General features: G+C 69.6%; 28 protein-coding genes. 11 read left to right on the forward strand and 17 right to left on the reverse strand.

The window, feature by feature from the left end; all coding sequences use genetic code 11:
* Positions 1–278 precede the first annotated feature (278 nt).
* Positions 279–716 (reverse strand): hypothetical protein, encoded by a 438-nt coding sequence (locus ABT297_RS32710; protein ID WP_350556278.1) that lies wholly within the window; start codon positions 714–716, stop codon positions 279–281.
* Between the two features lie 13 nt (positions 717–729).
* Positions 730–1731 (reverse strand): hypothetical protein, encoded by a 1002-nt coding sequence (locus ABT297_RS32715; protein WP_350556280.1) that lies wholly within the window; start codon positions 1729–1731, stop codon positions 730–732.
* A 388-nt stretch (positions 1732–2119) separates the two neighbouring features.
* On the opposite strand from ABT297_RS32715, the gene ABT297_RS32720 reads away from it, so the two are divergent.
* From ABT297_RS32720 to ABT297_RS32745, 6 genes are all read left to right on the forward strand, one after another.
* The gene (locus ABT297_RS32720) at positions 2120–3526 is read left to right on the forward strand and encodes a hypothetical protein (RefSeq protein ID WP_350556281.1); all 1407 of its coding nucleotides are present in this window, start codon (positions 2120–2122) and stop codon (positions 3524–3526) included.
* Between the two features lie 241 nt (positions 3527–3767).
* Positions 3768–4787, forward strand: a complete 1020-nt coding sequence (locus ABT297_RS32725; RefSeq protein ID WP_350556282.1) for a YaaC family protein — start codon at positions 3768–3770, stop codon at positions 4785–4787.
* A 521-nt stretch (positions 4788–5308) separates the two neighbouring features.
* Positions 5309–6793: an ISAs1 family transposase gene (locus ABT297_RS32730; protein ID WP_350556283.1), complete on the forward strand. Its 1485-nt coding sequence runs from the start codon at positions 5309–5311 to the stop codon at positions 6791–6793.
* 478 nt (positions 6794–7271) lie between these two features.
* Positions 7272–7742, forward strand: a complete 471-nt coding sequence (locus ABT297_RS32735) for a hypothetical protein (protein ID WP_350556284.1) — start codon at positions 7272–7274, stop codon at positions 7740–7742.
* Positions 7732–8556, forward strand: a complete 825-nt coding sequence (locus ABT297_RS32740; protein WP_350556285.1) for a tyrosine-type recombinase/integrase — start codon at positions 7732–7734, stop codon at positions 8554–8556. Before ABT297_RS32735 ends, ABT297_RS32740 begins: the two co-directional genes overlap by 11 nt.
* Positions 8557–8571: 15 nt before the next feature.
* Positions 8572–8772 (forward strand): hypothetical protein, encoded by a 201-nt coding sequence (locus ABT297_RS32745; protein WP_350556286.1) that lies wholly within the window; start codon positions 8572–8574, stop codon positions 8770–8772.
* 337 nt (positions 8773–9109) lie between these two features.
* Here the strand turns inward: ABT297_RS32745 and ABT297_RS32750 are convergent, their stop codons facing one another.
* The 5 genes from ABT297_RS32750 to ABT297_RS32770 all read right to left on the reverse strand — a co-directional run bounded on the left by ABT297_RS32750 (position 9110) and on the right by ABT297_RS32770 (position 16193).
* Positions 9110–11734: a tetratricopeptide repeat protein gene (locus tag ABT297_RS32750; RefSeq protein ID WP_350556287.1), complete on the reverse strand. Its 2625-nt coding sequence runs from the start codon at positions 11732–11734 to the stop codon at positions 9110–9112.
* A 747-nt stretch (positions 11735–12481) separates the two neighbouring features.
* Positions 12482–13609 (reverse strand): hypothetical protein, encoded by a 1128-nt coding sequence (locus ABT297_RS32755; protein WP_350556288.1) that lies wholly within the window; start codon positions 13607–13609, stop codon positions 12482–12484.
* Positions 13573–15276 (reverse strand): hypothetical protein, encoded by a 1704-nt coding sequence (locus tag ABT297_RS32760; protein ID WP_350556289.1) that lies wholly within the window; start codon positions 15274–15276, stop codon positions 13573–13575. Before ABT297_RS32760 ends, ABT297_RS32755 begins: the two co-directional genes overlap by 37 nt.
* Positions 15277–15364: 88 nt before the next feature.
* Positions 15365–15841, reverse strand: a complete 477-nt coding sequence (locus ABT297_RS32765) for a hypothetical protein (protein WP_350556290.1) — start codon at positions 15839–15841, stop codon at positions 15365–15367.
* A 19-nt stretch (positions 15842–15860) separates the two neighbouring features.
* Positions 15861–16193 (reverse strand): hypothetical protein, encoded by a 333-nt coding sequence (locus ABT297_RS32770; RefSeq protein WP_350556291.1) that lies wholly within the window; start codon positions 16191–16193, stop codon positions 15861–15863.
* A 476-nt stretch (positions 16194–16669) separates the two neighbouring features.
* On the opposite strand from ABT297_RS32770, the gene ABT297_RS32775 reads away from it, so the two are divergent.
* The 4 genes from ABT297_RS32775 to ABT297_RS32790 all read left to right on the forward strand — a co-directional run bounded on the left by ABT297_RS32775 (position 16670) and on the right by ABT297_RS32790 (position 22046).
* Complete coding sequence (locus tag ABT297_RS32775) at positions 16670–18709, forward strand: prolyl oligopeptidase family serine peptidase (RefSeq protein WP_350556292.1); 2040 nt, start codon at positions 16670–16672, stop codon at positions 18707–18709.
* A gap of 239 nt (positions 18710–18948) precedes the next feature.
* Entirely contained in the window at positions 18949–20253 is a 1305-nt protein-coding gene (locus tag ABT297_RS32780; RefSeq protein ID WP_350556293.1) for a DUF6236 family protein, read from the forward strand.
* Positions 20254–20799: 546 nt separating this feature from the next.
* On the forward strand, positions 20800–21018 hold the full coding sequence (locus ABT297_RS32785) for an AbrB/MazE/SpoVT family DNA-binding domain-containing protein (RefSeq protein ID WP_350556294.1): 219 nt from the start codon (positions 20800–20802) through the stop codon (positions 21016–21018).
* Positions 21015–22046: a tyrosine-type recombinase/integrase gene (locus ABT297_RS32790; protein ID WP_350556295.1), complete on the forward strand. Its 1032-nt coding sequence runs from the start codon at positions 21015–21017 to the stop codon at positions 22044–22046. The genes ABT297_RS32785 and ABT297_RS32790 overlap by 4 nt, the downstream gene beginning before the upstream one ends.
* Positions 22047–22396: 350 nt before the next feature.
* Here ABT297_RS32790 and ABT297_RS32795 read toward each other — a convergent pair whose 3' ends face one another.
* The 10 genes from ABT297_RS32795 to ABT297_RS32840 form a co-directional block, all read right to left on the reverse strand.
* Complete coding sequence (locus ABT297_RS32795; protein ID WP_350556296.1) at positions 22397–28009, reverse strand: non-ribosomal peptide synthetase family protein; 5613 nt, start codon at positions 28007–28009, stop codon at positions 22397–22399.
* Positions 28010–28094: 85 nt separating this feature from the next.
* A complete protein-coding gene (locus ABT297_RS32800) occupies positions 28095–28526 on the reverse strand; it encodes a hypothetical protein (RefSeq protein ID WP_350556297.1) in 432 nt (143 codons plus the stop codon).
* Positions 28527–28575: 49 nt separating this feature from the next.
* The gene (panD, locus tag ABT297_RS32805) at positions 28576–28998 is read right to left on the reverse strand and encodes an aspartate 1-decarboxylase (protein ID WP_350556298.1); all 423 of its coding nucleotides are present in this window, start codon (positions 28996–28998) and stop codon (positions 28576–28578) included.
* Positions 28995–30518, reverse strand: a complete 1524-nt coding sequence (locus ABT297_RS32810; protein WP_350556299.1) for an alpha/beta hydrolase — start codon at positions 30516–30518, stop codon at positions 28995–28997. The genes panD and ABT297_RS32810 overlap by 4 nt, the downstream gene beginning before the upstream one ends.
* Positions 30519–30725 (reverse strand): MbtH family protein, encoded by a 207-nt coding sequence (locus tag ABT297_RS32815; protein WP_350556300.1) that lies wholly within the window; start codon positions 30723–30725, stop codon positions 30519–30521.
* Positions 30722–31591 (reverse strand): class I SAM-dependent methyltransferase, encoded by an 870-nt coding sequence (locus ABT297_RS32820; RefSeq protein ID WP_350556301.1) that lies wholly within the window; start codon positions 31589–31591, stop codon positions 30722–30724. Before ABT297_RS32820 ends, ABT297_RS32815 begins: the two co-directional genes overlap by 4 nt.
* Before the next feature lie 4 nt (positions 31592–31595).
* Positions 31596–34493 carry a type I polyketide synthase gene (locus ABT297_RS32825; RefSeq protein WP_350556302.1) on the reverse strand — a complete coding sequence of 966 codons (2898 nt, stop codon included), beginning with the start codon at positions 34491–34493 and terminating at the stop codon, positions 31596–31598.
* The gene (locus tag ABT297_RS32830; RefSeq protein WP_350556303.1) at positions 34486–40869 is read right to left on the reverse strand and encodes a non-ribosomal peptide synthetase; all 6384 of its coding nucleotides are present in this window, start codon (positions 40867–40869) and stop codon (positions 34486–34488) included. The genes ABT297_RS32825 and ABT297_RS32830 overlap by 8 nt, the downstream gene beginning before the upstream one ends.
* Entirely contained in the window at positions 40866–43424 is a 2559-nt protein-coding gene (locus ABT297_RS32835) for an acyltransferase domain-containing protein (protein ID WP_350556304.1), read from the reverse strand. The genes ABT297_RS32830 and ABT297_RS32835 overlap by 4 nt, the downstream gene beginning before the upstream one ends.
* Before the next feature lie 164 nt (positions 43425–43588).
* Complete coding sequence (locus ABT297_RS32840) at positions 43589–44068, reverse strand: ester cyclase (RefSeq protein WP_350556305.1); 480 nt, start codon at positions 44066–44068, stop codon at positions 43589–43591.
* A gap of 456 nt (positions 44069–44524) precedes the next feature.
* Here ABT297_RS32840 and ABT297_RS32845 point away from each other — a divergent pair.
* The coding region (locus tag ABT297_RS32845; RefSeq protein WP_350556306.1) for a type I polyketide synthase at positions 44525–47628 on the forward strand (3104 nt) is incomplete at its 3' end.

The raw sequence follows: 47628 nt of genomic DNA on the forward strand, positions 1-47628 counted from the left end.
CCATCAGCTGTTGCATCTCCTCACGACCAGCGGGCGCACGGTCTGCCGCAAGACCTCAACAGGGTCCGATCCGAAGAGTGCTGACCCGCCAGCCGATACAGGAGCCATCCTGCATCCGCAGGCTGACAAGAACCTATGAGATCCGGATGGGGTAGTTGAACAGCGAATCGGCTTGGATCCCTGCTGCGCCGCAAGTATCGGGTCGGAGAGTACACAGCAGGCTCGCGCTGGACGGCATACCTCCGGCCCGCGAACGAAGCCAAGCGGGACGTCTCGATCTACAGTTCCCAGACGGTGCTGGGGTTGGCCATGGCTTGCTTCAGGTCGACGATGTTGCCGATGTCGGCCAGTGGCGAGGTCCGCGCGACATCGACGATTCCGCTGACGACCGCCTGGACTGCTACGGCGTCGCCTGCTGCCAGAGCGTGGTCAAGGCCGGCGAACAGCCGCTGATGGGTGTCGCGACGCTCGGCGTAGACCCGGTCAAGGTAATCCCTCAGAGCCTCTTGCGAGGCTCGGATCCTCGCGATCTCAGCCTCGCGAAGCGTTCGCAGGTACTCCCGTTTCGTGCTCTCCGCCTGATGGGCCTTGAACCCGTCGTGGAGAAGACCAACGATCAGGCTCAGGGCCCTGAACGCGTCCTGGGCACTGGCCTGCAGCTCTTTCGATTTCGGGCGTACCGGGGTGCCTTCCAGCACCTCCTTCTTCTCCGCCATGTGGTGTCCCCTCTTACGCGGGTTTACGGTATTTGAAGATCAGTCTTCCGGTGTCCGCGTCGAGGTTGGAATTCTCGTCGGCGACGGGCGCAACAGCTACCTGCTGCACCGCCTTGACCAGACTCCACGCCAGCTCGAAACGATCACCATGAATCGCCGGGTCGAGCGGACCGTCCCCCAGCGCGTCGATGGCCTTCGACGCCCTAGCGGCGAGCCAGGCAAGAGTATGGTCCTTCTCCTGCGCCTGCTCCCGCACGCCGTGGAAGAGCCGGTCAACAACATTGAGGCTCTCGATGGCGAGATCGAACGCTCGCCGGTGCTTCTCGGCCTCCGTCATCGCCTTCTCGCCCTGCTTGTACGCTGTGGCGCCAGCGGAACCCACGACGATCCCACCTACGACAGCTTTCCCGAGCACGCCGCCCAGAGCCCTGCCACCGCCACCCGACGCGAGCGTGCCGCCACCCATGAACGCCTCACGCGCGGCTTCCCGAGCTGCGCCGTGAAGGTCCGAGGCAGCCGCGCCCGTGCTGGCTGTCGCGATCTGGTTCATGCCGTGACGCAGAAAGCTCCACACCGTGTGACCGGCCTGAGCTGACAGAACGAGCCCTTTGGCCCAGCCCTCCGGATCGAGGTCGAGCTTCGGCTGCGCCATGACCTGCAAGCTGGTGGAGAACTCAACGCCGTCGAGGATGAGCAGTTCACTGACGCGCACCTGCATGTTGTTGCGCATCAGGACGTCGCGCATTCGCAGAACAACGTCGTTATGGACCTGCTCGTGCTGGCGGCCGAACGCCTGCAGCTGAACGTTCGTCCGTTCGTGCTCGGCAAGGTGCTTGCTGTAGCGATCCGAGTAGGCGGCCCAGAGTTCACGCGTCTGCGCCTCTGCCCGCAAGCGCCGGACACCGCCGTAAACGCCCGCTGCCACAACGCCTGCACCCGTGATGACAGCGGTGGCTGCGAGGACGATCGGGACGGGCCGTATCACCATTCGTACCATCGGCAGTACCTCCGTCACGTTCGTCTCGCCCGCGGATGTTATCGCCCTTCTCGGCTCGAGCGGTGAGCGGACCTTGCGGGTAGGGCGCCGCGCACAACCACGAATCGTGACGATCTCCGATGTCGCCGCCGCGCGGGACCTGCGGCAGAGCGGATGCGCGGCACTTGATCTGAGTTGGCCAACGTCAGCGCCTGACAGGTGTCGGTCCTCGCCCAAGGCACGCCGACTCCGGATGACCGTGCCGCAGTCGGAGAGGGCGGTAGCCCGTTCAAGCCGGGCCGAGTCCGGGGTGCATCGTTGGTCGAAGCGACCCCACGCCCACTTTGCGGCAAATTCAGGCGCACGCGCCCAGCCAGTGATGTGCGCACTTCGGCGGCCGGACACTACCGCTAACATCGTCGATGTGATGTATATAGTCGTGGTTGATCGACCGGTGCCTGCGGGGCGGAGGTATGTCACAAAAACGACACCCATTGCCATGCCATCTGGCGAGAAGGTCCAGCTGGCATTGATTGTGCACAAAGACGCTGGCCGCAACCGATCAACCCGGTCCTACCTGACCCACATCGGAGTATCGCTTCGGTCTGCAAACCAAAAGGCAAGCACCTACGATACTCGCATCAAGCTCGAAGAACTCTTCGATATAGTGCCATCATCCCTTGAATGCGAGCATGTCACTACCGGGACGAACCGTGACAATTTGGCACACCTCCTGACCACCCGCAGCGGTGATGTAGTCGCAGTCCAATCGGAAGTAGCGGCAAGTGTTCTAGATTCAATTGCACGGCTGCGTCCAGGCATGGGCGCGGTTATAGATTGGCTTGAGGCCCTCCGCAACTCAGATGAACTTGGATTCACCGAGCGAGAGATATTGTGGCGGGAACATCGGGACGCCATCAATCTTGGTTTGCGAATTGGCGGCTTCTCGTCGACTCCCCTGCGTGCCTGGAGGCGCCCCAGCAACAATCAGCCGTTTGTCGCTGGCGTCGTCCCGTATCCGCGCCCAAGAACACTGGAAAGCAACCCGTCGGCGTCGCCCACCCAGATCGAACTGCCCGGCGAAGGCTACGAGCAGTCGGCAACGGGGCGAGAGGAGCTGTATCACCCGCGACTCGCCGGTCTTGCGAATCCAACGGAGCCGAGACTGATCGATCATGACGCGAGAGCGTTTCCCGGATGGTCTCGCCAGCGTACCCCTGAAATGCATGTCCACGTCTTCGCCGATGGGAATCGGCGAATGGAAATTATCAATATTGATGCAAGTGGCGTGGAGGCGAGGACCGGTGCCGATCTCATCTATTACCACGTCAACACCGAGAGTTTCGTTCTTGTGCAGTACAAGCGATTGGTGGGGCGGAGCTATCCGGTGGATGAGCGCCTTGTTGATCAATTGAATCGCATGGAACGTCTTGCCAAACTCAATAGAAATCCGACCAGGCCGCACGAGTGGAGAATCGGTCCCGAGTTCAGCTTTCTGAAACTCGCAGACATCAAACAGAAAAACGTTCCACCCGACCGCCTCGTCAATGGGCTTTATCTTTCGACGTCATACACCCGAATGCTGCTCGCCGAAAACCTCACCCGGCTTGGTTACGACTCCGTAGAGCGGCACCTCAGCAATCAGCAGTTCATTGATCTCGTCGCACACGGGCTGATAGGAACAGTGGGCGTTAGTGTGGAACAAATCCGCGACATCATTACCGGACTTCTAGATAATGGCGAAAGCGTTGTTATCGCCAAAGACGTCAGCAACGAGACCCTCACCGAGAGGCAGCGACGACGGCGCTCCAGAAGTGCTACGCCAGCCCGATAGAATCATGGTCGTACGCAGCGAAGGAGGCCAGTGGTTGCGATAAAGATCAAGGCGGCGAGCCGGGACAAGTAGGCGTTGGTCAGATCCGCATCCGGGCCGACTGGAGCTGGAACACGCGCCTCGGGATTAAACCCGCCCACTTCAAGGCTCCTACTGATCGCCCAACCACATGCAGCCAACGCCCCTGTGTGGATCTATGAATTCGCTGGCATCTCGTCGTGCTTAAGCGGACGATCGTCAAGTGACAGTGAAGGTGGACGTGGACGTCGTTTGGGCAGCGCTTCGGTCAACCCGGGCCGAGCCGCCCTCTGGCATCAGGGGAGGGCGCCGAAAGACCTATGCAGCCGCGCTTGAACAGGCGCAGCAGATGTTTACCGCCGCCATGAGCGTGGGCGTCGCGACCCGTCCGCTGCTGTTGTTCTACGGCTTGTCACAGGGTGGCCGGGCCATCGCGGCTGCTGCCAAGCACGTGCCTAACAACGATTACCCGCTCGTCGGGCACGGCATCAAGGCCAACACGTCCACCCTCGTCGGCCCCCTCGCTGACGTCCAGGTGCATTGTGACAACACAGTCACGGGCAGTTTCACCCGCTTGTCGAGAATCCTCGATTCTCCTGTCTGGGACGGCACCGCCCCGGTAACTCTCGGCGAGTTGTGGAATACCTTGCCCGAGGCTAGGGTCTTTCCGCTCGGGCATCCAAACGACGACGCCGGCCCGCTTCCGGTGACCGTCGACGAGTCCAGCGTGTTCTCTCAGGGCCCAACGACTCCGCCGGTGCAGCTCATCGTGACAGGCATTGCGTCCGGCCTCATGCCGCCCCCGCAGCACCAGGACGCCGCGCCAGCGTTGGAGGCATTTCTCGGCAAGTATCCGAAGCTCGTTGGACACATGGCGATGTATCCCAAGGGTGTATATCCCGATGGGCAGGGCGGTACCGTCCACCTGGCCTACTCCTGCAGCCATACCGGCTACCACGAGCGGACCGCCGAAGCGCTTACACACAGCACCAGCTATCGCCTGCACGACCGGTATGCCTTCCCGGCCGTTGGCGCGAACACCGACTCCCTTCACCCGGTCATGGCGTGGTGGGCCGTCCTGTTCGCGTTGTCCATGCTCGCTCGATACCACCCTGAGGCATGGGCGGACCACATCGCCGTGGACAGCAGCAAAGTTGCCGTGCGGATCGAGCACCTGCTGACGGAGGCGTTAACAGCTGTGCCGGAACTTCTCCTCCAGACGATCCTGGACGTGTCGCAGTAGCCTATCGGAGGGCGCCGAGCCGACGTGCCCTCGTGTGCGGGCGCCGAGAGCGGATGACGATTAAGGAGGTGCGCGCTGTCGTCGGCATGAGTGCGCGCCGGCTCCCTGACGACATCCACTACGCAACGCAGCCAAAGCGGAGACCCGTTCGATCGCGCGGGGCGCCAGCCTTGCGTCAAGCCCAAATCTCTGCCCGACGTTGAGCGATAGCCACACCTGGCGATCCCTCCCAGGGCCCCGGCAAAGTCGTTATGCGTGTCCGGCTTGAGGTGGTTGGTGTAGACGCGCCCTTGCTCTGCATAGCAGGACGGGCATGACCGGTTCGGAAGATCATCGAGGTTCCTACGCCTTGTTGATCGTTCCCGAAGTGAGCCATGCCCGCATCGCCATCATCGCTGATCACATCATTGTTGGCCGCACGGGCCGGGCTCCGTCCACCGGAGCTGACCGCCGGTCTGCCCGCAGCCTTGGCCGCAGTTCCCGATCCACGCGCCCGGCGGGGCGTCCGCCATCACCTGACCGTGGTGCTCACGGCGGCTGTCTGCGCGGTCGTGGCCGGTTACCGCTCCTACACCGCGATCGCTGAGTGGGTCGCCGACCTGCCCGCCGACACCGCGGTACTGCTGGGCATCGACGCGAATCGGCGACCATCCGAAGCGATGATCCGCAGACTGCTCCAGGCCATCGACCCGGATCTGCTCACTGCCGCGATCGGGAGCTGGCTTGCCGCAAGGATCCCGGCACCAGCACCCGGATCCAGACCAGCGATCGCCGTGGACGGTAAGACCCTGCGCGGCTCACGCACCCGCGACAGCGCCGCTCGGCACGTCCTCGCCGCCGCCGATCAGCACGCCGGCATCATCCTGGCCAGCACCGACGTCGACACCAAGACCAACGAGATCACCCACTTCACCGCCCTGCTGGATCAGATCGGCGACCTGCGCGGCACCGTCGTGACCGCCGACGCGCTGCACTGCCAACGCGACCACGTCGTCTACCTCGCCGAGCGCGGCGCGCACTGGATCCTGACCGTCCAGGGAAACCAGCCCAGCCTGCACCAGCAACTGGCCGACCTGCCCTGGCGGCTTGTTCCTGTCGCCGACCGCACCACCGACCGCGGTCACGGCCGCCGAGAGATCCGCACCCTGAAGATCCTGTCCGTCTCCACCGGCATCGACTTCCCCCACGCCGCCCAAGCGATACAGATCCGCCGCCGCCGACGCCGGCTCGACGAACCTCGACGCTTCCCCACCGAGACCGTCTACGCAATCACCGATCTCCTTGCCCACCAAGCGAAACCGATGCACCTGGCCGACTGGATCCGCGGCCACTGGTCCATCGAGAACAAACCCACTGGGTCCGCGACGTCAGCTACGACGAAGACCGCTCCCAGATCCGCACCAGCAATGGCCCACACGTCATGGCCGCACTCCGCAACGCCGCCATCGGCGCCCTGCGCCTCGCCGGCGCCACCAACATCGCCGCCGCCAACCGCCACCACGCCCGCGACGCCAACCGACCACTGGCCCTATTCGGCATCACCTAACGAGGTGCCAGGGGTCATACTCGGCGCCATGGAGGACTGGGGTTCGGTGGCGCGGGCTGCACAGGAGCGTGGTGACTGGGATGAAGCAATCGCGGTTGTCGGCTCCGTTGCCGAGTGTTTCAGCCCGGACCCCTACCTTCACAACGCACACCTGTGGCACATGGACCTGCTCGCGAGGGCAGGGCGGCTCGATGAACTCGCCCGCCGGGGCGAGAGCGATCGGTGTGCACGCCGACGGCTGGACCGCCTGCTGTACGAGCAGGGGCGCGGCAGCGACCTCCGGCATCGTGCCGAACGCGGCGACAAGACCGCGTTCTACATGCTTGTGCACCTGCTCCGTGATCGGGGCGACGAGAGAGCGGCTCGCCAGGCGCTTGCCGACATCGATCAGACAGACGTGTACACGACGCAACTCGCGCACGAGCCGCGCACTCGCGTTGAGCGGAACGGCAGCGGTTAGTGGCAGTGATCAACACTTCGGGCGTCATCGAGCCGACTTTGCCGGGGCCCTGCGATCCCTCCCGCCAGGCAGCATTCCGTATGCATTACGCAAGCTGCCACGTTTCGCTGATGATCGCGACGTCGCTGCGCCCGTCGGTCCGTTCCCATGTTCGGTGGGACCCGCCGAGGATTCGAACCTGACCGCGGACCCGGCGAAGGATCTACTGGTCGCGCGCGCTGCCCTCCGCACTCCGCGCCTCCGATCGTAAGCCAGTCACGACAGGGCAAACATCTCATAGGCTGTAGCGATCGATGTCCAGGCGCAGCACATCATTCAAGATCAATGGCGTGGGCATTTGGTGCGTGTCACCCCTTCGACACTGATCTTGGTAAAGGTTCACCAAGATCCGTTGCACCCCAGTACATCAGCGGCTGACCCGAGCGGGCATTCACCCGGTCGGGTATCGCTGTTTCCCGACTGCTGCACGGCGACAACGATGAGCGACGTGCCGCGCGACGTCCCGGCCCCGACCGAACAGATGATCACCGCGCTCATCCCGGCACCACTCCCCCGCCGCCGGCCTTCCCGGCCATCCCTGCCACGCCTGCCCGCGCCGCGAACCCTGGCCGATCCCGCCGAACCACAGCTCGACGTCAGCCGACTCGACCCGTCCGGCCGGATCTCGGCCCGCCCGCTGCTCCGCCTGCTGCACTGGGCGCCCGGACACCGGTTGCGATTCGACGTTTTCGAGCACACCATCACCGCCACCTCGAGCCGGACCGGCACCGCCATCAGCGCCAGCGGCCTGCTCGCCATCCCCGTGGCCGTCCGGCACCTGGGCCGGCTGGCCACCGGTGACACCGTCGTCCTCCTCGCCGATCCCGCCCACGACCTCCTCGTCATCCACCCAGCGCGCATCGTGGCGCGGCTGCTCACCGACCGCCGCGGCGGGGCCGATGCCAGCTGACCGCACCCGGCTCGACGCGGCCTGGACAGCCCTCGCCGAACTGGGCATCACCCTCGACGACCTGCAGCAAGACGCCCGGCCGCCACAACCTACCGTCGAGGCATACCTGCCCAAGGTGGTAGCCGCCGCAGGCCCCGGATCCCGACGCGCCTACCGCACCTATTGGACCCGCATGGCGATGACCTGGCGCAACCGGCCCATCGACACGATCACCGCCACCGAGGTCCAGGCGATGCAGGTCCAGGCCGCCGAACACGCCACGGCCCGCCGCAACCACCGCGACGGCCGCTACGCCGGCGAAATCTTCCTCGCCGCCGCCCGCGCCTTCTACAACCGCACCATCGCCGACAACCTCATCAACGCCACCGACAGCCCAGCCCACCAAATCGGCAAACCCCGCCGACTCCCCAGCACCCGCCGCGCCCTCACCTATACGGAACTCGCCGACATCAACCAGGTCGCCCGTACCACCGGCAACGACCCAATCCTCGACGCCCTGCTCCTGCGCCTGCACACCGAGACCGCCTGCCGCCGCGGCGGCGCCCTCAACCTCCGCCGCATGGACCTCGACACCGACCGCGGCCTGGTCCTGTTGCGCGAGAAGGGCGGCACCACCCGATGGCAACCGATCAGCCTCGACCTCGCCACCCGCCTCGCCGAACACGCCCGAATCCGGGGTGCGGTCCTGCCGACCGACACGTTGCTGCGCTACCGCAACGGCAGACCACTCACCGGGCGCCGGTACGACCACCTCTGGCACCGCATCGGCCACCACCTGGCCTGGGTCGCCGTTCACGGCGTCACCGTCCACTGACTACGCCATACCACCTTGACCTGGGTCGAACGCCACTTCGGCTACGGCATCGCCCGCGCCTACGCCGGCCACACCGACACCACCGGACCAGCCACCACCACCTACATCCGCGCCAACCTGCAAGACGTCGCAAAAGCACTCGCCGCCATGACCGGCCAACCCCACCCCCTCGCCACGGCCGATCACCGGTCGACAGGTACATCTACATCGGCTTAAACACGCTGTCACACCCCGCGCAACCACCGAGCGCGCGGATGCGGCATGAGCGGAAACGTCGCCCGCAGCGCAAGTACGCCGATCGGCTGGCCTGGTCGAACGCAACAAGGCAGAGGCCCAGCCGAATCGAGCATGGCGTTTTTGGGCGGATTTTCCCACTGATGGTTCCGCGAGCCGCGGCGATCTTGCCGCGGCTGAGTATCGTCAGCTCCGGCTTCCACCAATCGCGTTCCTGGTTTCCCGCAGCAAGACGCCAGTGGCAAGCGTGTGCGGATGTTCTGCGCCTAAGACCGTGGTCCGTCCAGCAAACGCTGCCTCCAGCCAACCGGCGGCCGCCTCAAGAAGGCCCGGTGCGGGCGAGCCAATCGCCGAAGTTATGCAAGCTGTTCAGAGTTCCCGGAGCCGACCGACCCAGGATTCGTGCGCTATCGTCGATCAGGTCCATCCATGCATTCGCGGCTTCATCCGGATCCATGTTCTCGGAGGTGTAAAGCAAGTAGTTGTTTCGAATTGTCAGGGTCTCCGGGTGATCTGGTCCCATGCATCGCGTAGCGTCGGCGAGCAGCGCGGTAAAGTCAGCGGCCGCGACGTCACGTGCACCTGCCTCACCCATGACGTTCGCAAGATTCCCGCGGGCGGCGAGCGTGTCCGGATGCTCTGGCCCAAGCACTCGCGTGCGCGTGTTGACAAGCCGCTGCAGCAGCGAGACAGCCGCCTCTGCGCCGTCCCCGCACTCGCCGACCCAGCGGGCGTGGGCCCCCTGCGCGGCGAGCGTGTCCGGGTGATCGGGGCCGAGCGCTGCGAGCCGGTCCGCCGCGAGCTGTGCGTACATCGCGAGGGCGGTCTCGCCGTCGCCGCCCTCGCCGTACATTCCGGCGAGCATGGAACGCGCATCGAAGGTATGCACATCGGCTGAACCAAACAGCCGTTCGCAGTCCGCCACAATGTGCTGCATCTCGTGAATACCTTCGGCGATGGCGCCCGCCTCGAAGCGGCAGAATGCGAGGTTGGCTCGCGCCACGACGGTGCCTTCGTCCTCCGGTCCCTTCATGCGCTCGAAGTCTCGGACTAGCGCTTCGTGGAGGGGAATCGCCGCGGTGTAGTCGCCGGTCTTCGCTCGCCACCGAGCGGCATGGCCCCGCAGTACCAGCACCTCCGGGTCGTCCGGTCCCAGGCGCCGCATCGCCGCGGCAACCACGTCGTCGAAGTATTCGGCAGCGCCTCCCGGATCGCCGCCCTCGCCCTGGCGTACGCCGGCGAGCACCAGCACGTAATGCCCGTTCAGCCCTTCAGGCTCGTCGCGATCGTGACGACGTAGGGCGTTGACGTTTGCGCGCATCGTCAGCGCTAGACTCGTTGCTCGATCCCCGCGGAGCCAGTGCAGGAGCAGCGTGTCAGCGGCCGCCCAGATGACCGCTGAGCGCTGCACGCTGTCGAGCGCTTCGCGCGTAACCCGCTGAACCAGCGCATGTACTCTGACGATGTCACCGTCGTGACGGAGCAGGCTCAGCCGATACAGCGCTCGCAACCCATCGCGGATCGTGTCGCCCTCGAGGAGACGATGGTCGCCGGACGAGCCGGCGGCCTTCCAGATCTCGTACGAGATCCAGGTCCGGGCGGCGTCTTCGGCAACGACATCCGTCGGAATGCCGTCCGGATCCAGAACGCTGAGCAGCTCCATCAGTGGCCGCGCCACACCGGCCGGATCCAGTTGATTCGCGAGTTCCATCGAAAGTGACCAAGTGGTCGCCACCGTATCGCGGTGCTCGTCGGGCAGCGCCTCGGGTTCGGGCAGCAGTTCGGTCAGCCGCCTCCGGCGATCCGCGAAACGGCGCCGGTATTCGCTGCACCGCAACTGCCGATCCAGGATGAACGCCGCCGCCTGGGCCAATGCGAGCGGCAACCCCTGCAAGTCGGTTGCGACACCGTCGATGTCATCGCCGAGCGTCCGCTGTTGCCGCAGTGCCGATCGGAGATAGCGCGAGGCTTGCGCGGGGCTGAAGACATCGACATCGACCAAGCGACGGCCGTGCCCGGCGAAGGCCGCATCGCGCCGCCTCGTGGTGACGATGGTCCTGCCCCGAGGTCCTCGGGGCCAGAGATCCCGAAGGTCGGCCGGTGCCCGCACGTCATCGAGGACGACGAGCCAGTCTTCTTCGGTGTCGGCGAGCCATGCGAGGAACCGGTCGGCGCCCCGCTCGGCATCCTCCTGCGCGCCGAAGGCCACCCGCGCCGCCTCGGCAAACGTTGCCACGATCAGATCCCGGGACGATGCGTTGACCCAGATGATCGCCGCTGTGGCAGTTCTGGCTCGGCGCGCGAAGTCGGCCGCGAGCTGTGTTTTGCCGACGCCGCCGAGCCCGGTCAGCACCACGCTTCCCCCGGCCGGAAAGTCGTCCAGAAACCCGACGCGGTTCTGGAACGCAGCCGCCGCAGCGGGAACGATGCCGGCTCGCGGCGATGTGGTGTGCCGCCCGGTGTCGCTACGTCGGTTCAATGCTTCGACGGCCAGGTCCAGCGCCCTGGTCTCGACGGAGCCGGGCGCGAAGGTAGTCAATAAGTCCTTGTGCGCGCTGAGGTGAGTCTCGATCGCGGTTCGGCCCATGAACGCCACAGGTACCGGCGTCACAGCTTGCAACTTGGACTGGAACCATCGCAGTTCGCCAGGGGTCGGGTCGAGGGGAACGACAAGGGTCCACGCCACCATCGCGGGCTGGCGGCGGACTGCTGTCTGCAGAGAATCCAGGATTTGTTGTCGTTGAGAAGGCCCGAGTCGCCCGTGGAACCGCTTGATTTCGTAGATGTGCAGCCCACCGTCGACCGGTACCTGCACGTCCACCCCGCCGTCGCCACCGCTGCCGTCGACACGCAGCGCGTTCGGCAGGATTCGCGTCAGCAATGCGGCCAGGAGCCGTTCCGTTTGGTCGGCGCTGTACTCGAACCACGGGACAGGTCTCGACACGCTGGCAACACCCTCCGATCGCTACGCAGAGGCGTGGCATAAACACTCACTTAAACATCGATCACCACCGTATGACAAGTTCACGCCCCGGCAATGGTGTTTGGCCGGCTCGGCAGCGAGAGGCTTTGTGAGCACTGTGATTGGCGCGCTGGTTGAAACTGCGGTGCGGGACTTCTCGAACCGCGCGGCCGGCCCGAAAGTGTCGGTGTCTTGTGATAGACCTCAGCGGACGGCTGCTCTCCGCACCCCTCGGGGAGTAACCGACCCAGTCAGTGCTCTCTTTAGCACATCAGCCCGCCTAACCGGTAGGGCCGTGCAGCATGAGCTCTTTTTCGCGCGTGAGTGATGCGAGGTGATCGGTCTTGACGCGGTCGTCGGGCTGGTCCTCACGTCCTTTGTGGACTTTAGTCGGTGTTGGTGGTTCGCGTCGAGGTTGGGCTCTTGCGGGGCGGTCGGCGTTTGCCAACACCGACGACCCTGTTGCTGAATTGGTTAGACGGCGAGTGTTTGGTTGAGTCGGGTGACGTTTGTTGGTGTGGCCGCGGTCGGTTGGGGTGCCGGCGCCAGGTAGCGGTGGCGGTGTTGACGTGTTGGAGGTGGGTTTGGGTAGGCCACCGCGCCCCGTAAGAGCCAGCGCCGTCGTAGCGCCTGAGCCCAGCGAGAGACGCCGGTTGCCCACGCAATCCGGGCGACCGGCGCTCTCTGTGCGCGGACGGAACCGTCAGCCATTCGCCGGCATCGGTTGGGTTAACGCTTGCGCCGACGCGCCTTCCGTAGAACGGCTTCGGCATCCTGCCGCCGACGTATGGCGGCCTCGTCGCGGGCCGGCGTCGCCGTTGGTCCAGCTGGGCGAGGGACGCGGCCCCGGCGGTCACGAATCCGGCGGGCGCCGTCGGCTCGCCACTGTCGCAGGACGGCGGGCAGGCTTTCCCGAGTGGTGAACCAGGACATCGCCGCCGCGGTGGACCGATCCTGAGCGTCCACCCAGGTCGCCATCAGATCGGGCTCGACGATGAACCTGGCCGCGAGTTGGAAGTACAAGTCATTCTTGGCTTCGGCGAACCGCTGCATCGTCTGAAGCTGGCGAACCTTGGGACAGAACGCGGCACCGATGAACCAGGCGGCGCCGGCCATGACCGCGCCTGGGTCCTCGCCCTCGTCCGGCGTCGGTGCGCACAGCAGATCCACGATACGGCGCTCGGCGTCGTCCAGCTCGATGCGGGCCTCGTCGCGGAGCGCGGCCTCGTACGCGGCGCGGGCGTCGGCGGCGCCGATCAGCCGATGGGTGCGGCACAGCCCGGCCATCTCGAACATCAAGATGCTGAGGTCGGTCTGCAGCTCGCTTTCCTGGCCGAACACGGCGGCGGTGCGGTCGAAGCCGGCCAGCACGAGTGTCTGGGCCCGCCGCTGGCCCTTACGCATCGCGTCGCCCAGCCGAGCGTGGGGAGAGGACACGAACGGGCACACCTGGGCCGCGTACAGTGCGCACACCTCGTGCACCGGCGCCTCGTTGAAGATGAGCGCATCGCCCATCTGCTGCAGCTGGTCATCGAAGGTGACCTGCCATCGCAGCTCATCGTGGAACGGCATCGCGCATACCGCGCACAGGTCGAAGGTCGCGAGCACGAGTTTGCGTTGTTCGGACAGCGACCCATAGTCCTCCTTGCCCGGCGCCTGCGGAATGACCGCGATGATCGGGTATCCGCGAGGATCGATCCGAAGGTGGGCGCACCGGATCGGCGCGGCGACATCGGCGGGTCGGCGTCCTGTGCCGGCGCCGGTGGGCTCCTGCTGGGGCGTCGGTTGCGCCGCCGGGTCTTCTTCCTGCATGGCTAATCTCAGTCCTCGCGTGTGGGTCGGTAGCGGAGCAGCCATCCGATGTCGCCCTCGCCCACGGTCGACACCAGCGCGGCGCACAGCCAGACTATGGCGGGGAACAGGTCAGGGCCGAGAACGTCGGACAGCTGCCCGAACGTCACATCGTCGACGCCCAGCCGTTCGGCGAGCATCCGCTGGCTCGCGTAGTGCCCGGCCAGGCTCGCCGCCGCCAAGGCCGGGCCGGCGTACTCAGCGCCATACCTCTCGCCCAGCCATTCCATCGCAGCGTCCAGATCCGCCGTCACCAGCGGGCCGTCTTTCATCGCGACGAGATAACCTACTCCGCGCGCAATCAGCGCCGCGATCACCCGGCCGATGTCGTCATCGGCGACCTGAAGCATCGACTCAATGAGATCGCGGGGAATGTCGGGGTCTCCCGCGTCCAGCACCGCGGACACGACCTGCTCGCAGCTATCCTCGGCTTCCAGATCGATGTCACGGCGTTCCTCGTCCTCGCCGTCTCCGTCATCGTCGCTGGCCACCAAGCGAAGGGCAGGGCGCGTAGGCCGGTGCGGTGCCGGCTCCAACCCGAGCCGGTACCGGTGCGCGCGAGCCTCCTCGCGCACCGCGTTGCTGAACTCGGTCTGCATCTGCTCATGGAGGTCGTCGAGCTTTTCATCAACCTCGTCGTCTAGGTCGACGTCGGAATGGTCGGCGTACTCGTTGTACAGCAGCCAGCAGCCATGGATGCCGGTGAGCAGGTCTTCGAGCATGTCCCGCGCGGGTCGCTGCGGGTCCAGCGGCGTCAGCCGGATCTTGCGCAGTTCCTGCGCGGAGAACTCGTCAGTGGTGTGCTCGTCGGCCAGTTCCTCCGCCTCGTCCAGCCTGTCTCGCAGCACGTCGACATCGGGAACCTGTCCCGCCGCGATCGCCATCGCGTCGCGGATCATCGCGGTCACGATGTCGGTCGGCGAATAATCGACGTCCAACAGTTCCAGCACGTCGGTAGGGGTACGGACCGGGATCGCCTCGATGTTGTCGGCCTCCAATACGACCTGGCTGGCCGCCCGACCGGACACGCGAGACGCCACGTCCGCCGCCGCCTTGAGCCAGTGCACGGCGGCCACACACGCCGACGTTGGGTCAAGATCGAGGAACAGGTCATCGGCGCCGAGCGGGTCCCTCGCCAAGATCTCGTCGGCCGCCGCGACCTGCACGGGCGAGGCGTCCTGGCGGGTCAGCTGGACCGCCTGCGTCGACCGGCCTGACAAGTCGCCCAGCTCGGCCTTCTCCACGGCCTCGACCTCGGCCTCGACCTCTGCGACGACCGCCGCCCTCAGGCCGGCGTCGCTGGCGGCATGCAGAGCCCGACCCACCCGATGAGCGCACTCCTCAACCGGGTCGTACGACACCAGCAACGCGCCGTTGTCCGAGGGCAGGTTGGGCTCGCGCACATGATCGGCAACTGTGGCGAAGCCCTCCCGGGTCAACTGTCGCCGCCAACCTTCCGTGTTCTCGTCGAGGCTGTCGGCCGCACTCGCGGGGTGCGTGTAGCAGCGCCACAACGCGTCCGATAACCCGGACAAATTGGCTGCCAGCGCCAGGCGTTCCCGTGATCCGAGGTCAACGGGTAGGTTCGCCACGGTGATCGCGACCGCACCGTAGCCGGTGTCCCAGATCGCGACCAGCTCGCCCCGTGTCTCGTCCACCGCGTACCGCGTCATCAGGCCCTCCTCCTCGCACTCAGACGTGGCAGCCTAGCCACCGGATGCCGGCCCTGTCCGCCCTAGCCAACGCCCGGGGTCAGCTTGATCACGAAAGACTCTTGCGCCGCACGCGCATCGAGTACGACGTCCCACTGCTGTCGGAACTGCTGCCCCAACCGCCGGTCGTGGCAATGTCCCAACCCTGCTGCGCTCGCATCTGCTCCGCGAAAGCGCGGTGATCGCGGATCGCGCACCCACAGTCGAGCCACACCCTCACCGAGATGTAGCTGCCGTTCGGATTGCGCTCGAATTCGCCGACCTGCCAGCGGACCTGGTGCTCATGGTCTGCCAGTCCGGTGCGTGCCTCGTCGTGAATCCAACCCATGCCACGGGCAAACTGGTCGAGATCATCGATGGCGAACAGGTCGCTGCGGTAGTTGCCCGGCCAGACCGCGAACAGACGCGACCGCCCCGCCAATGCCCGCTGGTAAGCTGCCCTGTCCGCACCCTGCGACACCGTGCCATCAGCGGCCACCTCGACGTAGCACATCGTGCCCAGCCGGTACTGAAACTCCGCACCCATGGCACCGGCACTACGGGGCTCAGCCATCGCGCAACCACGCACTTGCCTCGAAGTACGCGGCCGGGCACAGAGCTTCCGCCTGATTCAGGATCACATCGCCGATCTTCGGAACCCGCCCGAGCGCCGACGAGGCCCGAGCGCCCTCGGTTCCAATCCGGAAAGCGTCCGGACTGATCCGCTCAGGCTGCCATGCCAGATCGCTGTGCAGCAACACCGCCTGCGCCTCGCCGGGGCGCTGAACGAACACCAACTGGTTTCCATGTTGGTTGACGAAGTAACCAACATAGTCCCCATCGCCGATGCCGCTGCCCGATATCGAGGTCAGCGCCCCAGCCAAGTCGGCATTGCTCATCGCAGCCCTACCCTCCCCGTATAGCCGAGCCAGCAATGCTCGGCCCCAGACGGTTTGGCGTCAAGCTCACACGCCGAACAGTCGGCGGGAGCGGCGATGACTCGCTCGGCACCATCGAGGCTGCCATCATGGCCCGATGACCGAACGGCGCCAAGAAGGCGCGGCAAGGCATGGTGCGCGAGGCGCTCGCCGACGTCCTCCTTAAGCGTGCAGGCCGGCAAGAGTGCGTTGCGTTGTCCGCAGGCCCTTGGGCCAGCGGGCGAATGACCCTGCGACCTGTGGTTATGCGGCCGGCGCTGGCCGCAGCCGCAGCCGCATAACCCCGTGTCCAAGATCAGGGGTCAAGCCCCGTGATCTAGTGTCGGGATCCAGGCGCTTGGATGGCGACGACGTCCGCGCGAACACGGGCACCGGATCGACCTGCTCTCTGCCGGCGTGCGATCATCGTGTACCGGATCGGGCCGGAGGAGGCGGCGATGGACGAGGATGCCGACGACCTGTACCTGTGGCTCGAAGAACTGGACTCGCCACCCGCTGCGCGGTGGGTCGCGGACCGCAACACCGAGACGCTGGCCTCGTTCGCCGATGACAGGTTCGCCCGGGCGAAGGACGCGATCCGCGAGGTGCTCGACAGCAAGGACCGGATCCCTTACCCGGGCTGGCGCGGCGATGGCCTCTACTACGACTTCTGGCAGGACGCGGACCACCCGAGAGGGTTGTGGCGGCGGACCACACTGGAGCAGTACCGGCGCGACGAGCCGGAGTGGGACATCCTGCTCGATGTCGACGCGCTGAACGAGGCCGAGGGCGAGAACTGGGTGTGGGGCGGCGTGACGGTGCTGCGGCCCGGTTACGACCGCTGTCTGGTCAGCCTCTCGCGGGGTGGCGCCGACGCCATGGTGGTCCGCGAGTTCGACCTGCGCGGCCGGGTCTTCGTTGCGGACGGGTTCACGCTGCCCGAGGCGAAGAGCGACGTGGACTGGATCGACGCCGACCACATCTATGTCGCGACCGACTTCGGGCCCGGTACCCTGACGGCCTCCGGCTACCCGCGTGTGGTGAAGCGGTGGCGGCGCGGCACCGCGCTGCCGGAGGCGGAACTCGTGTACGAAGGGCACGTCGACGACATCTCTGTCAGCGCGAGCCACGACCCGACGCCCGGCTACGAGCGCGACTTCGTCAGCCGATCCGTGGACTTCTACCGCAGCGAGCTGTACCTGCGCCGCCCGACCGGCGACCTCGTCAAGATCGACGTACCGGACGACGCCGGCTGCGGCGTACAGCGGGACTGGCTGCTCATCTGGCTCCGGTCATCGTGGGCGGTCGGCGGCGTGACCTATCCGGCCGGCGTCCTGCTGGCCGCCCCGTTCGGCGCGTACCTCGACGGCCAGCGGGACTTGAGCGTCCTGTTCCAGCCCGACGACCGCACGTCGCTCGGCTCGTACGTGTGGACGCGCAACCATCTGATGCTCACCACGATGGCCGACGTCCGGACCCGGCTGCACGTGCTGACCCCGGGCGCCTCCGGCTGGCGCCGGCAGCCGTTACCCGGAGCGGGCGGACTCGACGACACGTGGATCGTCGACACCGATCCCGACAACGACGACTCGTACCTGACCGCCTCCGCCGGGTATCTGCGGCCGGAGACCCTCAGCCTGGGCACCGTCGGCGGTGACGTCGAGGTGCTCAAGCAGGCGCCCGCGTTCTTCGACCCGGACGGCATGCAGGTGCGCCAGTATTCCGCGGCCTCCGCCGACGGCACGCGGGTGCCGTACTTCGTCGTGGGTGGGGCCGCCGCCGCGCCGACGCTCCTGACCGGGTACGGCGGCTTCGAGATCTCCCAAACCCCGTACTACGACGGCGTCATCGGACGTGGCTGGCTCGCGCGGGGCGGCACCTACGTCGTGGCGAACATCCGTGGTGGCAGCGAGTTCGGTCCGGCGTGGCACCAGGCGGCGCTGCGGGAGAAGCGGGTCAGATCGTTCGAGGACTTCGCCGCGGTCGCGGCCGATCTGGTGACGCGCGGGATCACCACCCCGGCGCAGCTGGGTATCGAAGGCGGCAGCAACGGCGGACTGCTCGTGGGCGTCATGCTGACCCGCTATCCCGCGCTGTTCGGGGCGGTCGTGGCCACCGTGCCGCTCCTCGACATGCGCCGCTACACCCACCTGCTCGCCGGCGCCTCATGGATCGCCGAGTACGGAGACCCCGACAACCAGGCCGACTGGACCTACCTGCGCGAATACTCGCCGTACCACAATGTCCGGCCCGGCCGGTCGTACCCTCCGGCCCTGTTCATCACCTCGACCCGCGACGACCGCGTCCATCCCGGACACGCGCGCAAGATGGTCGCCCTGCTGCGCCAGCACGGCCACGACGTCTCCTACTACGAGAACATAGAGGGCGGGCACGGCGCAGCCGCGGACAACGAGCAGCAAGCCACCCTCTGGGCAATGACCCTCGAATACCTCTGGCGCAAGCTGCGCGGCACCGCGGGCCCTCCACCACACGGGTGAAAGGCCCACGGCGGCATCATCGTCCGATCTTGCGCGTGCAGGAGGGTATGCCTAGTAATGCTCTGTCATGAGGCGTTGCAGGGGGTCGGCATCGCGCAGGCGCTCGGCACCTCTACCGCGTTACAGCCGGCAGAACGCACGGGCATCACCGCACCGGAACGCTCTGACCCGGTACGCGCGTCAGAGCTTCGGGTCGGGCCGCCTCTCGACTGTAGCGCCAAGAGGGCATTGTGGTCCCTGTGAGCGATGTAGCCCTCTACTTCCCGCACGTCAACCTGCCCGGCGACAGCTGGGTGAAGGCCGCGGCCCTGCACTGGCCCCAGCTCGGCCGGATCCATCCACGTGGCTACTACGGCCTGCGCGACTCCGATACGGTCAAGCGACTCCGGGACGAACTTGACTTCGTCATCGAGGTGCGGCCGAGCGGCCGGGCAAGCCGCCGGTCCTGGGTGGACGACGACGTCCTCGCGAGGATGCGGCGCCCCTCCCCCAGGCTGGGCACCGAGGACCAGATCGATGCGTTGTTCTACGACTTCCTCGACCGATACAAGGACGAGCTGACACCTCGGTACGGGGCCGAGGCACTCGGTTTCGAATCCCTGCACACCGAGGAGGTGCACGACGAACTCCTGCCGCTCGATTCCCGCCTGGAAATGGTTCATCCGGACAAGATGTCCTACCGGCTGGCTCAGCGGCTGGCGAACGACGGGTTGCTGGTGTCCCGGAGGTACCCGTGGCGCCGCGCGTCCGACGGGAAGGTGCTCGACGTCAGCGACCTGGCGATGCACTCCCGCTTGGCAGGGGTCTATTTGGCGATCTTGGCGGACGTTGTCGCCCGCGAGAACGGGATGACGCCGGTCACCGATCAGCCACTGGCCTCAGCAGTCACGTCGGGCTGGACCATCGAGGCGATGGCCCAGATCCTGCTCGCCGACGACACCGAGAGGGCGCCGGGGGGCCCGACGGACTTCAGCCAGGTGTTCGCGGTGCTGGCGCTGCAGACAGTACTGCCGCGCGACCTGGCCGAGGTGCCCGTCGAGCGGATCATCGAGGCGCGACGGAGGCTGCTGCCACAGCTCATGCGCTATCGCGAGTTCCTCGACTCGCTCACACCGGACCTCGTGGCGATCAGCGAGGTCCGGGATCCGGATGTGCGAGCCGCCAAGCTGCGCAACCACGTGGAGGGCAAGGTCGCGCACCCGCTCGAAGAGATGGAACGCACGCTCGGCCGGCTCGGCCTGCTACCGGTTCGAGCCGTACTCAGTCTTCAGACGCTCGCACCGCCGGCGGCGCTGGGTGTGCTGGCCAACGCTGTCCACCTGCCGCCGGTCGTCACCAGCGCGGGCGTGGTCGCGGGGTGCCTGGTCGGGGCGGTGAGGGGCGCCCTCGACCAGCGAAGGCAGATCATCGCCGGCCATCCCGCCGGCTACCTGCTGGATCTGCGGCACGAACTGGGCCCCTCCGACACCGTTGCGCAGATCCGGTCCGCCATCCGGCGGGCGGTGCCTAAACCACGACGCCCCGTTCAGGGGACCGCCGAATAGGGCCAAGCCGCAAATCAGTCGTGAGGTCCTGCCGCGGCTACGGCAGGACCTCGCCGACGCCCTCCAAATCCAGAGGGATTGAGGCGTAGGCTGTGACCTCGTACGATGTTCGCATGAACCCCTGGATTTCGCAGGGGTGCGACGGGTGAGGGTTCAGATCCCCCCTTCGACACAAAAACCCAGCACACATGCTGTATTTGAGGGCCGCGTGTTCGAGCGCAATCGAGCACGCGGCTTCGGCGTATACGCCGCACGTTCCTGACCGTTGCGACGTGGTGCGGGTCGGGTGGCCGCGATGAGCACCGGCCCGATCCCCGCCGTCATCCCCTCCGTCCTGCCGCAATCGCGTTCCCCGATCACAACCGGCTCGATGCGACCTCGCGGACCGCTCCCCTCGCCCGGCTCACCCAGCGCCCGGCCGGCACGCTGCGGTTCGGGCTGGCGACGGTCGACACGAACGGGCGGGTCGCGGACGCTGCCCTGATACGGACGCTCGGCTGGACGGACACCACCCGGCTGCACCTGCAGGCGTACACGGGCCTGATCGTGGTCGCCGCGGACGAGCACGGCATCTTCCGGCTCAGCCGCCTCGGCCACGTCCGACTGCCGGCGGCGGCGCGGCACTGGTGCCGGCTCGGCGCGGGCGACCGGGTGCTGCTGGCCGCCGACCCGGTCAACGGCCTGCTCATCGTGCACCCGCCGGTGGTGCTCGAGGAACTCGTTGCCAGGCTGCACGCGACGCACTTCGCGGACGGTGCCGCATGACGGCCGCGCCCACGTCCGATCGTGACGCCGACCTGGACGCCGCGCGGCTGCTGCTGGCCAGGCTCGGGGTGTCGCCGGAGGAACTGCTGCAGTCGCCCGCGGTCCGGCCGGCGGTGCCGACGTTCCGGGAGTATCTGCCGGTGGTACGCGCCGCCGTGGGGGCGGGGACGCTGCGGGCGTACAGCAGCTACTGGAACCGCATCGAGGAGCAGTGGGGCGAGCGGCGGATGGACGACGTGAAAGCGTCCGACATCAGCGGCCTCGTCGAGTTCGTGAAGGCCAACCGGGTCGTGCGGCGCAACGCCCGCTCCGGCCGCGGGACGGCCGAGAATCTGATCGCGGCGCTGCGATGCGCGTACAGCCACGCGGCCGCCGACGGCTACCTCACCAAGGACGAAAACCCGGCCTTGAAGGTCCCGAAACCACGGCGGCTACCGAGCACCCGCGCTGCGCTCGCCGACGCGAAACTCGTCGAGCTCAACGCGGCCGCAGCGTCCAGCGGCAACGACCCGGAGCTCGATGCGCTGCTGCTGCGGCTGCACACGGAGACGGCGTGCCGGCGGGGCGGGGCGCTGGCGCTGCGGCCCGTCGACCTCGACGAGGAGCAGTGCCTGGTCCGGCTGCGGGAGAAGGGCGAGACGGAACGCTGGCAGCCGGTCTCCCCCACCCTGATGCAGTACCTGCTGCAACATGCGCACGACCGGGGCGCCGCCGGGCGCCGCAACGGCCAGCTGCTGCGCTACCGCAACGGGACCCCGGTCACCCGCCGGCGGTACGACCATCTGTTCACGCGTATGGGCGCCATACTGCCGTGGGTGGCGACGCAGCAGATCAGCATCCACTGGCTGCGGCACACGACGCTGACGTGGGTGGAGCGCAACTTCGGCTACGCGATCGCCCAGGCGTACGCCGGCCACGCCGACGGCGGCAGTGACGCCGGTACGACCGTCCGGTACGTGCGGGCCAAGCTCAGCGAGGTGGCCGCCGCACTCGCCGCGCTGACCGGCGAGCCCCATCCCCTGCAGTGACCCGGTTGTGTGGCCGCTCACTCCGCGAGCGGCCACACCCATTGGCAGGGCAACAGCTGGCACCTCATGACACGTCCCCATAGGGGCTGGACGGCGACAGCATGGAAGGGCTGTGGCCGCGATCGGTGGTCGTCCTCGCTCTCAGGAGTGGTGCATCGCGATGACAGGCCCACGCCCCGAGGACGGTGCACCTCGGCCCCGGGCCTGCCGTCTGGGCTGCCGATGCCGTCAGAGCGCAACGCGCGCGTCTGGGAATCGCCGGCCTCGTTGCCGACGACCGCTTCGACGAGATGGACGCGGCAGCCACTCCGGAGATCAAGCGCGGCTGAGGCACCCGTCAGGGCGGCTGGCTACGCCGGCGCGCCGGGGACAGGCAGATATCCGGTACGGACAAAATAGTCGACAGTACGGGCGAACGCGGCGTCGTCGATGTCGGGCAGGTGTACTCCCGTGCCGGACAGTGCCGACTGGGTCTCGGTGATGTCGAACAGCGCGTCGGTCATGCCCCCGCTGCCTTCTTGCAGGACTCCGAGCAGCGGATAGGCGGCGTTGTCCGGGTCCGCCTCGACTCGCTCGCACCACCGCGGGAACGGCAGTTCGGCGAGGGGGTATCCCAGGTCGCGCAGCCGCCGCACCATATCGGCGAGGATGACCGGCCGGCGGTGGGTGAGGTGGTAGGCAACCGGGCCGGGTTCGTGTGACCGGGAGATCGCCCGGATCGCGCCGGCCACGTAGTCGACCGGCACCAGGTCCACGGCAATGGTGGCGCCAGCCGGAACGGCTCCCGCCTGCACGCACCCCTTCAGGACCCGCCACAGGTAGTCGTCACCCTGGCAGGCGCCCGAACGGGTGTCGCCGCTGATCCGCGACGGCCGGTAGACGGTGATTGGCAGGCCCCGGTCCCGGGCGACGCCGACGATCTGTTCGGCCACCCACTTGCTGCGCGTGTAACCGGTGCCCAGGGACGCCGGCGGGCCGGTCGGCGCGTCCTGCCGGATGGTGCCGTCCGGCCCTTCGGCCGGGGTGTCCGCGCCGAAGACACCGATGGTGGAGACGTAATGCACCGGTACGGTGCGATGGCGTGCCGCGAGCCGCAGCACCTGCTCGGTGCCGGTCACGTTGCCGGCTTTCAACTGGGCGTACGGGTAAACCAGGTTGACCGAGGCGCCGGCGTGATAGACCACGTCGACGGTGCGGGCCAGGTCGTCGAAGTGGTTCTCCCCCAGTCCCAGCCACGGTTCGGCGAGGTTTCCGGCGTGCACCACGATCCGATCCCACGGCAGATCCAGTTCGAATCGGGTGATCGCACCGGCCAGCCGGTCGCGGGCGTGCGCCGGGCTGTCGCCGCGGACCAGGCAGTGCACCGTCACATCGGTGTCATCGAGCAGTTCCCGCAGCAGGAAGGCGCCGAGGAAGCCGGTCGCTCCGGTGAGCAGGGCGGTACACGGATCGGCGGCCACCTCGATCACCGGATAGGTCGGGACGATGTCGCTGCTGAGCCGGACGTCGGCGATCAGGTCGGCGGCGCCGTGGTCACCGCCGCCAGCGGACCCGATGGCGGCGGCGATGCCCGCCATGGTGGGCGACTCGAACAGCACCCGCAGCGGGATGTCGGAGTCGAACGCTTCGCGCAGCTGGTAGACGAACCGGGTGGCGACCAGGGAATGCCCGCCGATCTCGAAGAAGTTGTCGTCCGCGCCAACTCGCTCCAGGCCGAGCACCTCGGCGCAGATCCGGGTGACCACCGCTTCGGCCTCGGTGCGGGGTGCCACGTGCCCGGTCTCGCGAATCACGCTGTCGGCGTCGGCGGCCGGCAGCGCATCCCGGTCGACCTTGCCGTTCGGGGTGAGCGGCAGGGCGTCCACGACGACGAACGCGGCCGGGACCATGTAGCCGGGCACCTGCCGGCCGAGGAACTCGCGGACCGACGGCACCAGCCGGCGACGGCGCAGCGCCCGCGGCGGGTCATTGGCGTACAGCTCCGGCGCGCCGAGCGGGCCCGCGTCAGCCACCGCGACCTCGCCCGGCCCGCCATCGAGTACCAGGTCGTACGCGCCGGGCAGGTCGGCGTTCGGGTGGAACCGGTAGCTACGCCCGGCGGCCTCGGCCAGCGCGGCGACGGCCTCGATCTCGACACCGGTCGCCGGGGCACGGTCGGTTTCACGGCGCAGGTCGACCACGGTGGAGCCGGGCGCGGCCCGCTCCAGCAGATCCAGCGCACGCACGGATGCCTCGACGCGGGGGTTGGTGATCGCGGCCACGCGCAGCGGACGGCCACCGGCGGGCGGGGCGAGCAGCGCGGTCAGGTCGAGACCCGGTGACCAGGCCACCTCGGTCTCCGGCACCGGAGGACATGCCTCGTCCAGGCGCAGCACAACGTCGTACCGGAAGCAGCTCATCTCGTTATGGAAGCGGCCACGCCGCGGCCGGACCTCTACCGAGGCGAGCCGGGGGATCCGGGAGCTCAGCGCCCGGAAGTAGCGCGGGTCACAGAGCAGTTCCTCCTCCTCCTGGACACGCCGGGTGACCTGGCCACGCAGCCGAGTCAGCGGCATGTCGCCAGCCGCACGGGCGAGCTCGACCGAGAGGTGGAACGCCTGCACCAGGCGCAGGTCACGCACGTCACCGACGAAGATCGCCGCGCCGTACGGCAGGATCCCGGCGATCCGGCTCAGCACCGTGGTCAGGTACTCCACCTCGGGGAAGTACTGGACCACCGAGTTGATCACGACGGTGTCGAACAGGTCGTTCGGAAGGTCGCAGACCACGTCGGCGGCCTGGTGCAGCAGTGTCACGTGGTCGGCCGTCACCCGGCTCTTGAGGGTGGCGATCGCATCGGCGGACAGGTCGGTGCCGACGTACTCCACGGCGTGCGGTGCGAGCCGGTGCAGCAGCAGGCCGGTTCCGCAGCCCACCTCGAGGATCCGGCGGGGCCGTAGGTCGCGGACCGCCGCGACGGTGGCCGACACCCACTCGCGCATCTCCTCGGCCGGTAGCGGGGCGTTGGTGTAGGTGCTGTTCCAGCCGGTGATGTCGAAGTCGTCGGCGAGGGCGCCGGCCGCCGATCCGTACATGCCGTCGAACACCTGCTCCCACTCGGCGATCTGGTTGCGGGAGACGAAGTTGGGGCCGGTGCCGGGCGGTGAGGCGACGGCGTCCAGGGCGGCCGGGTCCGGAACGAGATAGCCGACCAGGCGGCGGTCGCCGTCGCCGGTTTCGTGGACCTGCACCACGGCCGCGGTGATCGCGGGGTGGGCGAGCAGACCCGCCTCCACCTCACCGGTCTCGATCCGGAACCCGCGGATCTTGACCTGGTGGTCGATGCGTCCCAGGTATTCGACCGCGCCGTCGGGCATCACCCGGGCCAGGTCGCCGGTCCGGTACAGGCGGGCGCCGTGCCGGTCGGTGAACGGGTGCGGCACGAACCGGTCGGCGGTCAGGGCGGGCGAGTTGAGGTACGCCCGGGCCAGGCCCGCGCCGCCGACGTAGAGTTCGCCGGGCACCCCGGCCGGAGCCGGATGCATCGCGCTGCCGTCCAGGACGAACAGTTCGAGGTCGGCCAGCGGGATCCCGATCGGGCTGCGGCCGGGCTGTTCGGCGTCGGCGGCCCGGATGACCCGGTAGGTGACGTGCACCGTGGTCTCAGTGATGCCGTACATGTTGACCAGCAGCGGCTGCTGGTCGCCGTACCGGGCGATCCACGGGCCCAGGGTCTGCGGGTCCAGGGCCTCGCCGCCGAAGACGACGTACCGCAGCGCCAGGGCGTCGCCGGCGCGCACCGCGGCGGCACTGAAGGGGACGAACGCGGATGGCGTCTGGTTGAGCACGGTGACGCCCTCGTCGCGGACCAGCTCGTAGTAGGCCTCCGCCGACCGGGCCGTCACCGTGGGCACCACTACGACCCGGCCGCCGTAGAGCAGGGCACCCCACATCTCCCAGACCGAGAAGTCGAAGGCATACGAGTGGAACAAGGTCCAAACGTCGTCCGGGCCGAAGGTGAACAGTTCCTCGGCGGCCTCGAAGAGCCGGATCACGTTACGGTGGGTGATCAGCACGCCCTTGGGAGTGCCGGTGGAGCCGGAGGTATAGATGACGTACGCCCCGGCGTCAGGTCCGGCCGGTACCGGTGGGAGTGGTTCGGCGCCGGCAAGGTCGAGCTCGTCCAGCAGCAGCACCGGGGCCGGGCTGTCCGGCAGCTGGCCGGCCATGTGCGCCTGGGTGAGCAGGACCGCCGGCCGGGCGTCGGTGACGATGGCGTTGAGCCGGGCGGTCGGGTAGGCGGGGTCCAGCGGCACGTAGACGGCACCGGCCCGCAGGACCGCCGCGATCGCTGTCACGGTCCACAGCGACCGGTCGATCAACAACGCGACCCGGTCCCCCGGCCGTACGCCCTGCTCGTGCAGCCGCCGGGCGAGCCGGCCCGCGGCCTGGTCGAGCTGCGTGTACGTCAGGTCCTCCCCCGCGAAGGTGACGGCCACGGCACCGGGCGTACGCCGCGTCTGTGCGGCGAGCAGCTCGTGCAGGGTGCCGGCACCGGCCGGCTCGGCGCGGCGGCGGCCGTTGCCCAGCAGCTCGGCGCGCTCGTGCCCGGGCAGCATGGGCAGGTCCCGCAGCGGAGTCTCGGGCTCGGCGACGGCCGCTTCCAGCAAGGCGGCGTAGCGGTGCAGCAGGCGGGCCGCGGTGTCCTCGTCGAAGCGGCCGGCGTCGTATTCCAGCGCCGCGACCAGGCCACCGTCGCGCGGTGCCACCGACAGCAGCAGGTCGAACTTGGCGGTGCCGGTGTGCACGTCGAGCGGTTCGACGTCGAGGCCGGGCAGGGAGCCGGCGTCCTGGCCGGCGTTCTGCAGCACAAACATGGTCTGGAACAGCGGGGCCTGGCTCATCTGCCGTTCCGGGCGCAGCTCGGCGACCAGTTTCTCGAACGGGATGTTCTGGTGGCCGAACGCGCCGATCGCCACCGTCCGGACGTGGCGCAGCAGCTCGCGCATGCTCATGCCGGTGGTGATGTCGAACCGCAGTGCCAGCGCGTTGACGAAGAACCCGATCAGCCCTTCGATGTCGAGGTCGTTGCGGTTGGCGATCGGTGTGCCGACGACCAGTGGCCCGTCCTCCTGGCCGATGCCGCGATGCCGGGCGAGCAAGGCCACGTAGCCGCTGAGCAGCGTCATGTACAGGGTGGACCGGTGTGCTCGCCCAAAGGCGTCGAGAGCGGCGCTGAGTTCGGTGCCGAGTTCCAGCGAAACGCGCCCGCCGGCGGCGATGGCCGGGCCGGTGTCGACGCGCGGGCGGGCCATCGGCAGGTCCAGGGCGGGCACGGTGCTGCCCAGCCGGTCCCGCCAGTAGTCGAGGTCGGCGTCGAAGTCGCCGGCGGCGTACCGTTCCCGCTGGCGGACCGCGAAGTCGCCGTACTGGATCGGCAGTGGGGGCAGCGGTGAGCCGGTGCCGCCGTGCAGGCCGGCGATGGTGGCGAACAGCTCCTTGAAGAGCACGCCGACCGACCAGCCGTCGGAGATGATGTGGTGCATCACGAACAGCAGGGTGTGGTCGTCCGGGCCGTGTCGCAGCAGGGTGGCGCGCAGTAGGGGCGGTGCGGTCAGGTCGAACGGGACGGCGGCGAGCTGGGCCAGCCGGGCGGCGATCTGCGGTCCGTCCGGTGTCGCGTCACCGGCGTCGAACACCTCCAGCGGGACGCGCAGTTCGGGCAGGACGCGCTGCATCGGCTCGCCGTCGGCCGAGATGAACGCGGTGCGCAACGTCTCGTGGCGCTCGACCAGTGTTCCGATCGCGCGTTCCAGGACGTCGAGGTCGATGTGGCCACGCATCCGGGCGGCCAGCGGTACGTTCTGTACGGCGGTGCCGGGGACGAGCTGTTCCAGGAACCAGAGTCGTTCCTGGGCGAAGGACAGGGGTGTCATGCCGAGCCGGCGGACGGCCGTGGCCGAGGATGCAGCGGCCGTGGTCAAGTCTCCTCCAGATGGTCTCGATGCCACGCACGGAGTGCGGCCATCGGCAGGCGCGCGGCCGGCCGGTGGCTGTGAAAGGGGGCGCTCAGCAGTTCGGGGTCACCAGGTCGTTCGATCCGACCCGGAACTTGACCTGCACGTCGCGGGAGTAGGTGGTGCCCTCGATGGACAGGGCGACGCTCTTGACGTGCAGCCGGCCCGTGCCGCCGTCCACCACGACGTCGGCGCCGAACACCTTGATGTCGACGTCCATGTCGTCCGGCAGGTCGAGAATGAGGTCGATCCGGGCCGACTGCCGGAAATAACGCCACACGGACGACGACCCAATGTGCAGGACATCGCCGGCGACGTGGGCCTTCGCGCCGAGTGTGGCGGTGTCTCCCTTGGCCCGGACCGCGACGGTGTCACGGCGGGACGCGATGAGCCGGATGTTGCCGCCGACGATGTTGATGTCGACACGACGGACCTGCCCCGGCTGGGACTCGAAGACCTCGACGATGGGCGGATCGGACTGCATGGATCGCTCCTCGGTTCAGGATACGCAGTGGACAGCGGATGCCGGCCGATCAACCCTGCACGGCCACCACGTCGCCGCGCATCAGGGGTCCGCCCTCGGATGCCTCGGCCGGGTCGGAGCCGACCGAGATCGCCCGGTTGTGGTTGTCGACGAACACCACGCGCGGCTTGAGCGACTTCAGTTCCTCGTCGTTGACCTGAGCGTACGCGATGATGATGACCAGGTCGCCGGGGCTGATGAGCCGGGCGGCGGCACCGTTGATGCCCAGGACCCCGGAGTTGGCGGGGCCTTCGATGACGTAGGTCGACAGTCGTGCCCCGTTGTCGATGTCGACGATGTCGACCTTCTCGCCGGGCAGCAGGTCGGCGGCCTCCATCAGGTCCTTGCTGATGGTCACCGAGCCAACGTAGTGCAGGTCGGCCTGGGTCACGGTGACGCGGTGGATCTTCGACTTCATGAAGGTGCGGATCATGATGCGGGCCTTCCGGTCGTGGTCCGGTTCAGCTGTGGAAAGGGCGAGTTCTCCTGCCGCAGCGTCGTGCCGGGCGGGGGCAGTTTCCCGTCGGCCAGGTACGCCGCGATCAGCCGGTGCACGCGCTCGTCGGGGTTGTAGTGGGTGGTGTGCCCGACGCCGTCGACGGTGACCAGACGGGCGCCCGGCATCGTGTCGGAGAGGCGGCGGGTGACCTCGTACGGTGTGCCCGGGTCACCGGTGACACCGATGAACAGCAACGGCGCCGCGGTCGCGCGATCCCAGGGACCGGTGTAGCGGCCGGCCGCGGCGGGCCAGCCGGCGGTGGCGACCGCGGGCCACGCCACGATCGAGCCCATCCCGCCGGCCCGGTCCTCGGCCAGTTTCGCCTGGGCGAACCAGCTCTGCGCGTCGGCCGGGGCCGGTGCGTCGCTGCCGAGCAGGGTTAGCGACTGCTCGGGCGGGCTGGCGAACAGCGGGGGTACGTCGGCGCCGTTCGGCGAGCCGGAGAAGTCGAAGGCGGTGACGTACGGGTCGTCGCCGTCGGCCTCGCTGGCCAGCCACAGGTCCTGCAGCCGCTGCGCCTGCTCGGCCCAGTAGGCGGTCTGGTACAGCGTGACCCACATGTGTGCGATGACGGTGCCGTAGTTGACCTCGGCCGGGCCGGCCGGAGTGGACAGTCGCACCGGTCGGTCACGCAGCCGCTGCAGCAGCGTCGCGAACTTCGCCCGGGTCGCCTCCGGCGAGCCGGCCGAGAACGGGCTGGCCGAGGCACCGGCCAGGTCGAGGAACCGGTCCAGGCCGGCGTCGGCGGCGAGGTCGAAGCCGACCCGCAGCGGCGTGCACAGCTCCGGCTCGGCGTCGGCGTGATACCAGGCGACCGGGTCGATGCTGCCGTCGAGCACCATGGCCCGTACCCGCTGCGGGTAGAGGTTGGCCAGGACGATGCCGAGCAGTGCGCCGTACGAGATGCCGTAGAAGTTGATCTGCTCTTCGCCGAGTGCGTCGGCGAGCAGCGCGATGTCGTGGGCGGTGCCGGTAGTGGAGATGCACGGCAGCAGGTCGGCGTTGCGTTCGCGGATCAGCGCACCGAACTCGGTGAACCGCTCGATCCAGACCTCGCCCTCCGCGTCGGTGGTCGGGAACGGCTGCGGTAGGCCGGCGAAGATGGTCATCGCCTCCTCCATCGAGGCGAACCCGCGGACCGGGGTGCTGGCACCGGAGCCGCGCGGATCGAGGCTGACCACGTCGAAACGCTCGCGGACCTCGGCCGGCAGGAACCGGTGGTGCGACGGCAGCAGGGTCACGCCGGGGAACGCCGGCCCACCCGGGACGAAGAACAGCGTGCCGAGGCGCCGCTGGTGGTCGGCGGCCGGGCGCCGGATCACCTCCAGGTCGATGCGCGGCCCGTCCGGCTGGTCGTGGTCGCGTGGCACCGCGACGGTGGCCACCTGGTAGTCGGGCTCGCTGTCGTGCGGGCGCCAGGTCACCGCCGGCGCTCCGGTTGCGGTCCCCGTCATCTACTCCCCCTCGTTGGTGGTCTTCTCGCGTACGGTGCGCGGGCGCATGTCGATCCACACCTCGGCGATGTGGTCCAGGCACTCCTGTCGTGCGCCGGTGAAGCCGGTGGGCCGCCAGCCGGGCGGGGCGGCCCGGAAGTCCGGCCACACCGAATACTGCTCCTCGCCGTTGACGACGACCGCCCAGCCGGCGGCCGCGGCGCTCACGGTTGCTCCGGCTTGACGCCGGTGAACATGAAGACCAGCAGCATCGCCGAGGCGTCCGGCAGGGCCAGGAATTGGTCGACGAGGTCGGCCACGTGCGCGACCGCGGCGGCGGCCTCCGGGTTCTGGTCGACCATCAACGCGTACCGGGACCGGACGTTGAGCTGCGGCTCCAGCGCCGCCATGCCCAGTTCGTCGCTGGACACCGCGACCGCCTCGACCTTGATGTCGGTGTAGCCGGCCTCGCGCAGCAGGGCGGGCACCCGGCGGCCGATCAGCCGGTCACCGCCGCGGGCAGCCTGCATCGCGACCCGCCCTTCGATGATCTTCTCGATCACCGGCAGGTCCGCGCTCGGGTGCACACTGCCCCAGAGCCGGTCGTCGATGTCGACGATGACGGTGCGGCCGCCGGGGCGCAGCAGCCGCCGCATCTCGGTCAGCGCCTTGACCGGGTCGGGCACGTGCTGGAGCACGAACCGGGCGTGCACCAGGTCGAAGGAGGCATCGGGCAGCGGCGCGTCCAGGATGGAACCCTCGATGATGCGGGGTGGGTTGTCGACCCGGCCCTGTAGGTATGCGGTGGCCTCCGCGATCTGGTGCGGTTCCATCTCCAGGCACGTCACCGAGCCCTGCGGCACCTCCTGCAGCAGCAGTTCGGTGGTGAAGCCGGGCCCGGAGCCGACCTCGAGCAGGTCCAGGTCCGGGCGGAGGCCGAAGTGGCGCAGTACCCGGGCCTCCTTGGGCCAGGAGGCAGTGGCCTGCAGGCGCAGGCGGTTGAGTTCACCTTCGGGGTCGGGGTGCTCGCCGGCGCCGTAGTAGGACTGGCGGAACTCGCCCTCGGTGGGGGTCGACGGTGCGGTGGTGGTCATGTTTTCACTTCCGGTCAGGTGCGAGGGCGGGTGCGGACGTCACCAGGTGAGCCATCCGCGCCGGCGTGGGGTCGTCGAGCAGGTCCTCCAGCGGCAGGTCCACGTCGAACATGCGGTTGGCGCGGGAGACCAGACGGGTGGCCAGCAGCGAGTCGCCACCGAGTTCGAACAGGTCGTCGGTCGCGGCGACGGTGTCGTCGCCGAGCAGTTCCCGCCACAGGTCCAGGACCCGAGACAGGGTGTCGTCGGCGCCGGCTGCGGCTGGTTCGGGCACGGTGGCGTCCGGTGCGGGCACCGGGTCCTGCTGTCCGGTGTACGCGGTGCCGGGCGCTTCGATCCAGTGCCGGCGCCGCTGGAACGGGTAGCCGGGCAGGTTTGCCGCGACGCGCCGGCCGGTGTCCGGTGACAGCGCCGCCCAGTCGAGGCCGGCGCCGGCGGCCCACACCGTGCCCGCGCCGCGTAGCAGCGCCACGTCGGCGGCAGTGCTGTCACCGGCCGGCGGCATCGACGCGGCCGTCACCACGCCGGTACCGGACATCCGGGCTAGCCGGCCCAGGGTGTGGCCCGGGCCCGACTCGACGAGCAGCGGCCGGCCGGTGGTCAGCAGGGCTGCCACTCCGTCGGCGAAACGCACCGCGGAGCGGGCCTGTCGGGCCCAGTACGCCGGGTCGACCGCCTCGGCGGGGGTGATCCACGTTCCGGTCAGCCCGGACAAGAACGGGATGGCCGGTTCGCGCCGCGGCACCGCCGCGACCAGGGCGGTGAACGGTTCGACCATCGGGTCGAGCAGGGCCGAGTGAAAGGCGTGCGAGGTGACCAGGCGGCGGCCACCGGTTTCGGCGGCCAGCTCCTCGATCGCCGCGGTGGGCCCGGCCAGCACACACCGGCCGGGGGCGTTGACCGCGGCCAGGGACAGGCCGTGCCGGAGGGCCAGGGCCCGGGCGGTGTCCTCGTCGGCCTCGACGGCCAGCATGGCGCCGCCCGGCAACTGCGCCATGAGCCGGCCGCGGGCAGCGACCAGGGCCAGCGCGTCGGGCAGGTCGAAGACGCCGGCCAGGCACGCGGCGACCCATTCGCCGACCGAGTGGCCGAGCATCGCGGCAGGGCGTATCCCGACCGACTCCCACCAGCGGGCCAGGGCGTATTCGACGGCGAACAGGGCCGGCTGGGCGAGGTCGGTGCGGGTCAGCGGATCGGCGCCGTCGCGGGACGGGCCGAGCAGCAGGTCTCGCAGGTCGGCGCCGAGGGCGGGGGCGAGCAGTTTCAGGCATTCGTCGAGGGTTTCGGCGAAGACCGGGCAGGTGGCGTACAGACCCGCGGCCATGCCGGAGTACTGCGTGCCCTGGCCCGGGAAGAGCAACGCGACCGCGGCCGGGCCGGTCGTCACGGTGTCGCCGGCACGGGCCAGCTCGGCGGCGGCGGTCGCGCAGTCGGCGGCGACCACGAAGCTGCGGTGCTCGAAGTGCCGGCGGCGCCGCCGTAGGGTGTAGGCGACGTCGCCCAGGGAGATGGCACCGTCCAGCCGGGCGGCCAGCCCGGCGCGGGCCGCGGCCAGTGCCTCCGGGCTGCGGGCGGTGACCGGCAGCAGCACCGGCCGTCCACTGGACGCCGCCGGGCCGGCCGGTGGCGGCTGTTCCACGATCACGTGGGCGTTCGTGCCCCCGACGCCGAAGGAGCTGACCCCGGCGCGCCGCGGGCCGTCGCCGGTGAACGGCCGGGCCTCGGTGATCACCGAGAACGGGCTGTCCGGATCGGTGTGCGGGTTGCGGCGCCGGAAGTGCAGGCTCGCCGGGATCAGGTTCTCACGGACCGCGAGGATCGTCTTGAGCAGGCCGACCACGCCGGAGGCCGCGTTGAGGTGGCCGAGGTTGGACTTCACCGACCCGATCGGGATCGAGCCGGGCGCGATCCCGGTGAACACCCGGTCCAGGGCGCTCAACTCGATGGGGTCACCGACCGCGGTGCCGGTGCCATGCGCCTCGACGTAGCCGATCGTGGCGGGGCTGATGCCCGCGGTCCGGTAGGCCTCGGCCAGCACCGCCCGCTGCCCGTCGGCGCTGGGAGCGGCGAATCCGACCTTGCCGGCGCCGTCGTTGTTGACCGCCGACGCCAGCAGCACCGCGTGGATCCGGTCGCCGTCGGCCAGCGCGTCGGCGAGCCGCTTGAGTACGACCACGCCGACGCCGCTGGTGAAGACGGTGCCGGCCGCGTCGGCGTCGAAGGGCCGGCACACGCCGTCCGGTGACTGGATGCCACCGGTCTCGTAGACGTAGCCCCAGTCCTGGGGCAGGCAAACCGACGAGCCGCCGGCCAGCGCGGCGTCGCACTGGTAGTCCAGCAGCGACTGAGCGGCCTGGGCGACCGCGACCAGCGAGGTGGAACAGGCGGTCTGCACGGTCACCGCGGGCCCGTTCAGACCGAGGCGGTACGCGACCCGGCTGGTCAGGTAGTCCTTGTCGTTGCCGTGCAGCAGTTCGGCCGGGTACTCGCGCAGCGCGTCGGCGCCGGAGAGTCCGGGCAGCAGGTGCAGGGGCAGGTAGCCGTTGAAGCCGCAGCCGCCCCACACTCCGATCCGCCCGGCGAAGCGGTCCGGGTCGATGCCGGCATGTTCCAGGGCGATCCAGCTCTGCTCGAGGAACAACCGCTGCTGCGGGTCGAGGTAGGCCGCCTCCCGGTGGGTCATGGCGAAGAACTCCGCGTCGAAGTCCTCGACACCCTCGATCCGACCGAACGCGGCGACGTAGCCGGGCGGATCGGCGGGGCCGGCCGGCCGCCGCTCGATGGCGTCGGCGCCGCGGACCAGGTTGGCCCAGAATGTGTCGACGTCGCCGGCTCCGGGGACACGGCAGGCCATGCCGACCACCGCGATCCGGTCGTCGTCGTCCCAGTCGTGCTCAGGCATCTCTGTGCTCCTGTCGCAGACGGCGGCGGCGGTCGGCCCGCCGGCGCGCCCGGTCCTCGTCGGCGGCGTCGTCGGGGCCGATGCCGATGCCGGTGCCATCCGGTGTGGCGAGCACGCCGGCCAGGGCGGCCACGGTGGGGTGGCGGAACAGTTCGACGACGGGCAGGTCCCGGCCGAACTCGGTGTGCAGCGCGGCCCGCATCGCAACCATCAGCAGCGAGTGGCCGCCGAGGTCGAAGAAGTTGTCGGTGCGGCCGATGGTGTCCGGGACGACGCCGAGCAGGCGGGCCCAGAGATCGGTGAGGGCGGCCTCCGGTCCGGTGACCGGTGACCCGGCGGCGGGGCCGGCGGGTACGGTGGCCAGCAGGCGCACCGTGTCGACCTTGCCGTTGGCGGTCAGCGGAATCTCCGTGACCGCCGCGATCCGCGCCGGTACCTGGTGGCCGGCGAGTGCGGCAGCGGCGTGCGCACGCAAGTCGGCCGGCGCGACAGGGGTGGTGGTCGTGACGAATCCGAGCAGCGTGGTCTCGCCCGTGCCGTCGGTGGACGCCACGACGGCGGCCTGCCCGACCAGCGGATGGGTGCGCAGGCAGGACTCGATCTCGGCCGGTTCGACCCGGTGCCCGCGGACCTTGACCTGCCGGTCGGCGCGTCCGGCGAAGCGGATCTCGCCGTCGAGACCGAGCCGGCCCAGGTCGCCGGTGCGGTACGAGCGGCCGTCCGGGCCGGTGGTGAACCGGGTGGCGGTCCCCGCCGGATCGCCGAGGTAGGCGTCGGCCAAGTGCGGCCCGTGCACCACGATCTCACCCAGCTCGTTGACGCCGGCCGGGCTGCCGTCCTGGCGTTCGACGATCAGGCGCATCGGGCCGACGCCGCGGCCCAGCGGTACCGCCTGTCCCGCCGGTGCCGTGGTGACCACGTGGTATGCCGGGGCCTGCGGGGTCTCGGTGGCGCCGTAGAAGTTGACGACGGTGGCCGCGGGTGCCAGCCGGCGGATGATCGCCACTTCGTCGCCGGTGAGCCGGTCACCGCCGAAGAACGCGTACCGCAGGTCCGGCAGGCAGCCCGCGGGTGCTCCGGCGAGCATCCGCGCCGTCGGCGGGGTCAGGTGCAGCACGGTGATCCGCTCGGTGGCCAGCCAGGTGGCGTACGCCGCGGGGTCGGTGAGCTGCTGCGGCGTGGGGATGTGCAGTGCGGCGCCAAGTGACAGCGGCACGAAGACGTCGCGCAGCAACGGGTCGTGGCCGAGTCCGGAGGTGAGCGCGAACTGGTCGTCCGGGCCGACCGCGAAGGTGGCGCCGTACCAGGCGACGAAGTGCGCCAGGGGGCAGTGTGGTGCGGCCACCGCCTTGGGTTCGCCGGTCGAGCCGGACGTGAACGCCACGTGGGCGCGGGTGTCCGGGGTGATGGTGACCGGCGGGGCGGCGGCGTCGGGCACCCGCGGCAGGTGGGCGGCGTCCAGGGATTCGACCGCGCTGAGCAGGCGTTCGCGGTCGAGGATCCGCTGCTCCGGCAGGGCCGGGTCGAGGATGGCGAACGCGCCGCCGGCGCGCAGCACTGCGAGCAGGGCAGTCACCAGGCCGGGATGGCGGGCGCCGCGGACGGCCACGGCCGTCCCGGGCCGTACCCCGGCGGCGGCCAGCCACGCCGCGAGCCCGGCGCTGTCGTGTTCCAGTTGCTGGTAGGTCACCGTGCCACCGGCCCACACCAGGGCGGCCCGCTGTGGTGTGGTGGCGGCGATGCGCAGGAACGGTTCGGCCACGGTCGTGGACGCCGTCGCGGACTGTACCGGCGGGGCGGGGCGGGCACCGGCGGGAATCTGGTCGATCGGGGTCTGCGGCGCCCGGCCAGCCTGCCGCAGGACGTCGTGGATCTGCGCCAGCAGCTCCCGTGCGGTGCCGGGCGTGAACAGGGTCGCGTCGTAGACCAGATCGAGGGTCAGTCCTCGGTCGTGCGGCTTGGCGTACAGAGTGAGGTCGTAGCGCGGTGCCACGTCCTCGGTCTCGATGAGTTCCAGCCGTGCCCCGGGCACCGTGACGTCGAACGGCTCGAGGTTGATCATATTGAACAACACCTGGAAGATCGGTGTGCGGTCCAGGTCGCGGGCCGGTGCCAGGCGTTCCACGATCCGCTCGAACGGCACGTCCTGGTGCTCGTCGGCGCCGAGCGCGGCCTCCCGGACCCGACCGAGTAGGTCGGTGAAGGTGGGGTTGCCGGCGGTGTCGGTGCGTACCACGACGGTGTTGACGAACAGCCCGATGCTGTCCTCGATGTCGCTGCGGGAGCGGCCGGCGACCGGCATGCCCACGACCACGTCGTGCTGGCCGGCCCAGCGCGACAGCACCACCTGGTAGGCGGCGAGCAGCACCATCGACAGGGTGGCATGCGCCGGGCGGGCTAGCCGTTCCAGCGCGGTGACCAGTTCGGGGCCGAGCTCTCGGCCGGCGCGGCCGGCGCGGCGCTCACCGGAGCGGCCGCGGGGATGGTCGGTGGGCAGGTCCAGGGTGGGCGGTGCCCCGGCGAGCCGGGACTCCCAGTAGCCGATGCCGGCGATTCCCGGTTCGGCGTCCTGGCGGGCCCGCTGCCAGGCGGCGAAGTCCGCGTACTGGACCGCAGGTGCCTGCGCGGTACCGGTCCGGCCTTCGGCGAGGTCCCGGTACACCGTCAGCAGTTCGCGGACCAGCACCCGCATCGACCAGCCGTCGGCGGCGATGTGATGCACGGCCAGCAGCGCCACGTACCGGTCGGCGGTGATGCGCAGCAGGTGAGCGCGGGCCGGGCCGCGGGTCAGGTCGAACGATTCGGTGTCGAACGTGGCCCGGATCCGGTCGAGTGCGGTGTCCCGCTCGTGGTCCGGCAGCGTGGTCAGGTCCGTCAGCGGCAGCGGCTCGGGGTCGCCGTCGGTGATGATCTGTCGTGGCGCGCCGTCCACCTGCACGTACCGGGTGCGCAGCACCTCGTGCCGGCCGACCACGGTTGCCAGGGCGGCCCGCAGGTGGCGGACGTCGAGTTCGCCGGTGAACCGAAGCTCGCCGGAGAGCCGGTACGCCTGGTCACCGGGGCGCAGCTGCTCCATGAACCACAGCCGCTGCTGGGCGAAGGACAGTGCCATCCCGGCCGGGTCGCGGGGTAGTCGCGGGATGCGGTCGTCGGTGCCCGCGCCGGCCCGCCGGCGCACCAGGTCGGCCAGGCCGCGTACGGTCGGCACGTCGAAGATCTCGTGCAGTTGCAGGTCGGCGTGGCAGCGTTCGCGGATCCGGGCGACCAGGCGGGTGGCCAGCAGCGAGTGGCCGCCCAGGTCGAAGAAGTCATCGTCGGGCCCGATTGCCGGGACGCCCAGCACCTCCTGCCAGATCGCGGCAATGTGCCGTTCCTGCTCTGAGCCCAGGGACGGGGCCGTGGTGTCCGCCGCCGCGCCGACCTCGGGGTCGGGCAGCAGATCGCGGTCGGCTTTGCCGTTGGGGTTGAGCGGGAAGGCGTCCAGCACGATCACGAACGACGGGACCATGTTGGGCATCAGCCGTTCGGCGAGCCAGTCGCGCAGGCCGGCCGGGTTGACCGGGCCGTCGTAGCCGCGGTCCGGCACGACGTAACCGAGCAGCCGCAGGTCTCCGCTGGGTGCCGGGCGGGCCAGGACGACGGCCTCGTGCACCCCCGGGTGGTCGGTGAGCACGGCCTGGACCTCGCCCGGCTCGGTGCGTACTCCGCGGATCTTGACCTGGTGGTCGTTGCGGCCCAGGTAGTGCAGTCGTCCGTCGACGCCGTACCGGACCCGGTCACCGGTCCTGTAGAGGCGGGCGCCGGGGGTGTCCGAGTAGGGGTGCGGCACGAACCGGTCGGCGGTCAGGTCGGGCCGGCCCTGGTAGCCGCGGGTGACGCCGGTGCCGCCGACGTAGAGCTCGCCGACGACACCGATCGGGACCGGCTCCAGGTACTCGTCGAGGACGTACAGTTCGGTTCCGGCGACTGGCCGGCCGACCGCCGGGGTGCGCCCGTCGGGAACGCAGTGTTCCAGCGTGCAGAACACGGTGATCTCCGTGGGACCGTAGGCGTTGACGATGCGCCGGCCGGGTGCCCACGTGCGGACGATCTCGGCGGAGATCGCCTCACCGACCGAGGTCAGTTCGGTGAGGGTGGGCAGGTCGGCGGGGTCGAGGGTGGCCAGCACCGACGGGGTGGCGCACAGGCCGGTGATGGCGTGCTCGCGGATCGTTTCGACCAGCGGTGGCCCGGGGCGCAGCTGGGCGCGCGGCAGTACGTACAGGGTGGCGCCGGTGGTGAGCGCCATGACGTACTCCCAGGTGCTGACGTCGAAGCTGATCGAGGAGTTCTGCAGGATGCGGCGCTGCGGGTCGGGGTCGAAACCCTGCCGGTGGGCGAGGTCCAAGTCCACCACGCCGCGGTGCTCCACCATGACGCCCTTGGGTCGGCCGGTGGAGCCGGAGGTGTAGATGACGTAGGCGAGGTTCGCGCCGGTGGGCTCGGCGACGTCCGGCAGCGTCTCGGGCACCTCGTACGGTTGCTCGAGCAGCAGCACCGGCACGTCGCCGACCGGCAGACGGGCGGCCAGGTCGGCGGTGGTGAGCAGCAACGCGACGGCCGAGTCGGCCATCATGTACTCCAGCCGCTTCGGCGGGTAGCCGGGGTCCATCGGGACGTAGGCGCCGCCGGCCATCATCGTGCCGAGCATGCCGACGAGCAGGTCGGCCCGGCCGTCGACGCTCAGGCCGACCTTCACCTCGGGCCGCACGCCGCGGCCGCGCAGCACGGCGGCGAGCCGGCGCGACTCGTCGATCAGCTCGCGATAGGTCAGGCTGCGGTCACCGCCGACCACCGCGATCCGGTCCGGGTCCCGGCGGGCCTGGGCCTCGATCAGGTGGTGAATGCAGTCGTCTGGCCCGGCGATGCCGTCGTCCGGCCGGTTCCAGGCGCGCAGCACGAGGTCGCATTCGGTGTCGGGTAGCAACGGCAGCAGGCCGGTGTCGTCGGCCGGGCGGACAGCGCAGGCGCGGGCCAGGATCTGCAGATGGGCGGCCAGCCGTTCGGCGGTGGCGGCGTCGAACAGGTCGACGGCATAGCGCAGCGAGCAGTACGAGACGCCGTCGACCTCCTCGACGAACAGCGCCAGGTCGTGCTCGCTGCCGTGGGCGGGCACCTCGTAGGGGCGCAGCACGATGTCGCCGACCGGGATACGCAGGTCGGTGAAGCCCGTGCCGAGCAGCGACAGGCCGCGCCCGGCGTCGGCGACCACGGTCTCGTAGTGGAACGCGACGTCGAACAGGACAGTGGCGCCGTCCGCACGCGACTCCGCGGTCTGCTGCAGGACCAGCGGGAAAGGGTAGTCCTGGTGGCTCATGGCGCCGAGCACGGACTCGCGGACCCGGCCCAGCAGGTCGCCGAACGTGTCGCCGGGCTGCACGCCGGTCCGGATGGCGCTCATGTTGGCGAAGTAGCCGACCACGTCACGGAAGGCCGCCTGGTCACGGTTGGCGGTGGCGGTGCCGATCCACACGTCCCGCTGGCCGCTGTAGCGCGACATCAGCAGGGTGAAGACGGCGAGCAACGCCATGTACGGGGTGCTGCCGTACCGGCGGGCGGTCTCGCGCAGGGCGGTGGTGAGTTCCCGGTCGAGGGTGAACGAGCAGGCGGCCGCCCGGTGTGACGGTCGGGCCGGCCGGGGCCGGTCGGTGGGCAGGTTCAGTCGGGTGACCTCGTCGCCGAGCCGATCGGCCCAGTACGCGGACGCAGCCAGCGCCTCCGGCCCGGCCAGCCACTGCTGCTGGCGGCGGACGTAGTCGAGGTAGCCCGCAGCGGGTGGCTGCTGCTCGGCCGCCCCCGCGTAGAACCGGCCAAGGTCTTCGGCCAGCAGCCCGAACGACCACAAGTCGGTGGCGATGTGGTGGGAGGCCAGCAACAGCAGGTGGGTGCCGTCGTCGAGGCGGCCGATCCGGGCGCGCAGCATCGGGTCGGCGGCCAGGTCGAACGGCTTCTCGGTGAACTCCAGGACGGCGGCGTCGATCTGGGCCGGGTCGAGGCCGGTGAGGTCGGCGACGGTAAAGTCGGCGGCCATCGTGGCGTGCACCCGCTGCCGCAGCTCCCCGTCGACCAGGGCGAGTGTGGTGCGCAGTGCCGGGTGGCGGTCGAGGACCCGCTGGAACGCGGTGCGCATGGCGTCCACGTTCAGCAGTCCTTCGATGCGGGCGGCGCCGGCCAGATGGTAGGCGGGGCTACCCGGGTGCAGCTGGTCGAAGAGCCACAGAGCGCGCTGTCCGGCAGAGACGGTTTGTCCGGCGTCGGCCCGGGCGGCCCGGGCGCGCAGCATCTCACGCAACAGTTCGCGCCCGTCCGCGGCGGTCGACGCGGTGTCGGCGGTCACGAAGGGTCTCCCGAGGTCTCGGCGAGGCGTTGTAGCAGGGCGTCGACGTCGTCCCCGGAGAGGTCGTCCATCGTGGCCAGGAGGCGTTCGACGGCGCGGGGGTCGTCGAGGTCGGGCAGGCCGGGGCCGGGCTCCGGCAGACCGGTCCGGCCGACGCGCCGGCTGAGGTCGACGGCGAGGTCGTCGATGGTGTCGCCACGTAGCAGCTGCACTACCTTGATCTCGGTGTGCAGGTCCGCCTCGAGCCGGCGTTGCAGTTCCAGACCCATGATCGAGTCGATGCCGAGATGGTTGAGCGCCCGGGTGGTGTCGACGCGGCCGGAGGGGATCCGCAGGACCCGCGCGACCGCGGTCCGGAGCATCTCGGTGACCGCCCGGACCCGGTCGACGTCGTCCATGGCGCCGAGCGCCGCCAGGGCGGAGTCGTCGCCGGCCGAGCCGGTGGCGGTGGTCTCCTGCCGGGCGAGTTCGGCGAGCACGTCGGCGGTGACCGGCTGGAGCACCAGGCGGCCGGCCTCGGCCAGGACGCGGCCGTCCTCGGCAAGCACCAGGGCGGGGCGGGCCAGCAGGTCGTCGTCGCGGGTTTCCGGGCGGCCCAGGTGCAACCAGCGTGCCGGGATCCGCTCGGTGTCGCGCGGGGCGTGCAGGGCGACGCACTCGAACGGCAGGAACACCTGGTGCGGGCTGGCGGCGGCGAGGACCGCGCCGTGCAGCATGACGTCCAGCAGCGACCGGACGGTTCCGGCGGGTGCCGGGCTCAGGTCGATCAGCAGCTCGCCGTGCGGGCCGTCGGCCATCCGACCGGCCGGCCGGGAGCGCGAGGTCAAGCCGAGGGCGGCCAGGTGACCGTACGCGGTGTCGGCCGCCCGGTCCGGGCCGCAGCGCTCGCGCAGCGCCGCGACGTCCATCCGGTCGCAGCCGCCGGTCCCGTCGTCGAGCTGGGCGGTGGCCTGTGTCGTCCAGGTGCCGGCCGCGCCGAGCCGCACGTCGACGGTCTTCTCGCCGGTCGGGACGGCCACGTAGCTCTCGTCGGGTGCAGTCAGCCGGGCGCCGACCTCCAGCCGCACGGTGATCCGGGGGGAGTCGCCGGCCGGCACGAGCGCACCGATCGCGGTCCGTGCCGCCAGGGCGAACGACGCCAACGGTGTGCCCTGCCAGGCCAGCCGGCCGGGTTCGGCCCGGCGTGCCGGCGCGGCCTGCCACAGCCGCAGCCCGGACGCGCGTTCGGCCGGGACGGGCCGGGACGCGGCGGGCGGGTCCAGGGACACGGCACGCCGGCCGGGGACCGCCAGGGCGGAGAAGTCGAGTGCGTAACCCGCCTCGTAGAGCAGGCCCGCCGTGGTCAGCAGATCGGCCCGTTCGTCGCCGTCGCGGCGCAGCGTCGGCACGACGAGCGGGTCGGCGACCGGCCTCGCCGACCGGGTCAGGCAGTCGATCAGGGAGGGCGTGAGCGTGGGGTGTAGGCCGACCTCGACGAAGGTGCGGTATCCGCGGGCGGCGAGCTCGTCGACGGCCTGCCGGAACATCACCGGCCGGGCCACGTTCGAGGCCCAGTAGGCGGCGTCCAGTGCGGTGGCCGGGATCTCGGTGCCGGTGACGGTGGAGACGAACAGCGCGCCGATTGCCCGGGGCCGCAGGAACTCCGCCTGGCGACCCAGCTTCGCCGCGGTGGCGTCCATCCGGCTGCTGTGGAAGGCGATGTCGCCGGGCAGCATCCGGGCGAAATGGTCCTCGGCGGACAGTTGCCGGACCAGCTCGGCGACGGCCTGTTCGCTGCCGGCAACCAGGGTCGAGAGGGGGCCGTTCCAGCCGGCGATCTCGGCGTCGCCACCGGCCGCGGCGATCCGGTCGGCGGCCTCGCCGGCGGGGACGCCGAGCAGCGCCGTGCGGCCGGTCCCGCCGTCGGAGCGCATCAGCGCTCCGCGCAGGCCGGCCAGGCGCAGGGCGTCGGCGAGCGGCAGCGCTCCCGCGGCGGCCGCGGCGGCGATCTCACCGAGGCTGTGCCCGACGTACGCGCCGGCGTTCAGTCCCCAGTGGACCAGTTGCCGGGAGACGGCGACCTGCAGGGCGACCAGGACCGGCTGCAGCACCGCGGGGTCGCCGATCCGGTCGTCCGGCGACGGGGCGGCCAGCACCTCCAGCAGAGACCAGCCGCTGATGTCGCGCAGCAGGTCGTCGCATTCGTCGAGGACGTCGCGGGCCACCGGCTCGGAAGCGTACAGGCCGCGCCCCATGCCGGGCCACTGGTTGCCCTGGCCGGAGAAGACCAGCGCGACCGCTCCAGGGTCCCCGTGCTCGCCGGTGTTGTCGCTGTCCAGGCCGGCGAGCCAGTCCTGAGCCTGCGGCACATCGGTGACCACCTGTGCCCGGCGCCGGCGCCCGTGTGGCCGCAGCGCTCCCGCGGTGTAGGCGAGGTCGCCGAGGTCGGCGACGCCCCGATCGAGCAGCGTCCGGTAGTAGTCGGCCAGTTCCGCCAGCGACCGTGGGTCGTCGCCGGAGACCGGCAGCAGCACCGCGGTGCCGTTGCCGAATCGTTCGCTGATTCCCCCGCGCACGAGTCATTCCCTCCGTCGGGCAGCAGCCGACCAGGCCGCCGTGGGCACGGCGGCCCGCGGCCGGGTGCTGTCGAGGTGTTTCACCGGCGCTCTGCCGGCATCGCGGCCGCCGAGGGGCGGCCGCCGTCACTCGTCGCGCCGGCCCGGTGGCCGGCGGACCGTAGTCAGGCCACTGCGCCCGTGGCGGCCGCCGCGTCCTCGGCGAGCTGGGCATCGATCTGCCGGCGGATCTCGGCGAGAGTCTGCTCCGGGTCCCACTCGCCCTTGGCCTCGATGGCCTTGCCGTCCTGGAAGCGGCACCAGCTGGTGTAACTGACCTTGAACCGCTTGCCGGTCGGTGCGAAGCCCATCATCGGCCCGACGTGCACGCCGGCCATCGTCCAGGCCAGGTGGACGGTGTCGCCCTCCCAGCGCTCGACGGTCGCGGTGTACACCGGCTGCAGCTTCTCGCGCAGCTCGGTGATGCCGGCCCGGATGCCCTCAAGGTCGTCGCCGGTAGCGTCGAGCTGGAGCGCGGACTCGTCGGTGTGCGTGATGAAGTCCGGGTGGATGAACTCCCCCAAGCGGTCGATGTTGCCCTTGTTGAGCACTTCCTCGACGTAGACCGCGAGCACTTTCTCGCACGCGGAACGGTCTTCCCCCATGATTTCTCCTTTTAATTGGCCGTTGTCGATGAACCGCTAGCCCCGATTCGGGGCTGCGGGATCGGCGGGCGAGCGAGGCGTCATGCCGGGAGGTTCGCCCCATCGCGATAGGCCCTGCACGTACCTCGCAGAACGGACATAATGCTTGCAGCTTCAAATTGTTTCGCCGCTGAAATGCGACGGCACCGCGAAAATTCGACACGGTTGGTCTAGCACGATGCATCACACTCATCAATGTGATAGACGTCACATCGGACGGCCTTACGGACTCGCGTCCTACATCGTAGAGTCGGCCATCGACAAGTGCGGCGAAAGGTGCGGGGACCTTTACGCGGCGCAGATGGACTGCAGCACTGCCGTGAAACGGTGAATTCAGCCTTTCTGTTCCGGTCCCGGCCTTCCATCGGCCACATCGAAACCTTTTGTCAATTGGTTTCGGGGACAGGAGCCAGTGCCATGAATGGTGAACACGATTCCGCGGTGGCGGTAGTCGGCCTTGCCTGCCGGCTCCCCCAGGCACCGGACGTGCCAGCGCTGTGGGCCCTGCTCGACCGCGGGGCCAGTGGCATTACCGACTGGCCCGCCAACCGGTGGACACCATCCGCGCCGATCGATCCGGACCGCCTTCCGCCCACCCGCCGCGGCGGGTTCATCGCCGATCCGGCCGCCTTCGACGCGGCGTTCTTCGGCCTCTCGCCGCGTGAGGCCGACATGCTCGATCCCCAGCAACGTCTCGCTCTCGAGCTGGGCTGGGAAACCCTGGAGAACGCAGGCATGCTGCCCGCCACGCTGGCCGGCAGCCGCACCGGCGTCTATCTGGGCACGATGGCCGGCGACTACGCGACCGTGGTGCACGATCAGGGGCCGGACGCCGTCACACCCCACACCGTGGCCGGCCTGACCAGGGGAATCATCGCCAACCGCCTATCCTACACGCTCGGCCTGCGGGGCCCCAGCCTGACCGTCGACTCCGCCCAGTCCTCGTCGCTGGTCGCCGTGCACCTGGCCGTCGAGAGCCTGGCGCGCGGCGAATGCGACCTCGCCCTGACCGGTGGGGTCAATCTGCTGCTCACGCCGGAGAGCACGCTGGCCGCCGCCCGGTTCGGTGGCCTCTCTCCCGACGGCGAGTGCTACACCTTCGACGCCCGCGCCAACGGGTACGTCCGCGGCGAGGGCGGCGTCATGATGCTGCTCAAGCCGCTCGAGCGCGCGCTCGGCGACGGCGACCGGATCTACTCGGTGATTTGGGGCAGCGCGGTAAACAATGACGGCTCCACCGATGGCCTCACCGTCCCTGACCAGGCCGCTCAGGAAGACGTGATCCGCGCGGCGTGGAAGCGCGCCGGCATCGACCCAGGTCAGGTTGGTTACGTCGAGACGCACGGTACGGGAACAAGGGTTGGTGATCCGATAGAAGTAGCGGCGCTGGGCGCAACATACGGGCGGTGCCGCTCCCGCGCCGAGCCACTTCTGATCGGCTCAGTAAAGACAAACATTGGACATCTCGAGGGCGCCGCGGGTATCACCGGGCTATTAAAAGCGGTCTTGAGTGTTCATCAATCAATCCTGCCGCCGCACTTGAACTTTAGGCAGCCGAATCCCGCCATCCCGTTCACTGAATTTAACGTCCTGGTTAACACAGAACGGTTTCCGTGGCCACAGGAACGTGGACAGCTGATTGCGGGTGTCAGTTCCTTCGGTATGGGCGGAACCAATTGTCACATCATCATTTCCGGCCAGCCAGTCCAGACGGAAGGAGCGAACCCATCGGCAACTTCAGCCGGGGGTCCGTTCCCGTTGCCGATCTCCGGACGGGGCACGGATGCCCTGCGTGCGCAGGCCCGGCAGCTCGTCCGGTACTGGACCGACCATCCCGGCACCGACCAGCACGACCTCGCCTATTCCCTGGCCACCACGCGCACCGCGTTCGAGGACCGTGCGGTGGTGCTCGGTGACGGAGACCCCCGTATCGCGCTCGCCGCCCTCGCCGAGGGTCGCCGGTCCGCCGACATCGTCGTCGGCCGTGTGCCGGCCGGCGACCGGCCACGCCTGGCGTTCCTCTTCACCGGCCAGGGCAGCCAGCAGCACCGGATGGGCGCGGACCTGCACGCCCGCTTCCCGGTCTTCGCCGCCGCCCTCGACGAGGCATGCGCCGGTTTCGACGCCGAATTCGGTGTCGGACTGCGCGACATCATGTTCGCCGCCGACGATTCCCGCCTGCACGAGACCATATACACCCAGGCGGCGCTGGTCGCCTTCGAGGTGGCCCAGGCGCGGCTGCTCGAGTCGTGGGGTCTGCGGCCTGCGGTCCTCGCCGGCCACTCGATCGGCGAGATCGCCGCCGCGCACGTCGCCGGCGTCTTCTCCCTGACTGACGCCATCCGCCTGGTGGCGGCCCGGGGCCGGCTCATGCAGGCACTGCCGGCCGGCGGCGCCATGGTCGCGGTGGAGGCGTCCGAGGACGACGTCCTGCCGTACCTGGCCGGTCACAAGACGACGGTGAGCATCGCCGCGGTCAACGGCCCCGCCGCGGTCGTCCTCTCCGGCGCCCGGGACGACGTCGACGAGGTGGTCCGGCTCCTCGATGGAAAGGGCCGGCGCACCCACCGGCTCCGGGTCAGCCACGCTTTCCACTCGGCGCTCATGGATCCGATGCTCGACGCGTTCCGCGCGGTGGCCGAGACCATCACCTATGCCGCACCGGACCGCGCCCTGATCTCGAACCTGACCGGTGCCGTGGCCGACCCCGACGAGATCTGCCGGCCCGACTACTGGGTCCGGCACGTCCGGGAGACGGTGCGGTTCCACGACGGTGTCGCCGCGATCGCCGCCGACGGCGTGACCGACATGGTGGAGATCGGACCGGACGCCGCCCTGACCGCGATGGCCGCGGCCACTCTGACCGACACCGGCGTCACCGTCGCCGCGGCCCGCCGCCGCGGCCAGGACGAGGTCCGCACCGCCATGGCGGCGGCCGCCGGCCAATACGTCCGTGGCGCCGAACTGGACTGGACCGCTCTGCTGGGTGGCCCCGGCCGCCGGATCAGCCTGCCCACCTACGCCTTCCAGCGCAAACGCCACTGGGTACGTCCCGGGACCGGCATCCGGCGACCGGCGCCCGGCGACGTCGCCCCGGCCGCCGACGCCGTCGCGGCAGAACCGCCCGCCACCCGGTTGGCTACTCTCGACCGGCCGGAACTGGCCAGGATCGTCCAGGCGGCAATCGCCCAGATCCTCGGCCACGACGACCCCGGCACGGTGGATCTGGACCGGAGCTTCAAGGATCTCGGCTTCGAGTCGCTGTCGGGCGTCGAACTGCGCAACCTCCTGGTCGCCGACATCGGTGTCGCCCTCCCGAGCGGCCTGATCTACGACTACCCGACCCCTCGGCTGCTTCTCGACCACCTCACCGGCACCACCGCGACCCGCGCGCACACACCGGCGACCGGCGCGTCCGGCGAGCCGATCGCGATCGTGGGTATGGGCTGCCGGCTGCCCGGCGGCGTGTCCACCCCGGAACAGCTGTGGCAGATCCTCGCCGAAGGCCGCGACGCCATCGG

This window comes from Dactylosporangium sp. NPDC000555, from assembly GCF_040300025.1.
Classification (GTDB): domain Bacteria; phylum Actinomycetota; class Actinomycetes; order Mycobacteriales; family Micromonosporaceae; genus Dactylosporangium.

What these genes read in the sequence shown, in the direction of transcription:
- ABT297_RS32770 (WP_350556291.1), bottom strand. Translation starts at nt 16,193, where the DNA reads ATGAGCAATGCCGACTTGGCTGGGGCGCTGACCTCGATATCGGGCAGC.
- ABT297_RS32720 (WP_350556281.1), top strand. Translation starts at nt 2,120, where the DNA reads ATGTATATAGTCGTGGTTGATCGACCGGTGCCTGCGGGGCGGAGGTAT.
- ABT297_RS32765 (WP_350556290.1), bottom strand. Translation starts at nt 15,841, where the DNA reads ATGGGTGCGGAGTTTCAGTACCGGCTGGGCACGATGTGCTACGTCGAG.
- ABT297_RS32810 (WP_350556299.1), bottom strand. Translation starts at nt 30,518, where the DNA reads ATGACGGGGACCGCAACCGGAGCGCCGGCGGTGACCTGGCGCCCGCAC.
- ABT297_RS32710 (WP_350556278.1), bottom strand. Translation starts at nt 716, where the DNA reads ATGGCGGAGAAGAAGGAGGTGCTGGAAGGCACCCCGGTACGCCCGAAA.
- ABT297_RS32760 (WP_350556289.1), bottom strand. Translation starts at nt 15,276, where the DNA reads ATGACGCGGTACGCGGTGGACGAGACACGGGGCGAGCTGGTCGCGATC.
- ABT297_RS32740 (WP_350556285.1), top strand. Translation starts at nt 7,732, where the DNA reads ATGCCAGCTGACCGCACCCGGCTCGACGCGGCCTGGACAGCCCTCGCC.
- ABT297_RS32775 (WP_350556292.1), top strand. Translation starts at nt 16,670, where the DNA reads ATGGACGAGGATGCCGACGACCTGTACCTGTGGCTCGAAGAACTGGAC.
- ABT297_RS32800 (WP_350556297.1), bottom strand. Translation starts at nt 28,526, where the DNA reads ATGCAGTCCGATCCGCCCATCGTCGAGGTCTTCGAGTCCCAGCCGGGG.
- panD (WP_350556298.1), bottom strand. Translation starts at nt 28,998, where the DNA reads ATGATCCGCACCTTCATGAAGTCGAAGATCCACCGCGTCACCGTGACC.
- ABT297_RS32820 (WP_350556301.1), bottom strand. Translation starts at nt 31,591, where the DNA reads ATGACCACCACCGCACCGTCGACCCCCACCGAGGGCGAGTTCCGCCAG.
- ABT297_RS32840 (WP_350556305.1), bottom strand. Translation starts at nt 44,068, where the DNA reads ATGGGGGAAGACCGTTCCGCGTGCGAGAAAGTGCTCGCGGTCTACGTC.
- ABT297_RS32790 (WP_350556295.1), top strand. Translation starts at nt 21,015, where the DNA reads ATGACGGCCGCGCCCACGTCCGATCGTGACGCCGACCTGGACGCCGCG.
- ABT297_RS32755 (WP_350556288.1), bottom strand. Translation starts at nt 13,609, where the DNA reads ATGGCTGCTCCGCTACCGACCCACACGCGAGGACTGAGATTAGCCATG.
- ABT297_RS32735 (WP_350556284.1), top strand. Translation starts at nt 7,272, where the DNA reads ATGAGCGACGTGCCGCGCGACGTCCCGGCCCCGACCGAACAGATGATC.
- ABT297_RS32825 (WP_350556302.1), bottom strand. Translation starts at nt 34,493, where the DNA reads ATGCCTGAGCACGACTGGGACGACGACGACCGGATCGCGGTGGTCGGC.